This is a genomic window from Caballeronia sp. EK, from assembly GCF_014384845.1.
GTDB classification, from domain to species: Bacteria; Pseudomonadota; Gammaproteobacteria; order Burkholderiales; family Burkholderiaceae; genus Caballeronia; species Caballeronia jiangsuensis.
The window spans coordinates 115344-173014 of the sequence record NZ_JACSUE010000012.1; the positions used below are offsets into that span (position 1 = coordinate 115344).

Here is a 57671-nt window from a genome sequence, read left to right on the forward strand (position 1 = left end):
TCGAAGGCGCAGAAGTCGGAATCGAAGCCGGAAGAGGCGCACGCACGCATCACGTTCAGTTCGCAGGAACGGCTGAGTCACCGCGATTTCGATACGCTCAGCGCCGACGAATGGCGCACGCTGCGGCATCAGATCCGCGCGCATCGCATGCCGCTCGCGACCGAGCCGACGCGCAGGCTGAAGGCGGCATCGCGCGGCACGCACGCCGATCTCAAGGCGAGCGCGCGTCATGCCGTCCGCTCGGGCGGCGACTGGACCGTGTGGAAATATCGCGCGGCGGTCGAGCGCAGGCCGCCGCTCGTCCTGCTGCTCGACATATCCGGATCGATGAGCGCGTACTCGCGCGCCGTGCTCTATTTCTGCCATGCGCTTTTGCAGTCGCGCGAGCGTCTGCAGGTATTCCTGTTCGGCACGCGCCTGACCAACGCGACACGCGCATTGCGCGAACGCGATCCCGATGTCGCCATCGCGGCGCTCGGGCAGAACGTGGCGGACTGGTCAGGCGGCACGCGCATCGGCGCGACGCTTGCGGAGTTCAATCGACGCTGGGCGCGCCGCGTGCTGGCAGGTCGGGCGACGGTGCTGCTCGTCACCGATGGCCTCGATCACGAAGCCATCGATGTGCTCGACGCCGAGATGCAGCGGCTCAGACGCTTCGCGCATCGGCTCGTGTGGCTCAATCCGCTGTTGCGCTTCGCCGATTTCACGCCGCGCGCGCGAGGCGTGCGCGCGATCCTGCCGCACGTCGATGCGATGCTCGCGGCCCATAACCTCGACAGCCTCGGCGCCGTGGGCCGCGAACTCGCCGTCCTGTCGCAACACAAGCCACTGGGAGCACCGCGATGGAACTGACAGAAACACACACGTTGCCGGTGCCGCAGGCGCGCGCGTGGGAAGCGCTCAACGACACGTCGATCCTGAAGGCCTGCATTCCGGGCTGCGACAGCATCGACGCCGACGGCGAGAATGCCTACAACGTCGCGATGACGGCGGCGGTCGGACCGGTGAAGGCGCGCTTCAAGGGCAGAATGGAGCTGACGAATATCGATGCTCCGCATACTTACACGATCGTGTTCGAAGGGCAGGGCGGCGCGGCCGGCTTCAGCAAGGGCAGCGCGACCGTGAACCTCGAACCCGGCGACGAGGCCGACACGACGAAGCTCAGCTACAGTGCGAACGCGCAGGTCGGCGGCAAGCTCGCGCAAATCGGCTCCCGGCTCGTCGACGGCGCGGCGCGTAAGATTGCGGGTGAATTTTTCAAGCGGTTCGGCGCGCAGTTGCAGGGCGCGCCGGAATCACAGGATGCAGCCGCCGCCGATGAAAACGGCGGAGAAGTGCAGGAAGGGCAGGAGAAAGGAAAGAAATCATGGACAGCGTGGATCTCGAAGTCCTGAAGAACAGCGCGCGATGGCTCGAAGAGGGGCATCGCGTGTTGCTCGTGACGGTGGTGAAGACGTGGGGCTCGTCGCCGCGGCCCGAAGGCGCGATGCTCGCTGTGCGAGGCGATGGTCACGTCGTCGGCTCGGTGTCGGGCGGATGTATCGAGGACGATCTCATCGATCGCGTGCGGCAGCGGGGCATCGAGCAGACGAAGCCGGAGGCCGTGAAGTACGGCATCAGCGCGGAAGAAGCGCATCGCTTCGGCCTGCCGTGCGGCGGCACGATCCAGCTCGTGCTGGAACCTTTGACGATGTCGAGCGGCATCGCCGAGCTCTGCGCGACGGTCGAGAGCGGCAGGCTCGTCGCGCGCATTCTCGACATGGCGACGGGCGGCGTGCGCCTCGAACCCGCGCAAGCCACTGACGGCGTGCTTTTCGATGACGAGCGGCTCCTGACGATTCACGGTCCGCGCTATCGCATGCTGGTGATCGGCGCGGGGCAGTTGTCGCGCTATCTGTGCAGCATCGCGGTCGGGCTGGACTATCAGGTCACCGTCTGCGATCCGCGCGAGGAATACACGGAAGAGTGGAACGTGCCGGGCACGACGATCGTGCGCTCCATGCCCGACGACACCGTCATGGACATGAAGCTCGACGAGCGCTGCGCGGTGATCGCGCTCACGCACGATCCCAAACTCGATGACCTCGCGCTGATGGAAGCGTTGAAGACGCCCGCGTTTTATGTCGGCGCGCTCGGTTCGCGGCGCAATAACGCGGCGCGTCGCGAGCGGCTGAAGGAGTTCGATCTGAGCGAAGCCGAGCTCGCGCGGCTGCATGGGCCGGTGGGAATCTATATCGGCAGCAGGACGCCGCCGGAGATTGCCGTGTCGATTCTCGCGGAGGTGACGGCGGCGAAGAACGGCGTGTCGTTGCCCGAACTGCTTCAGGTCGAAGGCGCGAAGGCGGCGCGTGAGGTCGCGGGGAAAGGCGAGGTGTGCGGCGTCTGAGTGCGCATCGCACGGCTATATAATAATCGTTCTCATTTGCTCGGCCGGATCGGCCGACGCGAAGCCTTTTCCTCTCAGTTGAACGTCTTCATCGAATGCCCGGCAAGGTTTTGACCGACGACGACCGGCGCGCTGTCGCGTCGGCCGCATCGCCGCGCGTCGCCGACGAACATACGGCGAAGCGCCACATGAGCCAGCGCGCGCTGCGCATATGGTCGATCGTGCATCGCTGGACGAGTCTCGTCTGCACCGCGTTCATGTTGCTGCTGTGTCTGACCGGGCTGCCGCTCGTGTTCGGCCACGAGCTCGACATCCTTACCGGCGATGCGATCGAAGCGCCCGAGCTGCCCGCATCGCAGGCAAATGCGCGCGCGAGCTACGACGCCGTGCTGCGCGCCGCGCTCGCGGAGCATCCCGGCCATGTGCCGCAATACATGATCTGGGAGCCGGACGATCCGCTCTTGCCGATCGTCGTCACGGCGCCGCATGCCGACACGCCGCCCGACGATACGTTGAGCACGACCGTCGACGCACGCACCGCGCGGCCGCTCGGCATGCCGCCGGGCAAGGGATCGCTCAAGTTCGTTCTGCTGAAGCTGCACGTCGACATGTTCGCCGGGCTCTTCGGCAAGCTCTTTCTCGGCGCGATGGGCGTCGTGTTTCTCGCGGCGATCGTGTCGGGCGTCGTCGTGTATCTGCCGTTCTGGCGCAAGGTCGGTCTAGGGCGCGTGCGCCTGAAGAAGAAGCGGCGTGTCGTCTGGCTCGACTGGCATAACGCGATCGGCATGTTGACGCTCGCGTGGGCGTTGCTCGTCGGCGCGACCGGATCGATCAACACGCTCGCCGATCTGATGCTCGAAGCGTGGCGCAACGACCAGCTCGCGCAGATGGTCGCGCCGTATCGGGGCCAGCCACCGGTGATCGTGCGCGCTTCCGTCGATGACGCCGTGAAGACCGCGCGGCAGGTCGCGCCGGACATGATTCCGTCGTTCGTCGCGTTTCCGGGGACGCGTTTTGCCAGCCCGCATCACTATGCGGTGTGGATGCGCGGCGACGGCATCCTCACGACGCGCATGCTGCGGCCGGTGCTCGTGGACGCATCGACTGGCGCGCTCACCGACGCACGCGAACTGCCGTGGTACCTGAAGGTGCTGCTCGGCTCGCAGCCGCTGCATTTCGGCGATTTCGGCGGGATGCCGCTCAAGATTTTCTGGGCGGCGTTCGATGTGCTGACGATCGTCGTGCTGGGGAGCGGGCTTTATTTGTGGCTTACGCGGCATAACCGGGGGAAGCGAAAGCGCGCCGCGTAACCGGAAATCACATCAACCCGCAAACAATCGCCGCGATCAGCGATGCCGCCACGATCACCACGCCCGCCGTGCGTTTCTTGTTCAACTCCGTCCACAGCAGCACACCCGTCAGCGAAAGCAGAATGATGCTGCCCGCGAACGTATCGATGAGCAGCACCCAGCCCACGCTGAGCCCCACGCCCTTGTGCAGGTTGGTCATCATCGCGAGGAAGGTGTTTTCGGTGCGTTTCACCGACACGAAGTTATTGCCCACCCAATATTCGGCCATCACGCTGCCGCCCGGCGATGCGACCATCACCGACCATTGCTCCGGCTGCATCGTGGTCTTGTCGCCCCAGCCGACCGGATGCGCCGGCTCGCGGCGCGTGCGCCCGAGATTGCCTTCGATCTTCAATTCCTTCTTCAGCCACGCGCCCATGTCGCGCGGTGTCTTGAAGCCGTCGGCGGGCAGCGGCATCTGCATCTGCGAAACCTGCGGCTCGCCGGTGGAAATGCGCAGCGGCGGCGCGCGATGATTCAGCAGAAAGCCCGTCGTCCCGAACAGCAGGCCGAGCAGCGCGCCCCACAAACCGATCCAGCCGTGCACCTTGCGCAGCCACTTCAAAAACGTCGAGCGGCGCGAGCGGTTTTTGCGCACGAATTGCTCGGCATCGTCGATGAGGCGCCCATGCGGACGATAGTGCGTCGGGCCGCTCGTCGTGGGCGGCTGCGGATTGAGGGTTTCAGGCGCGTTCACGCGTCTCTCCAGAATTCGGGCGTTGGCAGGCAAAGCCGCGCCCCGATCCGCTAGTCGCGAATGAACGCGCAGCAATCGACGAAAGGCGGGCAAATGAGAATTGTTATCATTACATGCGCAAAAGCACTTTTCAATGCTTTGCGATTGCCTGACAGTTCGTGAATGTCACGAAAAATTTCAGACGGGCCAGAGCGGCCCTTCCTGCATCGCGCCGACTTGCTCGCGCAATTCGAGGATGCGGTCTTCCCAATAGCGCTGCGTGTTGAACCACGGGAAGGCGGCGGGAAACGCCGGATCGTTCCAGCGCCGCGCGAGCCACGCGGAATAGTGGATCAGCCGCAGCGTGCGCAAGGCTTCGACCAGATGCAGCTCGCGCGGATCGAACTCGCAGAAGTCTTCGTAGCCGGCGAGCAAATCCGTGAGCGCGCGCGATGCGTCCGCACGTCCGGCGGGCAGCAGTAGCCATAAATCCTGGATCGCCGGGGCCATGCGGCTATCGTCGAAATCGACGAAATGCGGACCCGCGTCGGTCCACAGCACATTGCTCGGATGACAGTCGCCGTGCACGCGCAAATGCCGCACGTCGCCCGCACGGTCGAAGCAATGCGCGACGCCTTCCAGCGCCATCGATACGACGGTTTCCCAGGCTTCGCGCACATCGTTCGGGACGAAGGCGTGCGTCAGCAGAAAGTCGCGCGGCTCGTGGCCGAAAGTGTCGATATCCAGCGTCGGCCGCTCGCGATAAGGCTCGATCCCGCCCACCGCATGAATACGCCCGATGAAGCGCCCGAGCCATTCGAGCGTATCGCTGCGGTCGAGATCGGGCGCGCGTCCGCCGCGCCGCTCGAAGATCGAAAACCGAAAACCCTCGAATTCGTGCAGCGTCGCGCCTTCGAGCACGCGTGCCGGAACTGCCGGAATTTCGCGCGCGACTAGCTCGGCGACGAACGCGTGCTCTTCGAGAATGGCCGCATTCGACCAGCGCTTGGGACGATAAAACTTGGCGACCACCGGCGCGCCGTCTTCGACGCCCACCTGATACACGCGGTTTTCGTAGCTGTTGAGGGGTAGCAGGCGGCCATCGGTGCGCGTGCCCGTGGGAAGCAGCACGCTGTCGAGCGCATCGAGCACGCGCTCGGGCGTGAGGCCGGAGAAGGGCGGCGCGTCGTCAGCGGGCGCGCCCTGGGAATCGGGATGGATCGAGTTCATCCCGGCATTGTGCCCGGCCTTCGCGCGGGCGGCATCATTACATCAATGCGATGCGGCGCCGTTCAATGCACGACCGTGTTCGATGGGCGCACGACATCGCCCGTGTCGATCAGGTCTTCGAGGAAGAACGGCTCCGTGTTGAGCAACTGGGTCACGCCGGGCTCGCCCGCGTACCAGGCGACCATCGCCATGTCACCGAGAATGCGCATCACGATGCCGCGCGCCCCTTGAGGCACGGCAATATGCACAGAGCGGACAATCGAACCGATTTGCATGATGAATCCCCGTTTCAACGCCGGCTGAGGATGAAACGCCGGTCATATATTTCACCAAGCACAGGCTTTTAACGGCTCGTGCACCAGACAATCGCCGCGTCTTTTGCTGCGGGAAGCGCGACATGCGCGGCTTTCATGAACGATTGTGCTCTTACTTTAGCGCATCGCGACGCGTCGGCGCGACGCCATTCGCGTCGTTATGTTGCCGATCGCAGACGGCTAGCACTAATTACTGGTGATCGTCGGCGAAATGCGTGTGTCGCATTAGGCAAAACCCTTAGGATCGGCGTATCGTCGAATGTTTTTTCAGCGGAGACTTCATTCGTGAACGCATCACCGGCGCCGCAGCGCCCGAACGCCGACCACAACGCAGACCGGAGCGCCGACGCCGCGCCGTATCTCGAACGTGGTTCGCGCGCCTACTGGCGTGCATCGCTCGCGCTGCTGTTCGCCGGCTATGCGACGTTCTCGCTGCTGTATTGCGTGCAGCCGCTGCTTCCCGAGTTCACGAAGGCGTTCGGCGTCAGTCCGGCGGTCAGCGCGCTCACGGTATCGGTGAGCACGGCGGCGCTCGCGATCGCGATCTTCATCGCGGGATTCGTTTCGGAAAGCTGGAGCCGCCATCGTTTGATGACACTTTCGCTGCTTGCATCGTCGGTGCTGACGGTCGTCGCAGCCGTGTTGCCCGACTGGCACGCGCTGCTCGTCGTCCGCGCGCTCGAAGGCTTCGCGCTCGGCGGCGTGCCCGCCGTCGCGATGGCGTATCTCGCGGAGGAAGTGCATCCGGAAGGCCTCGGTCTCGCGATGGGCCTCTATGTCGGCGGGACGGCCATCGGCGGAATGGCCGGGCGGGTGATCAGCGGCATCCTCGCGGATCTCTTCGGCTGGCGCGTCGCGATCGGCGGCATCGGGCTGCTGGGTTTGCTCGCCACGTTCGCGTTCCGCTCTCTCTTGCCGCCGTCGCGACGGTTCAAGCCCCGGCGCGGCGTCGGGTTTGCGCATCATCGGCGCTCGCTTGCCGGTCACCTGCGGCACGGCGGTTTGCCGTTCCTGTTTCTCATCGGCTTCGTGCTGATGGGCAGCTTCGTCACGCTCTATAACTACGTCGGTTATCGGTTGCTAGGCGCGCCGTTTGAGTTGAATCAGACGCAGATTGGCGCGATCTTCACGGTGTATCTGACGGGCGTCGTCGCGTCGCCATGGTCCGGCAAGATGGCCGATGCCTTCGGACGCGGCCGCGTGCTGATCGCGAGTCTCGTACTGATGATGCTCGGCATTGCGCTGACGTTGTCGAGCGCGTTGGCGGTGATCATCGCCGGGATCGCGTGTCTGACGTTCGGGTTCTTCGCAGGGCACGCGGTCGCGAGCAGTTGGGTCGGGCGTCTCGCCGCGCAGGCCAAAGGGCAGGCGGCGGCGCTTTATCTGCTCGCTTATTACGTCGGGTCGAGTGTGATCGGATCGTATGGCGGCCACTTCTGGACCGCGTTCGGATGGACGGGCGTGGCCGGGCTGATCGGCGCGTTGCTGCTCGTCGGGCTGGCGGGCGCGGCTTACCTGAATCGGCGCGAGCGCGCGACCTTCTTCTGAAAATCGAAAGCCGGTTGAAATGGAACGAAGCTAAGGGTTTTCCGCGCCCGCTTAAAAAGATCCGCCTCTAAATCCTTGTTACGCAAGGCTTTCGTATATCGGGCAGGTTTCTCATCGCACGAAGATCGGCCGACGTCTTCGACAGAGACGCCTATACTCGAATCGTCGATGCAGGTTTCAACGCGCGACGCTCGAAGCCAGAAAGCAAGACGATGGGAGACGCACTATGACGTACTTCACGATCGGCGACTTCATCCTGATCATCCCGATGGCGCTCGCTGGCGCGCTCTTCCTCGGGGCCATTCCATGTGCGACGCATTTCAAGAACAACGCGCTACGTGTGTTCGGCGCGCTGCTCGGCGTGCTCGCGGCATTTCTCCTGGTCGAAGGCTTGCCCGCACTGATATAGCGAGCGCCCCGTGTGGGCGCGCTCGCCATAGCGGTCGATTACAGGTGCTCGCCGAGGAAGCTCAGCGTGCGTCCGTGCGCGAGCGCTGAAGCCTTGGCGTTGTACGACGCGCGATCGCCGCAGTTGAAGCCGTGATCGGCCTGCGCATAAACGTAGAGTTCCGAATTCTCACGGCCAGCGAATTTCTGACGCACGGCGTCCACCGCATCGGCGGGAATGTGCGCATCGAGTTCGCCGTAGTGGAACTGCATCGGAACCTTCACTTGATCGGCTTTATCCAGCGCGTTCTGGATGCCGCCGCCGTAGTAGGCCACCGCCACATCCACCGAACCCTGCGCCGCCGCGAGATACGCGAGCCGGCCGCCGAAGCAATAACCGATCGCTGCGATCTTGCCCGTCACCTCGGGTAGCGCGCGCAGCGCCTTCCCGGTCGCGCCGACATCGGCGACTGCGGTATCGAGCTTGGTCTTTTGCAGCAATTCCATCGCCTTTTCGCGATCCGCGCCTTCGTAGCCCAGCTCGACGCGCGGCTGCGTGCGCCAGAAGACATCGGGCGCGAGCGCGACATAGCCATCGGCGGCATATTGATCGGCGACGCTGCGAATGTGCGCGTTCACGCCGAAGATCTCCTGCAGGATGATCACGGCGGGTCCGGTGCCTGTCTTGGGCAGCGCGAGATAGCCCTGGAAGCTGTCGCCATCGGCCGGAATGTCGATCCAGCGGGAAGTCACGGATACGGTCACGTCGATACTCCTTGCGTTTGTAAATAGGTTGGCCGGGTGAGTTTGCCAGCTTTCCCTTTCAGTCGCCCTGAACGCCCGCGCGCGCTTGGCACGCGGTTTGACGCGTGGCCGGTTTTTAGAGGCATCGATCTAAACGCAAGCTGAAAGAAGCCTTAATAAACAGGCTAATGATGCCGGCGGGCAGGGATTATCGGCGCGCGCCTGTCAAACTTGAATGACGGTCAAACCTTTGCCCGCCGATGTCGCGGAAACCCGCATGTACAGGGCGTCTTCGCGGGAACACCACCACAAATGGCGGCGCATCACAACTAGCCGTTAATTGGTAGTGACACCAGTATCTTAAAAAACTTCCCTAAATTAATTTGACAACCCTACACTTGCGCGCAGTGCGGATGGCGGCTGCCACGAACGGCCTGCCGGAAGGACTTGCCAAGTGCATGACGATGCATCCGGCGTGGTCGTCCACGGGACTGAGCGATCGTGATGAAAGACGGGGCACAGGGCGATTACGTTGTTTTTGGGACCGAAACTGGAGACTTACATGAACACCAAGCTTCACAAACTGTTGCCGATCAGCGCTGCAGCCGTGCTGTTCGCTACGTTGGCAACGTCCGCAGCAGCCGACCAGGTCGTCAAGATCGGTCACGTCGCTCCGCTGACCGGCGGCATTGCTCACCTGGGCAAGGATAACGAAAACGGCGCGCGGCTCGCAGTCGAAGAGATCAACGCCAAGGGTCTGACGATCGGCGGCCAGAAGATCACGCTGGAACTCGACGCGCAGGATGACGCGGCCGACCCGCGTACGGCTACTCAGGTCGCACAGAAGCTCGTGGATGACAAGGTCGTCGGCGTTGTCGGTCACCTGAACTCCGGTACGTCCATTCCGGCTTCGAAGATTTACAGCGACGCGGGCATCGTTCAGATTTCCCCGTCGGCGACGAACCCGACCTACACGCAGCAAGGCTTCAAGACGACGTATCGCGTCGTCGCGACCGATGCGCAGCAAGGCCCGGCGCTCGCCAACTACGCGGCGAAGCAACTGAAGGTGAAGACGGTCGCCGTCGTCGATGATTCGACCGCTTACGGCCAGGGTCTCGCGAACGAATTCGAGAAGACCGCCAAGTCGCTCGGCCTGAAGGTGATCTCGCATGACGCGACCAACGACAAGGCTGTCGACTTCCGCGCCATTCTGACCAAGATCAAGGGCGAAAACCCGGACGCCGTGATGTACGGCGGCATGGACGCGACCGGCGGCCCGTTCGCCAAGCAGGCGAAGCAGCTCGGCCTGCGCGCGAAGGTTCTCGCGGGTGACGGCGTCTGTACCGAGAAGCTGTCGGATCTGGCAGGCGACGCAACCGACAACGTCGTGTGCTCGGAAGCGGGCATGGCGCTCGAAAAGATGGACGGCGGCAAGGCGTTCGCGGACAAGTTCCAGAAGCGCTTCGGCCAGCCGATCCAGATCTACGCGCCGTTCACGTATGACGCGGTGTACATCATCGTCGACGCGATGAAGCGCGCGAACTCGACCGATCCGGCCAAGATCGTCGCTGCCATGCCGAACACGGACTACAAGGGCGTGATCGGCCAGACGACCTTCGATTCGAAGGGCGACCTGAAGCACGGCGTGATCTCGCTGTACAACTACAAGGGCGGCAAGAAGACGCTGCTCGACGTCGTGAAGATGTAATCGACGCGGGACTTCGGTCTCAAGAAGCGCGCGGAGCCGAAAGGCCCGCGCGCTTTATATTTTCCAGCGCTTAAGAATGCGCGGCCCGATTACGGTGATGACCAGGCAGCACGCCGCCACGACGCACAGGCCGATCGGCAGCGTGCTGATCTGCGCGACGCCGCCGATCAGCACCGGCCCGAGCAGCAGGCCGAAGTACGCGAGTCCCGCGACCTGCGCGAGTCCTTCGGCCGCCGTGACCCCTTCAACGCGCGCCGCGGCCGCGAAGAGCACCGGCATCATGTTCGCGAGACCGAGGCCCATCAGCGTGAAGCCGGTCATCGTGACGATGGTGTTCGGCAGCACGAGCGCCATCACCATGCCGATGAACGCGAGACCCGCGCTGCCGAAGATCAATTGCGGCGCGCCGAAACGCGCGCGCACCGCGTCGCCGCCGAAGCGGCCGGCTGCCATGCCGCCGGAGAACGCCGCGTAGGCCGCGCTCGACACCGACGGCGTGGCCTCGACGATATCGCGCATATAGACGGTGGCCCAGTCGTACATCGCGCCTTCCGCGATCAGCGCAATCAGCGCGAGACCGCCGAGCGCCCACAGCGCGCCCGAACGCCAGCGATTCGACGACGACGCCTTCGCGTGCTCGTCGTGATGAGGAACGTGCGGCAGCACGGCGGGCATCGAAACGAGCAGGACGACGAGACTGATGCCCGATGCCAGCGCGAGATGCGCGGCGGGCGAGAGTCCGTGCGCGAGCAGCGCGCCGCCCACGGCCGCGCCCGCCATGCCGCCGATGCTGAACATGCCGTGCAGCGACGACATGATCGGACGACTCAATGCCTGCTCGACCGCGCTGGCCTCGGCGTTCATCGCGACGTCGAGCGTCGCCATGCCGAAGCCGAAGATCGCAAGGACGATCAGCAGCAACCAGAAATTGGGCGTGACCAGAATCAGCGAGCCGCAGATCATCATCGTGATGCCGCCCGCAAGGCAGGCGGTGCGCGTGCCGGCCCGGGCGATCCACGGTCCGGCCGTGAGCATCGCGAAGATCGAACCGCCGGCGACGGCGAGCAGCGCGAACGAGAGCATGCCCGGGCTGAGCGCGAACTTGTCGCGCACGGTCGGCACGTGCACGCCCCACGACGCGTACATCATGCCCGCGATGAAGAAGACGGCCATCGTCGCGTAGCGCGCGCGCACGCGCGTGCCGTGGGGAAGGCTACGATGCAGCGCGAGCGTCGGATTGGATTCGCAGGCGGCGGAGGCGGTAGTCGAGTCGGACACGAGAGAAGCCGTTTGGAGATTGCGTGAAACGAGAAAGCGACCGGACATGATGCCATCGGACGCGAAGGCTTTCGATTCTATCGAACGGCCAGGCGACACGCTCGCACGCGCTGCATTACCATCGTTCGACGATCGACCAACGAACGAGAACCGGATGAACATTCCGTCGCAAGCGCCGCTTCATCTGCTGCATCGCGTGTCCGAAGGCACGCTCGCCACGCATTCGCGCGAGCCGCGCGGCTTTCCCTATCCGACAGCGCTGCCCTTCGCGCCCACCGCTCGCCACGTGCCGATGTTGCTCATCAGCCATCTCGCCGAGCACACGCGCAATCTTCACGCCGACGCGCGCGCCGGTTTTCTGGTCGCGCACGCCGCGGAAGGCGGCGTGCTGGACGGCCAGCGCCTGACCATGCTCGGCAGCTTCGCGCCGGCGCGGCCGGAAGAAACCGGGGAACTCGCGCAGCGATATCTGCGCTATCACCCGGATGCGGCGCGATATCTGGAACTCGGCGATTTCTCCTTCTGGGTGATGTCGGTGGAACGCATGCGGTATATCGGCGGATTCGGTGCAATGGGCTGGCTCGCCGGCGAAGAACTCGATTCGCTGCCGCCGCTTTGTGCAGCGGACGAATCGTCGCTCTGCGAATATTTTGATGCTTACACGGGCCGGCCGGAGAATCTCCGTTTATTGGGGGTCGACCGGTACGGCTGCGATTTGCTGCTTACCGGGACGCGCAATCGTTTTACATTCGATTACCCGAAACTGACGAACGAGGATTTGAAGGCTGCGCTTATCGATTGCTTCGAGCGGCAAGGCGACTTTTCCGTGCGATAAATCCGAATTTGTTGCGACCCGATTTCGCTTCGCGTGACCAGATGTCTCAACGATTCGCAGCAAGTTGCCATCTCATGAAATTTTCCGGCGGAGTTTATTGGCCTTGTTTTCATTCGATGCCATGACGCCAACGAAGGATCGTTTCATCAACGCGTTTTAGATCGGATCAACAACCGCTCCAATCTCAGAATTTTCGGCAAATGTTACGAAGAAAGTCGCTAAACTTTTTATTAAGTGGCAATACGCACATGCCGCGTTAATGGGAACTGTGTTAATCTGCGTCCCAGTCCGAGGCTTTACAGATACTGATAACTGAAAGCGAGCGCGTTGATTCGCAAAGTCAGCAAACCACTTAGGGAATTGCCATGCCGTCATACAAGGAACTCCTCGCACAACGCGAGTCTCTCGAACGTCAGATTGAAGAAGCCAAGTCGCGCGAATACGCCGAAGTGCTTAATGAGATCAAGCAGAAGATGGCGGATTATGGCATCACGCTTCAGGAACTGGCTGGCGGTCGGAGTGCGAAAGGCGCGAAGGCCGCGCGTAGCCGTTCGGGCGTGGCGCCGAAATATCGTGACCCGGAAAGCGGCAGCACCTGGTCGGGCCGCGGCAAGCCGCCGAAGTGGATCGCCGGGCAAGATCGGGACAGCTTCCTGATCGGCAAGTAAATTCTGAGCCGAATCATGCGAAAAATAGGCCGCGTTACATGACGCGGCCTTTTTTATTTCGCAGGCTGATAAATTGGTATCGCCGGTCCCTCGACGGCTGATCCTGAACCAAAATACCGCACGCGCCCAGAAGCTCCGAGACGCACCCGCTGATAAAATTCGAAGGTGAAACGCTCGAGTTCAATTACATGTCGCTTTCGACGACGCGCACCGCGGAAAAACAGGAGGTTGCCCGAAGAACCACCTGGCGGAGCATTGCGCTAAATAGTGTGCTAACCACGGCGCAACTCGTCGTAGGCTTTCTTGCTCACTCTCAGGCACTGATTGCGGACGGCGTTCATTCGCTGGCGGACATTGTGTCTGATTTTATCGTGCTGATTGCGAATGAGCACGCGGGCGCTGCCCCGGACGTCGACCATAACTACGGCCATAACCGTTATGAGACGGTGGCTTCATTGTTCCTCGGCGGATTACTGGTCGCGGTGGGCGTCGGAATGTTGTGGCGTGCCGGGTCGCGTATCGTCAACCTTCAGGATATTCCGCCGGTAAAGGTCGGCGCGCTGGCGGTTGCGATAATCGTCCTCGTTTCCAAGGAAGCGCTGTTTCGCTATATGCTGCGCGCCGCTGAACGGGTGCGTTCCGCGATGCTCGTCGCAAATGCGTGGCATGCGCGCTCGGATGCCGCTTCTTCGCTGGTCGTCGCACTCGGGATAATCGGCAGTTTGGCGGGATTCCGGATTTTGGACCCGATCGCCGCCGCGCTTGTTGGCTTCCTGATCGGCAAAATGGGATGGACGTTCGCGTGGGACGCATTACAAGATCTTTCAGATCGGGCACTCGATCAAGCGACCACCGAAGATTTGCGAGCCATTTTGCTGACCACGCCCGGCGTACGCGAAGTCCACGAATTCCGGACGCGCAAAATGGGCGATCTCGCCATCGTCGATGCTCACATTCTCGTCGACCCGCTCATTTCGGTTTCGGAAGGTCATTACATCGCCGAATCGGCGCGAGCGAACATGCTGGCCGACACGCGGGTCATCGACGCGCTCATTCATGTCGATCCCGAACTCGATGAACTCAATCCGTTGCCGGGCAATTTCCCGTTGCGTTCGACCGTCAGCGACGCTGTGCGCGCGGCGTTCACGCGACAGGGTTTGGCAGTGGAGACCTTGAATCTGCACTATCTGAGCAGCGGCTTCAATGTGGACGTCATGCTACCCGCGCCAGGCGCAGAGGACACCGCCGCGAAGCTGAAGTCGATCGATCTCGACGCGCTCAAACGCAAGATCGGCGCGCGTGAAATTAACATCGCGCAGGCGCTCGATCTCGCGCCCGCGCCGACGACGAAGCGCGCGATCGATACGCCACGCTGAACGCCGCTCAGAGCGGCAATTGCGTGTCGAACTTGATTTCGCGAAGCACGACGCTCGTTCGCACCTGCGCGACGGCAGGAATCTTGAAGATGCGATCGTGCAGGAACGCGTCGTACGCCTTGATATCCGGCGCAACGATCTTGAGGATGTAATCGGACTCGCCGGTCGTGCTGTAGCACTCGGTCACTTCCGGGCAGGTGGCGATCTCGCGCTCGAACTGCTCGACGCCGCCCTCGGTGTGACGCGTCAGATGGATATGCGCGAGCGCGCAGACGTGCAGGCCGAGCTTCTCGCGGTCGAGCAGCGCCGTGTAGCGCTGAATGACGCCCGATTGCTCCATGTCCTTGATGCGCCGCCAGCACGGCGTGCTCGACAAGCCGACCTGGTCGGAGATTTCCTGAACGGAGCGCCGTGCGTCGAGCTGTAGAAGACGCAGGATTTTTTGTGAGAATGTATCGAGAGTCAACTGCGCCTCCGTTCGGTCGCGATTTGACTCTCATGGTAGAGGCGCCGGAAAAGAAACGCAATGCAAAGCGCCTGCACTGAGGGAGTTTCCCTAACTCATTGGCCTGACTGCGCGGTTTTACCTTCGCCGATCTCGTTCGATTCGGCCGATATCCGCGCCAGCGCGGCCTGCGACGTCCGCAGCTCCGCAAGCATGTTGCAAAAGAGCGCGCCTTGCTCGATCGCGTCGTCGAGCGCGACGTGCGTGTGCGGCAACTCGTCGAACCAATGTTTCGGCAGACGCGGCTTGATCGCCTTGCGGTATGGCAGGCCCGTCATCGCGAACGCGAGCGTCTTGATGTCGAGCGCCGACCACGAAAAAGGACAACGCTCGGCAAAACGCATCATGTACCAGAACATATAGGTGAAGTCGAAGCCCGCCGGATACGCGACGAACACCGGCTTGCCCGGCAGCGCCTCCACCCATTCGACATAAGCCGGCAGTGCGATCTCCGGCTTTTGCAAATCCTTGCGGCACGCGGCCCACGCGTCGGGCTGCGTTTTCCACCATGCGGCCTGAACCGGATGTGGCGCCGCGCCTTCCAGCGTTTCGAGATTCGCGGAGAAGGTGCCGATGAGCTGCTTGTCGGCCGTGAAGGCTGCCGACGCGAAGCTCAGCATCGAATGCGGGCCGGGAATCGGGCCGTCGGCTTCGACGTCGGTGCTGACATAGATTTCGGGAATCGCGTTCACGCTGTCACTCCGTCGCGCACGAACGGGTTGGTGCGCCGCTCCTCGCCAAATGTCGATGCCGGGCCGTGACCGGGGACGAAGGTGACGTCGTCGCCGAGCGGCCAGAGCTTTTCGCGGATCGAACGGATGAGCTCCGCGTGATTGCCGCGCGGAAAATCGGTGCGACCAATGGAGCCGGCGAACAGCACATCGCCGACGAACGCGAGCTGGTGCGCGCGGCTGAAAAACACGACGTGGCCCGGCGTGTGACCCGGACAGAAATAGACTTCCATCGACTCGTTGCCGAACTGCACGGTGTCGCCGTCGACAAGCCAGCGTTCGGGTGTGAACGCCTCGGCGTTCGAAAAGCCGAAGCGCTGAGTCTGCGCGGGCAGCTGATCGATCCAGAACGCATCCTCACGATGCGGTCCTTCTATTTGTATGCCGTAATGGTCGGCGAGCGCCTTCGCGCCACCGCAATGGTCGAGGTGACCATGCGTCAGGAGAATCTTTTCGACGGTCACGCCCTGCCGCTCCACTTCAGCGATGATGCGTTCGATGTCGCCGCCCGGGTCGACGATGGCGGCGCGCCTGGTCGCCTCGCAGATCACGATGGAACAGTTTTGCTGGAAGGGCGTCACGGGAACGAGAATGACTTTCATATGACTGTCGTCGGTACACGCAGGCCTGTAAAAACGTTCATTGTACCGGTGCCATAACGCGCGCAAGGGTGACGGTTCGAGCGCTGGAAAACCCGTAAATATCGGCAATTCTTACGCTCATAGCGAAAATCAATGACTGATCGTTGGGTTTGGCGAGACGAACCGCTGTTTTTTTGTATAATGGCACTACTTGTGCATGGATCCAACCATGCCGTCAATAAGCGAAGGTTGAAACGCTAGTGCGTTTTTACAATCGCTGTCAGTACGCTGTTCGGGGCCAAAAGCCTCGCAATTGCAACTCAAGCACCTCCAGTGGGTGCACACGTCTTGTCCGGCCAGACGCCGCGCGTCTGTCAGATGGCTTTGCAGCCGTTACGCCGGATGGGGCCTACGCCGCCGTTCCTGCGCTTAGATGAATTTTTCAGCGCACGAATGTGATGCCACGTTCGATGGCGGCTTGTGGGGTCTGGTCAGGCTGCCGGGGACAGGTTGCGCCAGACGTGAACAATAACCGGGCGTTTGCGGCACGAGTGCGCCGCATCCGAGCACAGTTCGCCGTTCGCTTGACCGAGCGGCGTTCTGCTTTGCACGGCAAAGCCTCGAGCAGCCATGCGCGCGCCGACCAGCGCAGCGCGGCCGCTCCTTTTATCGTAAACACGTCTATGAATGCTCGATTTATTCGACATGTCGGAAGCCTGCTGGCAGTTGGTGTGCTGGCGGGTTGCGCCGCGCCGGGTTCGGGCGATGTCGCAGCCAATCCTCAGAAGACAGACTCTCTGAGCACGAGCAGTGCCCGCTCGACGGCGCCGCTCGCGTTCGATTCGCACCTTTCCGCACTTCCGGCCGACAAGCCGAACCAGGCTCAATCGCTTTCGAGCGCCGAGCCGATCACGACCGGTCCCGACGCCGGCAGCTTCGAACAGAAGGGTAAGGCGTCGTGGTACGGCCGCATGTTCCATGGCCGCAAGACCGCGAGCGGCGAAAAGTTCAACATGAACGCGATGACCGCGGCTCACCGGACGCTGCCGCTCGCGTCGTGGGTGCGCGTGACGAACGAGTCCAATCACAAGACGGTCGTCGTGAAGATCAACGACCGTGGACCGTATGTGCGCGGACGCGTGATCGACTTGTCGTACGCCGCCGCGGCGGTGCTCGGCATGCGCGGCGCAGGCACGCAGAAGGTGAAGATCGAAGGTCTCACGCAGCAGGAAGCGCGTGCGGCGCGCGAAGAGCAGGCGCAAGCGCTTGCCGACGACAGCGTCAACTGATCCGGCATCGCGCCTTGCAGCACCTAAACGGGCCGTCTCGCGACGGCCCGTTTTTTATTCTGCTTCGCTTTCGTCGCGCTTCGAGAGCTTCAGCGCGCGTTCGTACAACGCGTTGCGCGATGCGCCCGTCAACGTCGAGGCGATGCGCGCCGCGCTCTTCACCGACAACTCTTCCAGCAGCGTCGCGAGCAGCGCATCGTGGGCGTCGTCGGCGTCCTGCGTTTCGGGCGCGCCTTCCACCACCAGAACGAATTCCCCGCGCTGACGATTCGCGTCGGCTTCGAGCCACGCTGGCCCTTCGGCCAGGGTGCATCGATGCAGACTCTCATGTAACTTCGTCAGTTCACGGGCGATCAGCAACTGCCGCTCGCCGCCGAACGCCTCGCCGAGCGCGCGCGTGGTTTCCACGATTCGATGAGGCGCTTCATAGAACACCAGCGCCATCGGATGGTTCGCGAGCGTGCGCAATTGCGTGGCGCGCTGCTTCGACTTCGTCGGCAGGAAGCCGATGAACGAGAAGCCGCGCACCCACGCGCCCGCTGCCGAGAGCGCTGTCGTGAGCGCGCTCGGGCCCGGCAGCGGAATGACGGGCAGTCCGGCTTCGCGCACGGCATCGACGAGACGCGCGCCGGGATCGGAAATGCCGGGCGTGCCGGCGTCGGATACGCACGCGATGCGCTCGCCGTTCCGGAGATGCTCGATCACCCGTTCGGCGGCGCTGCGCTCGTTGTGCTCGTGCACGGCGATCGACGGCTTCGAGATGCCGTAGCGCGCGAGCAGTTGCGCGGTGTTGCGCGTGTCCTCGGCGGCGATGCGATCCGCGAGCTGCAACACGTGCAGCGCGCGCACGGTGATGTCGGCCGCATTGCCGATCGGCGTTGCGACGACGTAGAGCGCGCTGGTCGGATAGTGCTGCCCGGCGGCGAGTTCGGAGATCTGAAGCATGAGCGCGGGCGTCGAAGGAAAGGACGTCATTTTGCCACGCGCGATCCGCATGGCTCGTCGACAACTTTTATGGAGGAGCCTTGTCCAAAACGCTCGGCGATGTTTTCGAGTCGCATGCGCTCGCGTTTCTGCAGCGACAGCGGATGCGCCTCGTCGCGCGCAACGTGACATGCCGGGGCGGCGAGATCGATCTCGTGATGCTCGATGAACGCGGCGCGCTCGTGTTCGTCGAAGTTCGGGCGAGGAAGAGCAGGCGTTACGCGAACGCCGTTGCGAGTGTGGACGCGAGAAAGCGTGCGCGCCTCGTGCATGCCGCGCAGCATTTTCTCGCGAGCTGGCGCGGTGCATTGCCGGCGTGCCGCTTTGATGTCGTCGCGTTCGATGCGGGTCGCGTGCACTGGCTGCGCGATGCGTTTCGCGCCGACGAAGCATGAGCGAGGTTCGCTGCATGATGCATGCGGTAAACTGCGCAACAACCGACGCTTTGAGCGTTCAAGCCACATATTGCCGCGCGCCGCGGCCGATGATCGAGAGTCGATGTCAGTCGAACGTATTCAACAGCACTTCCGCGACAGCGCGGCACTCAAACTCGAAGCACTCGATGCGCTGGCGGTTCCGATCGCAGCCGCCATCGACACGCTGTTCGGCGCACTCGCCAACGGCAACAAGATTCTCGTGTGCGGCAATGGCGGCTCTGCTGCCGATGCGCAGCGCTTCGCCGCGCAGCTGATCGGCCGTTTCGAGCGCGAGCGCCCGGGCTTGCCGGCCATCGCGTTGACGACCGATACATCGATTCTCACGGCCATCGGCAACGACTATGCGTTCGAACAGATCTTCTCGAACCAGGTCCGCGCGCTCGGTCAGTCGGGCGATGTGCTGCTCGCGCTCAGCACGTCGGGGAATTCGGTCAACGTGCTCGCGGCGATTCAGGAAGCGCACGAGCGCGAGATGATCGTGATCGCGCTGTCGGGCAAGGGCGGCGGCGCGATGTCCGACGTACTCGCCGAAACCGACATTCACATCTGCGTGCCGTCCGATCGAACGGCGCGCATCCAGGAAGTCCATCTGCTGACCATTCACTGTCTGTGCGACGGCATCGATGCGATGCTGCTCGGAGACGACTGAAACTGAAAAGGGGAACGGAGTTGACGAACAAGACACGCGTCAAGGCGACGCTGGCCCAGGCCACGCTCGTGGTGAGCATGTTGTCCGGAGTCGCGTTGACGTTGCAGGGCTGCGCCCTCGCGGTCGTTGGCGCGGCGGCCGGCGGCACGTTGATCGCCACGGATCGCCGCACGCTCGGTGCGCAGACCGAAGACCGCGAGATTCAGGTGAAGGCGCTTTCGCGGATCAACGAGAACCTGCCCGATACGGCGCATGTCAACGTGACCGTTTTCAACCGGCGCGTGCTGCTGACTGGCGAGGTGCCTGACGAAGCGTCGAAGCAGAAGGCCGAGGCCGTCGTACGCGACATCAACAACGTGGGCAGCATCGTCAACGAACTGTCGATACAGGGCGCGAGTTCGATCTCTTCGCGCGCGAACGACTCCTATCTCGAGACTCGCGTGAAGACGGCGATGGTCGGCGAGAAGGACTTGCGTGCGAACTACTACAAGGTGGTGTGCGAGCGCAGCGTCGTCTACCTGATGGGACTCGTCACGACGGACGAAGGCGCACATGGCGCGGATGTCGCCGCGCGCGTGCCGGGCGTGGAGCAGGTCGTGAAGGTGTACCAGTACATCAAGCCTGAAGAAGCGCAGGCGCTGGAAGCGGCGGCCGCATCCGATGCGAGGGCGGTCTCCGCGTCGAATCCGCCCGCGCCTGCTGACGCGACGGTCGGCACGGTGCCTGATTCGGGCGTGACGTCGCGTCCGCTCGATTCGCAGTCGCCCGCGCCCGTGAAGAACTCGGATGTGCATCCGGGCAATCCCAATCCGGTTCCGGCGACGAAATGAGCATGGCGCGTTTGATTTGCGGCGCGGTGTTGATCGCCGCGTCTTTCGGTGTGGTCGCGGCAGAGCAGGCCGTGTCATCCGCGAATGCGATGGCGATCGCGCGAAGCAATGCGTGCATGGGCTGTCACGCGATCGATCGCAAGCTTGTGGGACCGTCGTTTCAGCAGGTCGCCGAGAAGTACAAGGGCGATCCGCAAGCGAGCGCGAAGCTTGAACAGAAGGTGAAGAACGGTGGCGCGGGCGTGTGGGGTTCCATTCCGATGCCGTCACATCCCAGGATGAACGATGCGGATATCAAGGTCGTCGTCGCGTGGATTTTGGCGGGGGCGCCGTTGAAGTAGTGTTGCGGCGAATCGTCGGGAGGCTTGCCTGCGGGCGATTTCGCTGTGATACAATTTCGGTTCGTTGGGGGGGTAGCTCAGCTGGGAGAGCGTCGCGTTCGCAATGCGAAGGTCGGGAGTTCGATCCTCCTCCTCTCCACCAACTAGATTCCAAGCGACACCAAAGTTTTGCCAGAGAACCCCGTCAGGCCTAGCCTGGCGGGGTTTTTTGTTGCAAACTTCTTCAAGGTTCCACCAATCACTACAACCCCCATAGCGGGGTAAGTCTGGTGGTTGCTCCAAGGTGCCGCAGTCCTGTTACCCCAATCATGGCCAAGGCTAACCGGATTCCCTTGTCAGACGGGGCAGTGGGCGCCGCTGTCCCGCTTGAGAAGATCCGGAAGCTGTACGACAGCTGGGGGCTGCTCGTCGAAATCCACCCGTCGGGCGGTAAGTACTGGCGGCTCAAGTACCGGTTCGCGGGCAGGGAAAAGCGGCTCTCGTTGGGCGTATTTCCCGACGTAAATGTGCGCGACGCGCGCAAGCTCCGTGATGAGGCCCGTCAGTTGCTCGCCGCCGGGATCGATCCGGGCGAGGTACGCAAGGAGGAGCGCATCGCACGGCGTGAGGAACAGGACCGCCAGGAGGCGGCGATGCGCTTCATGCTGGATAGCGAGGGGGCACTGTCATTCAGGCTGGGCAAGCGCTGTCTGAACCTGACTGCAGCAGAAACAGTTGAGCTTCGCGTCTTTCTGGATGCGACGCGTGCGGTCATTCCCAAAGGTTAACCATGGCGCTTACTGAGCTGAAGATCCGCAACGCAAAGCCGTCCGACAAGCAGCAGAAGCTGTTTGACGAGCGTGGCCTGTATCTGCTCGTTACCCCCACCGGGGGTAAGTGGTGGCGACTCAAGTACAGGTTTGGGGGCAAGGAGAAGAGCCTATCCATGGGCGTGTATCCTGACGTCGGCTTGAAGGAGGCACGTGAGAATCGGGATGCCGCCCGGAAGCTGCTGGCAAGGGGAGTGGATCCTGCCATCGACCGCAAGGTGCAGCGAGCCGGAGAGGTGGCGCGTGCGGCCAACAGCTTTGAGGCTGTCGCCCGCGAGTGGTTTGCGAAGTTCGAATCGGGATGGGCTACCTCGCACGCTGAAAAAGTCATGGGACGCCTCGAGAAGGATGTGTTTCCATGGCTCGGCGGGCGCGCCATCGCCGAGATTTCCGCTCCCGAAGTGCTCGCTGTGCTGCGCCGGGTAGAAGCGCGCGGAGCGCTCGATACTGCGCACCGTGTTCACCAGAACTGTGGTCAGGTCTTCCGCTACGCGATCGCTACTGGGCGAGCGGAGCGCGACGTCAGCGCGGATCTGCGCGGCGCACTGCCGGCGGCGCGCCATACGCACTTCCCGTCCGTTACCGAGCCTTCCGAGGTGGCCGGGCTGCTGCGCGCCCTCGACGCGTTTCAAGGCACATTCGTTGTGCAGTGCGCGTTGCGGCTGGCGCCGCTGCTGTTTGTCCGGCCGGGAGAGCTCCGCACCGCGGAGTGGGCGCACTTCGATCTCGATAAAGCGCAGTGGCGCTACACGGTTTCGAAGACAAAGACCCAGCATCTGGTACCGCTTGCCACGCAGGCCGTCGCGATCCTGCGCGAGCTGCACGCGCTTACTGGTCTGCGCACTTACGTGTTCCCCGGGCGAGACGTGAAAAAACCAATGAGTGGCGCGGCCGTCAACGCGGCGTTGCGGCGGATGGGATTTGACACGAAAACAGAGATAACGGGCCACGGCTTCCGAGCAATGGCGCGCACGATTCTGCATGAGCACCTGCGCTTTCCGGGCGAAGTTATCGAGCACCAGCTTGCGCACAAGGTGCCGGATGCGCTCGGAACCGCTTACAACAGGACGAAGTTCATCGACGACCGGATCCGTATGATGCAGGCATGGGCAGACTACCTCGACGCGCTCAAAGCCGAGGCGCCTGTCGTCGCGATAGCAGTCGTAGAAGCCCAATCGACCTGAACATCGTTGCTGATTGAACCGGTGGAGCTGAGTTATGCATCTCAGTCCACTCGGCTTTGTCTGACTGGTTGCTCCGGCGAGTCGATGTTGAAATTGGATCCGTCGGCGGCGACACCATAGACAGCGATCCGGGGTCCGACGGTTTCTTCGACGGGCATGTGCTTTCGCGGGAGAGGGCGCGTCTGCTCACGGAATTCGAGGTCACACGGGCATGCTGTCACCTTGCCGCCTGATCTAGGGTTATTTCAAAACAGTACAATCGCCCAATGACCGTTCCAGCCGTTCAGAGCTCTGCTGTGCCCAATCAGTCCGGACGCGGGCAACACATCGGCCTGGAATAGTCGGGGCGCGCGCAGCTTCGACGCGCGAACGAAATACCACTTAAGGGCGGGAATGGAAAAGCAACTGACTGCTGGTAGCGAGCGGATTAGCGAGGACTGCGGGACGACCCGTGCAGCCGCCGCACGCGATGTTGCTGCAACTTCGACGGCCAAAAGCGCTTCAGCTGCTGCTCAATCGGATCGTCGCCCAAATTGGCGGAGGTGGGAGCAACTCTCCGAAGTGACGGTTGCCGAAGCCGTGGCACTCTCTCTCGACATCGATCCGGAACTGGTCGATTGGGGCGCGGGAGCCAACGCCATTACCGCGTGCGGCGAATCGCCCGAATTCAATGATCGACTGTTCGTAGCGGTGCGATACGTGGGAATCGGCAAGCCGTTGTCGATCGTCTCTGCTGTCGCCCAAAAACCATCCATCCATACGATGATAAAAATGGAGGAGTTCGTCGCCTGGGCCACGAAAAGGGGCTGGAAAGTCTCCGCGACGCTGGTGGACCGCTTCGGGGAACACGCCCCCCTTTTTGACTATTACTGGGACGTTGTCCGCGGCGGTGGTGCCCTGCCGGAGACTTCCGGACAGGCTTCGGGCAACTACTCGACGAAGCTATTTCGTCTGCTGTTAGATGCGCGCGATAAATATTGGGTGCGCTACGACGCCGATGATCCTTCCACGGCACCGACGAATGAGACGGTCGCAGAGTGGCTGATGGCTCAGGGCGTCTCTGACCGACTCGCCCAAACGATGGCCACTATCCTTCGCGCCGACGATTTGCCCGCTGGCCGGCGAAAAAAATAGTAGCACCCCTCTGAGCGTTATGCGGCGCGCCTGTTCGAAATGGCGCGCTATTTTTTTGCAGAACGGTGCGATCCTTCGCGACTATATCAAGTGACTACCGATCTATAAATTGCGAAGCCATGTTTCACAACCTTTGACAAGGAACAACATGGCGCATCAAACGATCGTATCGACCACCAGCGTCGGCCCGAAGCCGCCGGAATGCCGTCACTCTCCCCCGGAGATGCCGATTACGCTTCCCAATGTGGGTCTCTTCCGCTTCAAGCAATTCGCGGCGTTTTTGCCGTTCAGCCGTGAGACATGGCGCAAGCTCGTGCTCAAAGGCAAGGCGCCCGCGCCGATCCGCATGGGTGGCCGTTGCACGGTGTGGCCGGCGGCCCAACTTCACAAATTCCTCCGCGATCCTGCGAACTATCAGGCTGAGAACTCTATGACACCGCCTCGCGCTGAGACCGGACGCGCAAAACCGCGCGCCAAGGCTCAAGAGGCAACTTAGGCCGACAGCGCGCAACGGTGACCTTCACGGCGGCTGCCCTAAGGCGGCACGCCTTCGCCGGCATGGATTTCACCAAAGCAAACGGACGAGTCCCGACGCTAACGACCAACACTTGAGAAAGCCCATGCCGTACCTCCACGAAAGACGGCATCAAGCTAAGGATAACTAAATTTAAAAATATTATGGTAATGAACGCACTCACGTCAGCGCAGCGTGCCGTGGCCGAACGTCCTGTGTTCTCTGGAGTTACTGTGCTGACGACGACAGGCCGTCAGCTGAAACTTACCAAGGAACTGTTGCAAGATGGCAGTGTGAGACCGCATAGCGCCGCAAAATGGTTCGCCGCGCGGCAGGTCCCCTGCGCCACGCCGGAACAGTTGTATTCGTTGTTGCTCGAACTCTCCGACGATCCGCACAGTGCCATCGTCACGGAGCCGCTGCGCGGAGACCTCGCCCCTAACGAAGCGGACCGTGGTGTCAAAAAAGACGTGCTGGGAGGCGACGAGTTCGCAACGCGCATTCGTGGCGGATGCCTCGAACTGCGAAAGCTGGGCCAAAACTTTGACACCAAGGCGCTCACCCGCGTCGCCATGTTTGACGTCGACGATTGGACGCGGGCTCAGTTCGATCCGATGGGGATCATGGGCTACTGTCCGATCGCCGATCGTTTGCAGATCGCGCGCGACTGGATTTTGCAACAACTGCCGAAGGGTTATCACGACGTTCACTTCATCCTGCAGATGTCGGCCAGCGCGGCGTTGCCGCAGAACCGCGACCGGTTCAAGGCACATATCTGGTTCATTCTTGCGGAGCCGTACGTTAAGTCGGACATGCAGGTGTGGGCTAAGTCGATCGAAGGCTTGGACCCTTCGCCGTTCGGCACCGCACATTTGCACTACACGTCGAAAATGGTTGGCGCCGAATATCACTTCGACCCAGTAACTCTGGTAAGAGGGCAGCGCCCGTATGCGGAACACGCTGGCATCGCTGCAGCCCGCACGCTCGCCGCCACGCTCTGCGCTGCAGATGGCGGCCTTCTGTTTCCTGATCCGCTGCAATTGGCCCAAGATCACGGGTGGCCCGATCCGGAAGAGTTCGATTACTGCGTGCTCCGTCATATCGACATGGATATGCCTGAGCCCGAGTGGCATAACAACGTCATCTGCGTGCTGGCGGCGATGTACAAGGGCACGCCACAGGAAGAGAAGGCCATTGAGGTCGGAATTCGTGCCTCGGAGCGCTCCCAGAAGTATCAAGGCGACGACATCCAGACGGCTTTTACCGAGAGGTTCGAGCGAGCTCGCATTATTGGACCGAATGGGCGGACCACCGGATGCGGCACGCTCATCTGGATGGCGCAGCAGGCAGGCGCAAACCCTCATGCATTGCGCAAGGCGTTTCGCGCCAAACAGGTTACTGCCGCAGAAGCCAGTCCGCAAATGCGCTACGTGTTGCGGACCGCGACCGACTTGTTGAACGCCCCGCCTATGGAGTGGATGGTGCGCGGGGTGGCGCCTCGGCGAGGGCTGATCGCGCTGTACGGGCCGCCAGGGACAGGAAAATCCTTCCTGACGCTCGATCTCGCTGCGGCTGTCGCAGGCGGCGAGGCGGAGTGGTTCGGGCGTCGCGTCGCCCAATGCCCGGTGACGTACTGCGCTTTGGAAGGGGAGGCAGGCATGGGCAAGCGCATCAAGGCGTGGGCCCAGCATCATGACGAGCCGGTGCCGGATTCTCTGCGTTTCGTAACCGCGCCGTTCGATTTGCTTGAAAGCGCGGACATTGTCGGGCTCGCGCATGCAATTGAAAGCGCTGGAGGTTCGGGCGGATTGGTGGTGCTTGATACGCTGAATCGAGCGGCGCCTGGTGCCGACGAGAACTCTTCCGTGGACATGGGCAACATCATCGCCGCTGCGAAGCGCTTGCAGGACAGGCTGGGCGGCTTGGTACTGCTGGTGCATCACACCGGAAAGGACGCTACGAAGGGACTGCGCGGGCATTCGAGCCTGCACGCGGCGCTCGACGGCGCCATCGAGGTGAGCGCGACGTGTATCGGCCACGAATGGCGCGTCGCCAAGTCCAAGGACGACGAAAGCGGAACTGTGCACCGCTTCGTGTTGGACGTCGTGGACCTTGGCGACGACCAGCACGGCGATCGAATCACGAGCTGCGTCGTCAACCCTGACAGTGACGTGCCGAAAGCGCGGCGCCCCGGCCCTCAAGGTGTGAAGCAGACCCTTGTTTTCAACGCTCTGAAGCAATTGCTGCGCGATTCTATGCACGTCGGAGCGGGTGGCGCGCCGCCGGACCAGCCGTCTGTCGCAGTGGAGGCCGCCATCTCTGCCGCCAGCGCGGCGTTGCTGGACGAAGAGCCAAAGCGCCGGAGCACCACTGCCAAGCGGGCGATCGAGGCCATGGTCGCGCGTCGCGTTTTCCATGTTGCAGACGGCTGGCTGTGGCCTTCGTGAGCAGAATTCCAAAGGACACAAAAGACACAAAAGAGGGAATTGCGTCACTTTCTGTTTTGGGACAGAGGACGCAAAAGACGCACCCCCCTATAAGGGTGCGTCATTTTGCGTCCACGCAATTACGTGCGTTCTGGTGAGAAGTTTTTTTCCTGCTGAAGCAAATAGTCTGGACATTTATCAAAGGAAACGACAAATCCCATGGATACTCGCCGTCAAAGCTAGCACCGGCCAGAAAACGAAGAGATTTGAAAGTGCTAACGCAGCGGAAGCGGCGGCCTACATCGCTAAGATTGCCGACCCCGGCGCGATGGTCTTGCTCGCATGCGATCCGCGGGTTGCTCTGCTTTGGGACGGCGACTCGTGGCACATCGTCGCTTTTTTGGACAACCAGCGGACAAATGATGGGTAAGCGCGTGGCCGACTTTAAGACCGCTCGTCGCGAGCATGATCGTATTTTTCACGACAAGGCAAGCGGAGTCACCTTTCTTCGCTGAGCCGTGCGCGACTGTTTCGAGCGACTCAGGAGGATTGCTGCATGGCCCGTCAATCCGCCTACGCGGATGCTATCGGCGGGCCCGCCCCCATCCCCTTTTCGTGGTCGCGCTCGAATACAGCTATCGCGCGCGCGCGAGATTGAAGGCATTGTCGGGACAGTCAAATGCTGCATTCTGTTATTCGACATCAGGGTCTTCCCATCGGGATGTGGTGAACCGGTTAATGTCGCCGCTACCATCGCCAAATGCTCGCATTGAGTCACGGATGCTCGAAAGTGATCCCAGCGGTGTTTCAAGAGTTTGCTGCGCGGAGCAGTAACGATGCGACTACGGTGCGCCCCGTGTACGAGAAGCCGACGGCAGAGATTCATTCGACGCAGCAGCTTTCGCACGGTATGCCGTAGTACGTGCCGCGCATGCGGCGCCGCTCACGAAGAGCAACTACCTGAAGAGCGGCGCGATACCGGCTGACCGGCATACCGACAGCGACTATGGTCGATTGTCAACCGGCTCGAGAGCTAATGCGTGATGCGCAGGCAAGGAGAAATCTCGCGCCTTTACTGTCGAAAGCCGCAGTCTCACGTTCGCCGCATACCGAATCGGCGGCGGTCCAGCAGCGCATAACAGGAACTCGATAAGAGTCGATCGTAGGTACGGCCTCGATCGGATTCAATTGACGGGTCCTGGGAACCCAACTACCCCCAACGAAAAATACGCATGTACCGCGTTTGCGGAATGGGGCTTTCGAGGGGTTTTTAGACGAACGGCCCTTTCGCCGGCTGACACTATGAGATGGCACCGTGGCCGTTACGGCAATGTTGTCCGCGAGATTTTGATGCAGCCTCGCGGACCGGTCGCGTGTGTGACGAAAGCATTCGCCAGGAACGTTCGTCGTCCTTGTCTGAAACGATGTCTATCTGGAGTACACCTTAGATGAACGTGCCGCGAGGGATTGGCGGCGCCTCTCGCACGTACAACTGCAGTCAATTTGGATTTTTTGACAGTGCGTCCATCCTTGTCTAAAACTCACTTGTACAAGCCGGCGTAGACAGAAGGCGCTATTACCCGGCCGCTCATGCGCAGGAGAGATCTGTCATGAATAAGGGGCAAAGAATCGGTTATGTGCGCGTGAGCACCGTAGATCAGCACTTCGAGAGACAACTGGATGGCCTTTCGCTTGATAAGGTGTTCACTGACACGGCCAGCGGCAAGGACACGAAGCGCCCACAGCTACAGGCAGCACACGACTACGTGCGCGAGGGTGATACGCTGATCGTCCACAGCATGGACCGGCTTGCGCGAAACACGGAGGACCTGCTACGGATGGTGCGTGAACTAACTTCACGAGGAGTGTGCGTCGAGTTCGTGAAGGAACGCCTCATCTTCGGTGGAAACAGCGATGACCCAATCGCGCATCTCATGATGACAATGCTGGGCGGCTTTGCGCAGTTTGAGCGCGCCCTTATCCGCGAACGCCAACGGGAAGGGATTGCGCTGGCGAAGGCGAAAGGGAATGTCTACAAGGGACGCAAGCCATCACTTACCAGAACCCAAATAACCGAGGTGCGGGAACGGGCTGCCAAGGGCGAATCCAAGGCTAAGTTGGCCAAGAACTTCGGCGTAGCTAGGCAGACCATATATAACGTGTTGGGTCGCCCGTAACCTGCGCTTGTGCACCCTTGAGCGTCGCCGCGTGGTATCCAGCACCCGTCGTCGGCCCGATCGCGATTGTCATTCCCCGAGGCTGATTGCCGCACTGCGGTCGGGCGACGAGGCAGCTGTGGGCGTTCCCATGCTGATCTGCCTGCTCAATGGACAGACGCCAGAGCTCGTCGAGTGTCATCTGCGCAAGCTGCGCTCATGAGACGGATGGTCTGCCCGCCTCGCGCCGCAACGCACGGCGGAACGAGATGATCGGATGGCGCAGGGAGTTTCTGACGTCGATTTTCGACGATGACCATGCGTCGTCACGCGGTCGCCAGGTTGCAACGAGAATACGAGCTTGCGATGTCCCGCGCCGCCTGCGATCGGAGTCGATCTTGAAGGTCTTCACACCGTCGCCTGTTGGCACTTGACTAGTTGATCAATGATGAAATCATTTCGGAAGAGCGGGAAACGCCGGAGGAATATAACCGCATGCAGGGAACTGGCCTGTAACGTCTAGACTGGGCGATATTTTTATTCAGGCATGACAGGGCACGTGTTGCGCTGAATTTCTGCCCCCGGCACACCCGCTTTCGCTCTTCAAAATGGGTCCCATCTAGCGCGTGGGCCCGAGCAGGGACAGCCGGGCAGAATTGAAAACGGCGAGCGTGAAATCTCTGGCGTTGGCATTCGGCTTCGCGATTGCGATCGGCCGTGATGGACCGACCGCTTCTGAAGAGCATGCCGACAATTACGGCGCCACAGCCTGGAACTCGCGAATGCGGTGACCACCAGCATAAGGTCTGTCAATAAACGCCACGAACCTGCGCAGCGTTAGCGTGCTTGGCCGTGGTCGCGACGTTGGCGACTTCGCGCGTGACCGCTATAAACGCGCCGACCAGATCGAGAAAGGAATTGCGCGATTCACCGGCATTCAGACGATAGGCTGGAGTCGTTACACGAGGGATGCAAACAACTGATGAATGAGCGGCGCGCCAACGAGCCGAACCCTTTGAGCTGCTATGGCGCTGCGAACGAGGCAAGAGTGACCAGGGTGTGGCTGGTAATCGTCGCCTCGTGATCCGTCGGCGACCAGCGGACGCCATGACGGGGAATCGCGAGCTCGTTGAGACGTGGCGCGCGGTACGTCGCGCCGAGGAGGAAGCAAAGACACTCGAATGTAGGATTCGCGAACGCCCGGTTCATGTAATCGCGTATGCCTATACGGACGGGAGCACCACGGGCCTACAACGCGGCGATGACGATTGACTGCCGTGGATCTTTTCCGCCGAATGCGAGCGAAACCTTCCCTCCTCTCGCAGGTCGCCACTACAATCAACGAGCCGTCCCTTTGCCGTACACCACATAGCGGAACGAAGGCGACCGACGCCGCTGGACACCTTAGGGCACGATCTGGAGCGACCGCGAATGGAAAGAGCGCGTAGCGATGACCTTGGCGAGTTGGAGGCGATCCGCAGGAAGATTGATGACGTGCTCGAGAAAGCAAGGACCGTTGTCGGTTTTCTGGAGGGCATAGAGGCGGAAGGGATCAAGGTGGCAGCGAACATCACGCACACTGGGCTCATGCATGGCTTCCGCTTCATAATGGGGAACGCCAGTTGTGTCGGAGCACAGTTGGGACGGCCATACGTGTGGGCGAACCTAGCAAAGCACTTGAATTATGAGCCGGCTGCCGACAACCCCGTCCTGCGCGCTAGACGCGTTATCTCGCGAAAGCAAGCCGTCAAGCCTCAAAATCAGTTGACGCAGCAGGTTCCGAAAGCTGAATCCAAGGCGCGCATCGGGGGGCAGCGCGGCCGGCCCGGAGCAACAAGAGCGTCGCCACGGCCACAAGAAACGGAGTGCCATACCCCCGATTCTCGCGACGCTAGTCCTGTCGAGGCGATCTCAGCAAACATAGTACCGTTCGAGTTTTCGTCTCATGCGAGCCAAGAATTGGTCCGGGACGCCCTTATCGGGTACGCCAAGGGCAATGCCGCAGGCCGCATTTTCATCGATCACGCCCCGACCGGTACGGGCAAAAGTTGGGCGATCGTCAATGAGATCGTCGCTCAAGTGCGTACTTGGCGCACACGTAAGACGATTCTCTGCCTTGCGCCGGAAAAAAGGCACCTAGCCGCGTTGCTGGTGGGCCTGAAAGCAGGCTTGCCCGACACGCCAGTGCTTACGTTGCGCGCCAAGGGCGATGCACTTGTCGAGCACGGCATTCCGCCTGCATGCCCATTGCGGGAGCATGGTGCCGACAAGAAACTCGTGCAGGCAGTAGAACATGCCATCGAGCTGGTGCGCAACAACGCGGCCGCGCCGCAGATTGCGTCATACAAGGCGGTGCTCGGACATGAGCGTGAGAACTTGTGGAAAGGCTGTCGAAAATGGGTGGAGGCGCAAGGCCGTCAAGAGACGCCTAACGTCACGGCATGTCGAAGCTGCCTCAGCATGTTTCCCGGTAATCGCTTGTTTGAACCGCGTGACGGCCCTTTGGTGGCCCTTGCGACTTACGAAAAGCTTTACTTTGGTCTTGACGCGTTCGAGATCGAACATGGAAAGACAAGTATCACCACTTACTCCGCATTTGTCTCGAAGCCCTCTGGGCTGGATCGCCCATTCGAAGACTGCACGATTATCTGCGAGGAGTATTCGCACGGTCACCAGCGCGTTACGCAACAGATCGAGGAAAACGCGCTGATCGTTTCAGTCTTTGAAGCAGCCGAGTCCGTGGTGCGTTCGTTTCGGGACGTTTATCAAAAAGTTTCGATGGAAATCGAGGATCACGACACCGCGCTTCACGCGAAGATCGCGAAGCGGTTGCTCGATATCGGCAATGAGGTCAGCCGCCGGCGTGGCGAGTTCTGGCTGGTCAGGGAAGACGTCCGTCCCTTTCGTATGGGCCGGGCGTGCCTGCTGCTGAAGCCGGAGGACGCGCGAGACATGCAGTCCTTCGTGGCTTCGCTGAGTCCCGCGTATTCAAGCCTCTTTCCGTCTGACAAACTTGGGGTCGCCCTGGACGAGATCGCAACGGAGGCCTTCGGGGAGGACTGCTATCGGGCCCGGGTGCGGCGCTTTCCAAGTTCGGCTTCGCTTAAAGAGTGTGGTTACGGCTCCCTGCCTCTCGCGGCTCAATTTGCCCGTGCCAGAACCCTTGAACCAATCGCATGGTGTGCAGAACAGCTGACCGACATTCTTACCCGATCACTCCCGAGGGAGCGCAAGGAACAGCTGATCAATTACTTTTTCCAGGGAGTTTCGCAGCGCGATCCCAGCTTGATCGAGTATCTGCGCTCGCTGATGTGGCGTCGCCACGCGCACGTTGACAGCTTGGGCGCGGCCTACCGCGAACGGAACCTCCTAGATGAATTCTACCTGCGCGGTTATGAACTCCTCGAGGCGCGTCTGGCGGACGACGGATTTCAGGTGCGCGTGCTGGCGCGTCTAAGTCGCTCGAGCCCCGAGGCGATGCTGCACCATCTCGCTACGGCGGGCAATGTTCTTTATATATCGTCGGCGTCTGTCCCGATACGCTCGGCGATCAACAACAGTGATTTCGACTGGGTTCGGCGGATGGGACATCCCATTCAACTCCTGGCCCAGGCCGCGGGCGAGCGGCTGATGGCGGAAAAGGCTTTGGGCAAGCCGACGCCTCAAATCATCTGGGGTGACCCGGCGGTCTCCTCGCTGATCAATTTGACCTTCACCGAAAAGACCGACCCTAACGCCATGCTCGACACGCTCAACGTGTTTGCCGATACGCTGGCCGGGGACGCCGATGCGGCAACGGCCTCGCGTTATGCGATTCTCTTTTTTAACAGCAAGCAGAATTGCGAACAGGCGAAAGCGGCGTTCGAGCAACTAGCTGTCCGGGACGGCTTGGACATCCATTGTTATGTCGTCGCTGCCGAGACGTTCGCCAGTGGCGACATGACGCGTATCTCTGAGGAGATCGCCCGTCATCTGCAAGCGCAAGAGTCGCCGCGTTGCTATCTGATCTTTGCGACCTATGCCGGCCTCGCAACCGGGGCGAACCTGCATGTCGACTTAACTCACCTCGCATCGCTTTCGGAAAATCTATTGGCCTATGTCGGTGGCGGGCCGCTGCGGCAACATGTGGGGTCCGACAAAGCTAGCGTGGACCTCTCGGATATCGTGCTGGTCGAACCGCTTACGAACTTCGTAAACGCCAACAACTTCTACCGCGTCGGACATCAGCTAGCGGCCCTGGGCGACACAGAGTGGCGTCGGATCGGACGAGAGATCTTCCGGAAGGGGCCCCTCGCACCCTGGTACCTCACCTCAGCGGCGGTACGACGGACCCGCCACTATGCGGCGCTTCAGTTTAACGCCGCCATGCAATCGATTGGCCGAATGGACCGCACGCTCAATGCGGCGGCGGTGCCCCGGGTGTTTTTGAATCGGCATTTCGCTCCGATCTTCGCGGCGGTGGATGCCGACATGATCGGCGAGACGTTTCTTTCTCCTACAATCCAAAGCGTCATCGATAGCGCCCAGGCGCGTCTGGCTGATGCTGACATGCTGGAGCGCGTCGATTGCATCGAAGCCGTGGAGTTGTCCTCCAGCGAGTTCTTCACCTACCTGGCTACCTTGGTGCGGCAGGATGACATGGCGCGCCGAGCGTGGCTGCACGTCCGCAGTTACCTCGCGCGCCACCAAGTCATTTCGCACAAGATTTTGGACGATGCCGACGCGAACCGCGAGGCCATCGACGCGACACTGGCGAAGTACGGTGTATCGCTGCGAGATTTTTATTTCGACATACCGAACTCGCATTTTTGGGCTAACTCGCACCTATCGGATAACAACGGAACCTACCAACTCGGTTTCGAGCGGGAGGAGCACCGGTTTCTGTTCTGGCCCAAAGACGAGGCGCCGCTGACCACTGCGCTGACCTACCGGGGCCCGCTACACGCACCTCGCGGTGGGGCGCTATTCGTGCGCCCGGACCTCATGCACGAAGTTGTGGTAGCCGTCGAGTATGAGAACGACTGCCGGCGTTTGATCGAACAATTTTGCAAGAAGAAGGTCCTGCCTGAGGAGGACGTGCTTGCATACCTCTTCGAGCGCGGCGACCTGTTCATTCAGCAGTGTGATGCCTGCGTGGACGCGAAGGCGTGGTCAAGGGCGACGATGGAGAGCGCTTCGAATCAGGCATCGCTGGAAAAGCTCATCGAGGATGCCAGGATGAAAATGCGCTTTATGCAAGCGGAGGCGCCACCCGGTGCATGGGTACCCAAACGCTATCTGTACGCGTTCAAGCACTGGTGGCCGGCCCTCGCCGAGCACCAAGGACGTTTGGCGGTATTTTTTCAGGAAGATGCGCCGGTGCCAGCGGCAAACGAGGGCTGGGATGTGGGATTCGTGCATGTGGCCGAGCACTGGGTAATTGGCACCGTGCTCGATGGCCTAGACAGAGGCTCCGCACCATGATCGAGCCGCTGTATTTTAATGCCTTGTGCGCCGAGATCGAGTTGTCTAAATGGCAAGGTTTTGCGGTCAAGCAGCGGCTTACGCGGGCCGACAAGGGGCTGCGTAGCGAGATTGCAAGGCGTTGGCGTACCGGCGAAGTGCTGGCGGAGATCAGCGACGGCGAAATTTCGTGGATCCTGCATCGTGACACGGAGACGGACGTGCTGGCCGACTATGCCTTCCGTGCGGTGTCGCTTGATATTGTACCCGCGGCCGTCATGCTCAATTTCTACCTGGTCATGTTCGCGTCCGCGGGCGGTAGCCGCGGGGTATTTGTCGGTCCTAGCTACAAGCTGTGGGAGGCTCGGCGGAATCGCGGTGGAGACCAGCGCGTTTGCTTGTGCCCACGTTTTGATAAATGGGGCGAATTAGTCACCGTAAACGTGGCAGCCACCAGCGTGCGCACCGCTTCCCCAAAGATGGCCAAGGCCGTGCCTGTGTTTGACAACGCCGAAGGTGTCGTGCATCGCAGCGTTGGTCACCGGATGCCGCGTGCCGGCGAGCTGGTGCGCGATCCGCCAGCAAAGGGCGCCAAGGTTGGCATCCCCTGGATCCCGAACTCAAGTGATGCGGGCCCACTCGCCTCCAAGGCGGCCTTCCTGCATTGGCTTGTCGGTCAGATCAACGACGACGCGTTTGCCCGGTTGGCGCCGCGCCGGCTCGAGGGCGAACCGGTCAAAGTCTGGATCGGAGCACGCGGTCAGGATGCCAAGCTTAAAAAGGAAAAGTTGATCCACACCCTCGAATGCGCCTTGCCGGCGCGGAACGTGGCAGTCTACGATCGTCGCACCGATGCTGGCGACAGGTTAGCGTGGCCGACCATTGTCCACGCCCTGCGAAAGACCGCGAGCCGCTTCGGCATGACGGTCACCGACCGCGGCACACTAGCGCAGGACATCAATGATGTGGCCGTGTTCATCGCCATTGACGCCAAAGATCTCTTTGCCGAGGATGAATCGGAAGATACCAAACCGGCTGCCGTGGCGAGTTTTCACGGACCGGTTCAATGCTTCTCGCAGTCGATCGTTGACGAGATCGTCGATGACGCAGCAACTAGCGCGGTGACTGTGGCTCAGCCAACTTTTCTCGTGATGCTTGCAAACGTATTGATTAAGCATGAGGTTTGTGACAAGCAATTGCTACTGCATCGGCAATGGGTAGTTCGATCGGCAACTGCGGATGTCGGACACTACCTGTTCTGTGAGAGATTCGATGGCGGCGAAGAGTCCCTCTATGTGGGGGTGCACGTTACAGCGTCCGGCGCATTGAACTTCATAGAGAGTCGCGCGCTGCCGAAGTTGCTCGCCGAGGCAAAACAACGTGGGCTTATCTCTATTTGGAAACGCAAGCCCGGGGACCCGAGCTTAAGTAAGTGGCCAACGGCAATTGAGGTTGCAGACACACCAGTCAAGGCGTTGCCTTTGCTATCGCGGCATGACATGACCGCACATTTCAGCGGCGTGCGCGTGGTGAGTGAACTCAACGCCTACTATGCCGCGGGAGCCGAGCGCCCTGGTCCAGGCAAGGTAGAAAAGGCCGTGATTCTGCGTCAAGTCATCCGTGCAAACGGGCGCCGGCAGCACGACGATCTCGCATTCATCGCGGGATGTTGCGTCGATCCTACTGTGCGGTTGCACGCCGCGACAGTGTGGCCGGGGCCGTTCAAGCTCATTCGCGAATACATGGCGCTCTATCATGCTCGCGCCGACACTGCGCAAGCTTGAAAGCGGTGATCAGCGATTTAGGGCCCGGGACAACTGGGATCGCGAAACCAAGCTAACCTCGGACTCGCTTTCAGACGTGCCTGAGACGAAAGACAGGCGCATACCGACGGTTTGAGCTGGTTTGGCGGACGCTCGCCGTTTAGGCGCCTTCGGCTACCGAGGCACTGGCACAGTCCTGAACGTCGAACTCAGCCCTCTCCCGAGCCTAACGGCTCCACAGGTTGCAACCATCTCCATCGAAGTATGGGCGACCCATGTTAGCCGCACGAGGATCGGGTCGATGGGACCAAGCGGCGAATGCTTGAGCGTGGATATGGTTGCACACTTCTTTATGTCGCGACTGCCGACGGCAAGACGCGCGCATTCGAAATCTCAGTGAGATGCCCGCGGCGTCCAGGTTGAATAACGGCAAAGAATGTTGCACAAGTGCGACATTTAAATCAAAATGGTCGTGGTTCAAGAGAGCGCCGGAATACCGTGATCAGAATACGACTAACTGAACTGATGGCTGACGCGACCTTCAAGCGTGGGCAGCGCGTCGAACTGCAAGAGGTGGCTGAGGCCACGGGCCTCCACCGTACCACGCTATACAGAATGGTCAATGTTCGGGGCTACAACGCAACGTTGAACAACATTGACGTCCTTTGTCGTTACTTCGGTTGCGGCGTCGGCGATTTAGCCGTCTACGTGCCCGACGAGGAAGTGCCGCAGGCTCTTCGGCCCTCAGCAACGGACAAAGCCAATGCGTGAGCGTTTCGACAGCTACGCTGGTGCTTGCTCCTTGATCTCCGACGCTGGCGCAATTTCTGTGGGAAGCCACGCCCGTCGGGCGTCGCATCGTACTATCGCGGTGCCTAACGCTACGACTCCGCAAACGGCGTTTTCCCGAAGGTATAGAGACCTGAAAGAAAAGGTCTTTGGCGAGAAGGGTATGTTCTGTCTGGGTTGGCTCGAACTGCCGAACGGTGCACAACGAGTGCGCGCTGCGTCGCGCATCGCCAGTGACATGGCATGTCATCAAAAATAGTAAAAGAGCATGACCAACGTTTTCGAATCCGCGGCAGAGATCCGCGTCCTCGTGGGCTACTTGGCCGAGCAGCACGCCACCTGGTTTGGCAGCCAATTCTTTGGGCCGCGCGCATCGGCGTTCCTGGCACCGGTGTTCGCCCGGACCGCGTTTCAGGCCCAATGCAATGGCGTCACCACAGCCGCAGCGCGACTGCATGACGAAGCCATCGGTGTTGGCCGAACCCATCACCTGTTTCGTCTTCCGGAGGTGCTCGAGCAAGGTGTCGCGGCCTCGCTCGTCGAAGCCACGTTCGTCGAACAACTGCGTCAACATCTGATCGCGCCAGACGCGGCACTGGCCCGGCTCGACGCACTCTCGACTCCTGACGCCGCCGTTGAAGGTGCGCAGGTCGTGGCCGGCGACTTCGTCGATGGCGCGGAGACACTGCTTGCAGCCATTGCAGGTGTGTATCTCGACGCATACCGCAAAGGCATCAAAACCTTTCCGTTCGTGCGAGAGGCATAGTGGCTCGCCCACCCTTCTACACAACTCAGTTGCAAGCTGGCGCGGGCCTCGTTGAGGAGACTCGGTTACTTCTGTCCCTCTATGAGCAAGGCATGGAACCTCAGGGACTCATGGCTCGGGCGCTGGAGTCTGGGCTCTTCCCTCGGGTCACGGCGCGCCGGCTACGGAACGTGGTGCTCGAGTGTTTTGCACCCCGCTACCTGCGCGAGCCCGATGCTGCATGGGTTTTGAAGCGTCTTGCCGAGCACGTCAGCAGGGCGGAGTTTCTGCAGTTGCTTTTGCTCTACACCGCACGCGCCAACTTGATCCTCAGAGACTTCGTCGCTCAGCTCTACTGGCCCCGGTATGCCGCCGGCCGCGATGGACTGACTTCAGAGGACTCCAGGGAGTTTGTGCTCAGTGGAATCCGCGCTGGTCGGACCCAGCAGCCCTGGTCTGACAGCACCGTCCGCCGAATAAGCAGCTACCTGCTCAGTTGCTGTGCGGACTATGAGCTGCTGTCTAAGAACATCCGAGGGCAACGGTTGATACAGGCACTCCGGGTCCAAGACCGCGTGGCCGCCTACCTGGCGTATGACTTGAAGTTCCAACGCCTGGCCGACAACCAGATCGTCGGACACGAAGACTGGCAGCTTCTTGGCCTTCAGCCCGACGATGTGCGGGATGTCCTCAAGCGGCTTTCGCTGCAGGGCTATCTGATCCTGCAAGCCGCGGGAGACGTGGTGCATATCGGCTGGAACTACAAAACCAAAGGGGAGTTGATCGATGTCCTCACTCGATCATGATTTCAACGAGCTGATCGAGCGCGTCAAGCATGGACGCGAGTTCGGCCATGCCAGCTTCGAGCCCATCTTCTACCTGGTCTTCCACCCGGAGCAAATCCTGGATGTGAAGCGACGGCACTCGGCATGGGCCAGTAGACTGACGAACGAAGGGTGGGACGTCCACCAGTTCTCCATCGCCAAAGAAGTTGGCGAGATCTTGGCCCAAGCGCCCATGCGCAAGGTCTGGATCGCGGCCGATCAGAAAGCGCCACAGGCCTGGGATAAGACCAACAAGTCGCTGGCCAACGCGGTCGCCACTGGCGCTCTACAGAAGCGGCTGGAGGCCAAGTTGGAAGAGCTGGAAGGCAAGCCTCGCGGCATCCTGCTGGTGACCGACCTAGAAGCCCTGCACTCCTACATGCGCATTGGCGTCATCGAGGGCCAGCTGCAAGGCAAGTTTCATTTGCCCACCGTGTTCCTCTACCCCGGCGTCCGCACCGGCAAGACTCGCCTAAAGTTTCTTGGGTTCTATCCCGAGGACGGCAACTACCGTTCAGTCCACGTCGGCGGCTGACCCAGAGAGAAGCAAGTCATGAACATCAAGCAACTGTTTGACCCGTCCCGCGACATCTACCGCATCATCGAGAAGGTCATCGCCTACGGCGTCTCGCAAGAAGAGCGCCTGAAGAAAGAGGTGTCCGAGTACGTGGTGACCGACAGCATTGACGAGCAGTTCAACAAGCTGCTGCTAAAGATGCAGGCCGCGATGGATGTCGGCGGTGAGAACGAAATCGGTGTGTGGGTATCGGGCTTCTATGGCTCGGGCAAGAGCTCGTTCACCAAGTACCTGGGCCTGGCGTTTGACGACCGAATCCAGATCGACGGCGTCCCGTTCCGCCAGCACCTGCAAGACCGCCTGAAGCGCATCACCACGCGCCAACTGCTCGGCACCGTCGCCAAGCGCTTTCCGGCAGCCGTGCTGCAGCTGGACTTGGCGAGCGACCAACTGGCAGGCGCCACGATGGAGGAAGTCTCCACGGTGCTCTTCTACAAGGTGCTGCAGTGGGCGGGCTACTCGCGCAACCTAAAGGTGGCCGCGCTGGAGCGCAAGCTGCGCCGCGAGGGCCGCTACGACGAGTTCCTGAAGCTGTTTGAAGAGGCCACCGGCGGCGAGCCCTGGTCGCAGTACCGCGACGATGAGCTGGTGGTGGATAGCCTGGTGCCCGCCATCGCCCACCAGCTCTACCCCACGCTGTTCAAGACCGAAAGCTCCTTCTCTACCGAAACCAGCGATGTCGTGGTGTTCGAGAACGACCGGGTTAAGGAGATGCTGGCCATTGCCCGCGAAGCCTCGCGCAAAGACTACATCATCTTCATTCTCGACGAGGTGGGCCAGTACGTGGGCTCGCGGCAGAACTTGATCCTCAACCTCGACGGCCTGTCGAAGAATCTCAAGGCACTAGGTGACGGCAAAGTCTGGATCATCGGCACGGCGCAGCAAACGCTGACCGAAGATGATCCCCGTGCCGCGCTGAACTCACCCCAGCTGTTCAAGCTGAAAGACCGCTTCCCAATCCAGATCGACCTAGAGGCAAACGACATCAAGGAGATTTGTGTCACTCGCCTGCTGGGCAAGTCTCCCGAAGGTGCGCGGGCCCTGGGCGCGCTGTTTGACCAACACGGCCAGGCCCTGCGCCACCACACCAAGCTGGAAGACGCCCGCGCCTTTGGCGCCGACTTCGATCGCAAGACCTTCGTCGATCTTTACCCCTTTCTGCCAGCGCACTTCGACATTCTGCTGCACCTGCTGGGCGCGCTGGCACGCTCCACCGGGGGCATTGGCCTGCGCTCGGCGATCAAGGTGATTCAGGACATCCTGATTGAGAGCGACGGTAGCCGCACCGCCGTGGCCGACCAGGCTGTGGGCTGGCTGGCCACCACCGCCACCTTGTTCGACGCACTGGAGAAGGACATCCAGCGCGCCTTCCCCAACCTGTACAAGCCGGTGCAAGAGGTCTGTCGCAACCGCTTTGCCGGCTCGCCACTACACCACCAGGTGGCCAAAACCGTGGCCATCCTGCAAATCCTCGGCAACCTGCCTGTCACGCGCCAGAACGTGGCCGGCCTGATGCACGACGGCGTGTCCCTGGCCAGCCGTGCCGAGACGGTGAACCGCGCCATCGAGGAGCTGATCACCGACCGCTTTGTGCCCTTCGGCGAGCAAGATGGTCAGCTGCGCTTCTTCAGCGAGAAGCTGAACAACGTCGAGCAAGAGCGGAGCCAGATCCCTCTGCGCGCCGTGGAGCTTAAGCGTTTGGAGAATGCTGCACTTACCGAGGTCTATGCACCGCTGCCCAGCACGCAGCTCAATGGCTCACTTGCGGTGCAAACGGGCCTGAAGGCGCAGAGTGCCGGCGGCTTGCCAACGGCACTGACGGGTGATCGCAACACCATTCAGACGCTGGTGGAGATGTGTGACCCCAAAGAGTACGAGGCCACTCGCGCCCGGCTTCAAGACGAGTCGCGCCAGGCTTCCAGCAAGTACCAGGTCTACCTGATTGGTCGCACCACGCCCGAGATCGAAGAACTGACGGCCGACATCTTCCGCTGCCGCGAGATCGCCAACAAGCACCGCAACGACCCCGACCAAGAGGTCAAGGATTACCGCAACGGCCAGTTGGACCGTGCCGGCCGCCTGGAGGGCGATCTCCAGCGCTTGATTCGCCGCAGCCTAGTTCAAGGCTCGTACATCTTCCGCGGCCAGGTTTCTGCGGTGGAATCGCTGGCGTCTGAGCTCTTGGATGCCGCGCGCAAGCACTTGGCAGGTGTAGCCGAGCAGGTGTTCGACCGCTATGCAGAAGCCCCGGTGCGCGTGGCCACTGACACGGCCGAACGCTTCCTGCGCGCTGGCAACTTGGCCGCCATCACTTCGCAGATTGACCCGCTCAGCCTGGTGCAGATGAAGGCCGGCAAGCCCTCGGTAAAGATTGACCACAAGGCCCTGGTCAGCATCCGAGACACCATCGAACGCACCAGCCCCATCGACGGCAAGAGCCTGTCCGAGCGATTCGCTGACGCCCCCTTTGGCTGGTCACCCGATACCCTGCGCTACCTGGTGGCGGCGCTGCTGGTGGCCGGTGAGGTGAAACTCAAGGTAGCTGGTCGCGAAGTTACCGTTAACGGTCAGCAAACTGTTGACGCACTGAAGACCAATAACAGCTTCAAGAACGTGGGCTTGTCGCTGCGCGAAGACAAGCCTTCGATGGAGATGCTCGCGCTGGCCGCCGACCGTCTGACCGAACTCAGTGGCGAGCTGGTGGTGCCGCTGGAGGATGACATCAGCAAGGCCACGGTGCGCCTCTTCCCCGGCCTGCAGAACCGCTACGCCCCCTTGGGTGAAAAGCTGAAGAGCTTGGGCCTGCTCGGTGAAGACCGCCTGGACACCCTGGGACGCGAGATCGCTGATGTGCTGCTCACGGATGCCTCCGATGCGCCCCAGCGCTTGGGCAAGTCCGAGTCGCCCCTGTATGCCAGCCTAAAGTGGGCGGCCGAGCTGCGCCAATCTCTGGAGCAGGGTCTGGAGACCACGCTTCGCGACCTGCGCGCGCTGCGCAACCTGCTGGACGGCCTGCCCAACACCGGCGAACCCGCGGCCCTAAAAGCCGACCTGGCTGAACCCCTTAGCCAGTTGGACGCCCAGCTGGCCCAAGAAGCCTTCTACCGCGCTGCCGCCGACTTGAACAGCCGGCTGACCGCTGTGCGGGCGCGTGTGCGGGAATCGGCACTGGCCCTGCAAGCCACACAGGCCGAGCGCCTGAAGCAGGTGACGGCCGATGTGCAGCGCGTGCCCGAGTGGGTTGAGCTGACACAGCAAGAACAACAAGAACTGCTGGACGGCCTCGACAGCTTGGCCCTGCAAGCCAGCCCAGACGGTCAAGGCCTGCGCACCCTGGTCAACCAGGACTTCGTCATCCAGACCCAGGCGCAAGACGCCAAAGCACGCATCGAGCGCCTGGGCCGCGAACGGGTGCAGGCCCGCATGAAGGCCGAGACTGAGATCAAAGCTGGCGGTGCCGGGGCTAAAGATGGTCCCAAGCCTGCCGTGCAGCGCAAGGTCAAAGCCCGCCACCACATCACCACCCTGGCCGATCTGGATGCCCTGATCAAAGAGCTGCAGCGCGTACGCTCTGAACTGAGCTACGCCCACGCCTTTGAACTGGATCTCAAGCTGGAAGACTGAACCCATGGCTTTTGACGACAAGACTCGAGGCCGGTTGCAGAAGCTGGTCACCGAATGCCGCGGCCTGCTGACCGACGAGTTCCGTATCCAGGTTCAGCAGACCTATGGCTTGGACCCGAACACCGGCGAGGTGACGCCGCTGGACCGGCTGACGCACCTCTCTGCGGCCGAGCGCGAAACCGCGGACTTGCTGCGGCAAACGCTGGCGCACTACGCTGCGTCCGAAGGATTGGCTGACAGCGCCGAGCACCGTGTGCCCATCATTGACCGCATCGTGCGCGAGCAAGCCTTCACGGTGTTGAACCGCCTGGCGGCGCTCTTGACGATGGAGGCTCGCGGCGTGCTGCTGCCCGCAGTCAGCCACGGCCAGAAGTCCAAGGCGTTTGAGCTGTACAAGATGGTGGCCGGCAGTGCGCTGGGCGAAACCGGTCAGGCCTACCTGGCCTTTCTGTTCAGCCTGTTCGACGAATTCGCGCAAGAGCTGCCTGCGTTGTTTGACCGCTTTGCGCCTCAGGGACGCCTGTTCCCACGCGAAGCGGCCTTGCTGCAAGTGGCGGCCGCACTCAACCACCACGAGATACAGCCGCTTTGGTCGCAGGACGAAACGATCGGCTGGATCTACCAGTACTTTAACAGCAAGGAAGAGCGCAAGGCCATGCGCGAGTCCAGCCAGGCCCCGCGCAACAGCCGCGAGCTGGCAGTGCGCAACCAGTTCTTCACCCCACGCTACGTGGTGGAATTCTTGGTGGACAACACCTTGGGCCGCCTGTGGTTCAACGCGACCGGCGGGCAGACTAGCTTACGTGAACGCTGCCGATACCTCCTGGCCAAGCCCGACGAACAGCCGCCTGCTGCGCTGCGTCTGCGCGACCCGCGAACCCTGAAGCTGCTGGACCCGGCCTGCGGCTCGATGCACTTTGGTCTGTATGCATTCGACCTGTTTGCTGAGATTTATCGGGAGGCTTGGGAATGGGAGCAGCAACACGGCGCCGGTTCGCTGGACGCCTCCACACAGCAACATGCAGAATTCAAGCCGCTAAGCTTATCCTACCCCGATCAGAATGACTTCCTACGCGATGTCCCGCGTTTGATCATCGAGTACAACATCTATGGCGTGGACATCGACCCGCGCGCTGCACAGATCGCCTCACTGGCGCTGTGGCTGCGGGCACAGCGCGCTTGGCACGACGCAGGAGTCAAGGCCAAAGATCGTCCACTGATTGGTCGTGGACATGTAGTGGCTGCAATCGCGCCACCGGCAGAGAGGGAGTTGCGCCAGCAATTTGCCGAAAACCTTGATAAGCGCGACGCTGAATTGTTCGAGAAAACCTTGCAACTGCTCAAGGGGCTGCCCGAATCGGGCGTGCTTCTGCCGGTCGAGCGCGAGCTGCCACACTTGATCCGCCAAGTGTACGTCGGCAAAGGCACGGGACTGTTTGCTCAGCAGGAGCAAGAGAGCTGGCAGCAGGCCGAGGCGCGCCTTCGGGAAGCTCTTTCAGATTTCGCACAAGCCGCAGAAGCAACCTATCAAGGCCGGTTGTTTGCGCAGGATGCGTTGCAGGGCCTGCGCCTGATTGATCTTTGCCGCGAGGTGTTCGACGTGGTCGTGATGAATCCACCCTTTGGCGCGTTGGCTTTGGGGGCGAAAGATCAGCTCGCAAAGGCCTACCCGCGGAGCAAGAACGATCTGCTCGCCGTTTTTGTAGAGCGCGGACTAGAACTGCTGCGGACGGGCGGCCGACTCGGCGCCATCACCTCACGCACGTGCCTTTTCCTTTCAAGCTTTCAGAAGTGGCGTGAGCAGGTTGTGTTGGGTATGGCCAAACCAGAGGTTATGGCTGACCTGGGGCATGGGGTGATGGACGATGCGATGGTGGAAGCAGCCGCCTACGTGCTGAACAAGCAGAGCTGAATATGTTTTTACGCGGCATAAGAAAAAGTGAGAAAGCTCAGGCTTTTATGTTGTACGCAGACACTTGACCATGAACTACTGGCCCGTACGCGTGCGCCGGAAGTGCAAAGCCGACAGGTCCATCACAATCGCACGAGGCTTGGGAAGCCTCTTCGCTGGATACGCGGAAGAGTCTAAGATGCCTCTTGAAGGGGGGAGCGATTGACTACGTTTTTGAATTTGCTAAGTGAGCCTGACAAGCAGGCGGCGCTAGCGGGCGCGGTAAAGCACGGCGGGAGACAGGTTATCCGTTTTGATCCTGCAGATTTTTGCAAGATTCCTGGCTCACCATTTGCCTATTGGGTCAGTGGTCGTGTGCTGGAAGCATACGAGGGACAGAAATACGATGATGAGGATCATGGACGTGGAACGAGATGTGGGCTCGGCACTTTAGATGATTTTCGCTTCATAAGGCTGTTCTGGGAACCGAAGGCCAGAGGGGACGTTTGGGTTACTTATTTTCATGGCGGTGTTTTCAGTCGGTTCTATGACAATTTTCCATTGATTGTTAACTGGTACGATTCCGGCAAGGAGATTAAGACGTTTGTCGAGAGCAAGGTTGGGAGCGCCAGCAGGAAAGTTCAAGGCGAGGATAAATACTTCCAGCCTGGATTTGTCTTTCCTCGCCGTACGAAGGGCTTTTCACCAAAGTTCATGCCACGTGGCGGAATCTTTAGTACTGGCGGACAGGCAGGATTTGCTCCCCCTGAGGAGTTGGCGCAAACGGTCGGGTTGTTGGCCTCGCAAGCTTGTACGTTCCTCATCTCGCTTTCCCAAGGTCGGACAGGCGATGCGGCCCAATTCGAGGTGGGTCTGGTTAAACGGTTGCCGTGGCCTCCTTTTCAAAAATTTGAGAAACAGTTGGCAACTCTCGCATACAGATCATGGAGCTTGAGGAGAACGCTCGATACCACGGAGGAAACATCCGCTGCGTATCTCTTGCCGGGAGTGCTGCGGTCGCGCCTTGGCGAATTTGACACTTGTGCTATCGAGTCGGAACTTGAAGAGATTCAAGATGAGCTGGACAAGATCGCCCTGCAACTATATGCACTCGAGGAAACGGACTGTGCCCTCATCAATCAGCAGATCGCTGCATCGCATGACGTAACTGGCGAAGACGATGCAGCCGAGGAAGAAGGTTCCGACATTGATGATGGCAATCAGGCAGGAGCGTCGGCAACTGATGCGTTGCTCTCGTGGGCGGTCGGGGTGGTATTCGGTCGCTTTGATTGGCGCCTGGCGACCGGCGACCGGCAAGTGCCTCGTGAACCTGATCCGTTCGACCCGCTGCCGGACAAAAGTCCAGGAATGCTACCGGAGGGCACTGCCCCCTTCCTTAGCCACGATGGGATCTTGGTCGACGACAAAGGTCACCCACACGACGTCTCACATTTGGTAGAGGAGGTACTGTTGCGCGTTGATGTGGCCGTTCCGGATAACATTCGGCGCTGGCTGCAACGTGATTTCTTTGCATTCCATCTACAACGTTATTCGAAAAGTCGACGTAAGGCGCCGGTTTACTGGCCTCTGTCCACGGTATCCGGTAGCTACACGCTGTGGGTCTATTATCCCCGCCTCTCCAGCGAGACACTCTACGCTGCAGTTAACGATTTCGTCGAACCCAAGGTTAAAGATGTGGGTGAACAAGTAGCTGCACTACGCAATAAGGCCGCTGCTCGCACGCGAGAAGACGAAAAGCAGTTCGAGATCCTGCAAGCATTTGAACTGGAACTAATAGAGATGCGCGACACCCTACTCGAGCTTGCGTCTACCTATAGGCCCAATCATGACGACGGCGTTCAGATCAGCGCGGCACCGTTATGGCCGCTGTTCCGTCATAAGTCATGGCAGAAGCTACTGAAAGACACTTGGGCTAAGCTTGCGAAGGGTGACTATGACTGGGCGCACCTGTCCAGGAATTACTGGCCCGACCGCGTTCGTGAAAAATGCAAGCTCGACAGGTCCCTCGCCATTGCGCACGACTTGGAAGAGTTGTACGTCGAGCCCGAAGCGAATCCCAAGAAGACCCGTGGCCGCAAGAAGGCCGACACCTGAACCACGCACTACTCACGATGCGCATCGAAACCTTCATCCAGCAGGAGATCCTGGCCCCCCGCATGGCTGACAAAGGCGTGTTGGTGGTCTACGACCCCGAACGCCGCTACCACGGCACTTGCACCAGCATGGAAAGCGAGCACTGCCGCGTGGTGGATGCCAGCACCAGCAGCATCACCAGTCGCGAGCGGGCAGCCCAAGCCCTGGTGGACTTGGGCCAAGGGCGCATCGAGCACTTGCTGGTGTACGTGCCGGCGCTAGCGCCCGTGGACGATGAGGCCAAGCAGAGGGACCCGTTCAGCCCCTTCGCGGCCTGCGGCCGCGTGTTCCCCGATGGCGATGGCGACCGCTTTGAAAGCCTGTGCCTCAACGCCAAGCCCGATCAGGTGCTGGAGCTGCGCAAGGTGTTCGACGCCAACCGAAACCCGTCGTTCGAGGTCATCGACGCCTTGGGCGGCGGGGTAGGCTGGCCGACCTTGCGAGCCATGTTGGGGGCCGAATCCAGCCGCGACATCTTGCTGGCGTTGATGGCGCCCAGCCTTGCGCAAGAGCAGGCCTTGAAGGCCGGTGACACCTGGGTGAGCGAAGCGCGTGAGCTGCTAAAGACCAGCTTAACGCTCACCCTGCGCACCCGTGGCCGAGCCTGGTCGTCCATCGCTGAGGAGCTGTGGCGCTACGTGCTGTTCAGCGAGTTCGCCTTTGACCTGCCATGCCCCTTGCCGAACAGCCTGGTCGACTTGCCGAAGGCACCAGAGACTGATCAGCCAGTAATCTTTGCGCTGTGTGATGACCTACGCAACGACCACCGGACTCAACCTGTGTACATCGACCGTGCCCAAAAGCTGGAGCTCGAGTTAAGCCTGGCCCAGCACTGCGCCGCGATTCGAGGCTTGGGGCCACGCGAGACCTTCCCGTTCGAGGAGCGCAGCGCGCTGGAGCGCGGCATCGCGGCCTTGCTGTGCGATGACGTGGATGGTGTGCGCAGCGTGTTGGACCACCAACGTCGCTCGGTGTGGGCTGCGCGTGGCGAAAGCCGGCTGAAGTGGGACCTGCTGCGCGCCGCCCTGGAACTGGTCCTGCGCTGCGAAGAGCTGGAAGAGCAGTTGTCCCAGCACAGCCAGGACATGGCCCGTTTGCTGACGTTCTACACAGGCTCGCTGCGCGAGGCCGACCGGCTGCACCGCGAGTTTGAGCAGGCCCTGGGTGACTTCGAATGGCAAGATACTCAAGACGCCATGAAGCCGGTGCGCCAGCAAGCGCGCCGCGCCTATGCCCGCCTAGCCGAGAAAACCCAGCAGGCCTTCACCCGACACCTGCAGGTAAGTGGCTGGCCACTCGTTGGCCAACTGGCGAACGCGGATGTGTTCGACCGATTCGTCGCTCCAAAGCTGCAGCAGCATGGCCACAAGGTGGCCTATCTGATGATCGATGCGCTGCGCTACGAGCTGGGTGTGGCGCTGGAACAGCAGTTGGCCGACGACGGTGTGGTCGCAATGCAAGCGGCCCTGGCGCCGCTGCCCACCATCACGCCGGTGGGCATGGCGGCCTTGCTGCCGGGTGCGGGCCAGCAGCTGAGCCTACGCCGAGATGCCGCCGGGCTGACACCGATGCTGGCTGACCAGCCCGTGACGACCGTGGCGCAGCGCATGGACGTGCTGCGCAAGCGCTACGGGCAGCGCTTTGCCGAGGGTCGCCTGGAGGAGTATGTGCGCGGCCGCCTGGAGGTGCCGGCCGATGCTGACCTCCTGGTGCTGCGCGCGGTGGAAATTGACAGCCACTTCGAGAACAACCCCGACACCGCGCCTGCTGAAATCACCAACGCGTTGCGCCGCATCCGCATGGCCATCCACCGCCTGGCGGAGGCTGGCTTCCAGGATGTGGTGATTGCCACCGACCACGGCTTCTTCATCAACACCCATGCCGGTGCGGGTGACGTCTGCGGCAAGCCCGAAGGCAATTGGCTGATCGAGCACGACCGCTGTGCGCTGGGCGATGGCGCTGCGGGCAACACGCACTACCTGATGCCGGCTCACAGGCTGGGCGTGCGCGGTGACTTTGCCAGGGTGGCCGGGCCACTGACGCTAGCCGCCTACCGGGCGGGCCTGCAGTACTTCCACGGCGGCGCCTCGTTGCAAGAGTGCGTGGTCCCGGTGTTGACGCTGCAGCTAAAGGTGCAGGCCCAGCCGGCGCTGACCCGCGCGGCGGTCTCGCTGGCCTACAAGAACGGCGCAACGAAGGTCACGACCCGTGTGCCGGTGATCGATGTGGCCGCCGACGGGGCCGACATGTTCTCGGCCGACAGCGCGTTCGAGATCCTGCTGGAAGCACAGGACGCCAAGGGCAATGTGGTGGGTGAGGCGCGCGCGGGTGGCGCCGTCAACGCGGCAACCGGTACGCTGACACTGCACGCGGGTGAGAAGGTGCAAGTGACTTTGAGGATGCAAGTCGAATTCGAGGGCAAGTTCAAGGTGAAGGCGCTCGACCCTAAGACCAATGAGATCTACAGCCAGCTCGACCTGGCGACCGACTACACGGTGTAAGCCATGGAATACAGCCCAGACGACTTGGACCGCAAGCTGGCCACCACCTTCGACGGCAAGGTGGTGCGCAAGGACCTGCTTCACCGCATCAAGAAGGGCACAAATGTGCCCACCTTCGTGCTGGAGTTCTTGCTGGCCCGCTACTGCGCCAGCGATGATGCTGCAGAGATCCAAGCCGGCATGGAAGCCGTGCTGGACACGTTGAACGAGAACTACGTACGGCCCAACGACGCCAACGCTGCCCAGTCGCGCGTGGCCACCAAGGGCAAGCATCGGTTCATCGACAAGGTGCACGTCAACTACGTGGAGAAGGACCGCCGGCACTGGGCTGCGCTGGAGAATTTTGACTCGCGCCGCGTGGCCATCGGCGAAAAGTTCTACCGCGACAACGACCGTCTGCTGCAAGGCGGCTTGTGGGCGGAAGTAACCGTGGCCTTCAACGAGGTGGAGGACGACAAGTACACCTTCTACGTGGAAGACCTGCGGCCTATTCAGCTCAGCCGCTTTGACTTTGATCGCTACTGCGAAGGCCGCGCCGGCTTCACCCGCGACGAGTGGATGGACGTGATCCTGCGCTCGGTGGGCCTGGAGCCCAGCAAGCTGTCAGCCCGGATCAAGTTTCACTACATCGCTCGCCTGGCGCCGCTGATTGAGGCCAACTACAATTTCATCGAGTTGGGTCCACGCGGCACGGGCAAGTCGTACTTCTTCAGCGAGTTCTCGCCCTACTCCACGCTGATCAGTGGTGGCCAAGCCACCAAGGCCGTGCTCTTCTATAACAGCCAGCGCCACAAGATCGGTCTGGTGGGGTTCTGGGACACCGTCGCCTTCGACGAGGTGGGCGGCCTGAAGGTGAAGGACCCGGACACGATCCAGATCATGAAGGACTTCATGGCCAACGGGCGCTTCTCGCGCGGCGTGGAGGTCATCGCGGATGCGTCCATGGCCTTCGTGGGCAACCTGGACCTGTCGGTGGACCAGATCGTGCACTCCGAGGTGTACGACCTGTTCCAGCCGCTGCCCAAGGAATTCGACCTGGCGGTGCAGGACCGCTTTGCCTGCTACCTGCCGGGCTGGGAGATGCCGAAGAACAGCAGCGAATTTTTGACTAACCGCTACGGCTTCATCACAGACTACCTCGCCGAAGCCTTCCACCATCAACTTAAGCAGACCAACCGCTACGAAGAGGTCAGCAAGCGCATTAAGCTGGGTCGCGAGGTGGAAGGGCGCGACGAGAAGGGTATCAAGAAGACCGTCTGTGCTTTCCTGAAGATTCTGCACCCCAACGGCAACCCGACCGAAGCCGAGTTCGAAGAATACGTGGCCTATGCCGTTGAAGGCCGGCGCCGCGTGAAGGAGCAGATGAACAAGCGCAAGACGGACGACGAGTACGCGCGCATCAATCTGTCCTACATCAGCGCGACAGAGCAAGAGGTTGTGGTGTTCTGCCCTGAGTCGCGTAACGCCACGGCCACGTTGGCGCCCAGCCGCCGCAGCATCCATGGCGGCGCGCCTGTGCCCCCATTGGTCCCGATGAAGCCGGCCGCGCCAGCGCCGTCATCTGCGGCGCCACTCGCGGTTGCGACCGTGGTTGAGCCAGAAGTTACCGCGCTGGACTCCGCAATTCCGCAAGCGATTGCTACGCTTGCCGAGCCGGAGCCGACCGAGCAGCACTTCACTATCCACTATGGTGACACTGGCAACAGCTACGAGTCCATCGTGCTGCCGTATCTGCGCGGCGCTCGGTCTGTAACCATCGAAGATCCGTATATCCGCGCCACGCATCAGGTGCAGAACTTCGTCCGCTTCTGCGAAGCCGTGATCAAAGTCCCTTCTGTCCGCAACATCGTGCTGATCACCAGCTACGACGATACGACCAACCTGCAGGAGCTGGCATCGCGCCTGGACGAGCTCAAGCAAAGCTTGCTGGAACTGGACGTGGCACTGAACGTGAAGGTGAACGAGAACCTGCACGACCGCGAGATCCGCATCGACAACGGCTGGATCATCAAGATCGGCCGCGGGCTGGATTTCTTCCAAAAACCCGACAGCTGGTACGGCGTGGGCGCCAATGACATTAGCTTGCGGCGGTGCTTGGAAACCAAGGTGGACATCTTCAGGGCACATGCTGCCTAGATCGACGGTGTGCATCACGACGCAGAAAATTCAATCGGCAGATGACCTCGACGTCAACCGGCCCATGCAGGCCATCCGCGTCTAACCGCGCTACGGGGCCACTGCGCTGATCGTCGCTCGTTCCGGGCACACTGTCGGCGAGCGCGCCACGTGCTAGTGAAAGTGGCTGGTGGTCCGCACCGCGTTGTGGCAGCCACCGTGGCGCAGAGGCACGTCGAGTACCGGGTGTCGGGAGCAAGGCGGTCATACACACAAGCTGCAGCACGTCGGATGTCTGTTGACTTTCCCGATAAGGTCACTCGCGTCGGCGATCTTGATGTCTGCTCCTGGCCGAGAGTACGTATCCGCCGCCAACGCGTAACCCCGGCATTCGTGCTCGGAAGCTTCAAATGAAAGGAAAGAACTCGAGGCTGCCTCACACGAACCGCCCGTGATTCGCGTTATCGCAGCGGCGAGAAGAGGAAGCCGACTCCGGATTAGATCACTCATCCGTCACGTCGGTCTTGGGATATCTGACCGCTGCGTCGATCGCTTCGCGCTGGGTCTTGAACCAGCCAAGGTGCGTCCAGCTTTGATAGCGGAACTGACCATCGCGTTCCATCGGCAGACCGTTCGCCAGCACAAAGTCGAGCCTGCTCGTCTCGCGGTTCAGCTCAAGGCGGACCTTCAGATAGGCATTTGTCTCGCGAATGCTCTCGTGCATTGCTTGTTCTGCTGTCGCGTCATCAGCACGTCTCGCTTCTTCAGCCGGCCTCGCCGCCTCTCTTTCCTCACGCTCTTGACGCATTTCGCCGAGCATCTTGCGCAGCCCATCCTCCCGCGCTTGCGTCTCTTCTCTCACTTTGCGCGCCTTCGCCCGCAACGCGTCATAGTCGCCGTAGTCTACCTCTTTGTACTTCCCGCCCAACACGGAGTGCGTGTAGAGCGCGTACAGCTCATGCGCGATGATGCCGGCCTGCTTAGGTTCCATGCCTTCGCTTCCAACGCATGCACGAATTTGAGCGTGTCCATGTGTGCTCCACAGGGTTGTCCACAAAAACCATGGATAAGGTCAGTGAAAGAGGGCATGCCATTGACCCGTCGCTTTGATGATGGCGTGGATGATCGTCGGCAGTGTGGTGTACACCAGTACGAAGAACATCAGGATCATGACGCCGATGGCAATCTTCCCAAGTAGGATCGCCCAATCGGACTCGTCCCACTTTCCCTGCGCCTTGCGTTCGTCTGCGTGTTTCTGTTCAGCATCGCGCTCAGCGGCCCAGCGTCGGTTCATTTCGATCATGCGGTCGAGGCTTTCCTTCGCCGCCTGCGTACGCTCTTCGTCGGTCAGCATGGCCGCTCCTACGGATTCGGGAACGAATGGAAAATCGCTTCCCAGTCGTGCGTGGCCCAGATCAGCACACGAACGAGGGTGGGGCCGCCCAAGTACATCGTGAACGCCCAGGAGACGGCTATGAAAGTCCAGAGAATCCGCTTCGAGTGGCACTGGTAACGCTCACTTTCCTCTCCCTGTTTGCGTATCTGCTCTTCGGTTCGCTCGTGCGCTGCGCGCATTTCAGCAGCTACGTCTTTGAGGTTGGCGCCCACGTCGGTCTCCGGATGTGCCCCATGCAATGGTATCGCAACCGAGGGTTCCGGCGACAGCCACGCAGTGGCCGTCTATAACGGGAGCCGATATGACCAAAGGATACGAAGGAGACTTCTCGCCGCGGGCGTTACATCAGGCGAAACGGCCGCGCACGCAGCGTTTTTCACTATCTGGACCGGGAAGATCTGATGGACGAGGTGGAAGGTCTAAGCTACATTTCGACCGTCAATTTATCCGGTTCTCCCCGCCGTCGACGACCGTTAGAAAGTGCAATAGGCAGTAGGGGGTAACTTTGGGGGCAACTGCGAAGAGCGACAATCGATGAACCCTTAGGAAGTAAGCTTCTCAACCATTTGTTGGGTAGTCCTCCTCACCACGAATTCAAAGGGCTTGGCTTAAACGCCAAGCCCTTTTTCATTCCCCCGTCCGCCTGCCTCTTCTCCCCATCGCGCTAAACTGAATCTCACATCGACCGTGAGAGAGCGCCATGCATATCCACATCCGCGAAATCGATCACGTCGTGATCCGCTGCGCCGATCTCGACAACATGATGAATTTCTATCACACCGTGTTGGGCTGTCCGGTCGAGAAAGAACAGCGCGATCTCGGCCTCGTGCAGATGCGCGCGGGCCGTTCTCTGATCGATTTGCTGGCGGTCGGCGCGAAGATCGATCGGCCCGAGAGCGGCCAGCCGGGCGCGGGCCGCAACATGGATCACCTTTGTGTGCGCGTCGAGCCGTTCGATGCCGATGCGCTGCGCGCGCATCTGGAAAAGCACGGAGCGCGCATCGGGGAAGAGGCGCGGCGCTACGGCGCCGAAGGTTTCGGGCCGTCGGTCTATCTGTTCGATCCCGAGGGCAACATGGTCGAACTCAAAGGGCCGCCCGACGCCTGAACGCCGGCCATCAAGCCGCCCCCGCCTTGAGCACGTTCCAGCGAATCGCGACGGCATCGACGGTCTCGCTGCTCAGCGACACGTCGGCGTCCTGCACCATCAACTGCAAACGCATCGTCCGTGCGGCCATCTTGCCAAGCGCTTCGGCGACGCCCTCGGCGAGCGACCAAACAGTCACGTTCTGCAGCCGCTCGACTTTGCCCTTCACGCCGTTCCACCAGATGTCCGCGGTCCTGCCGGCATAGGCGATGACGATCACGCGATCCGAGCGCCCGCTCGCCTTCGAGATGCGTCGCTCGTCGGGCTGACCGACTTCGATCCAGGTCTGAATCTGGCCGGTGAGATCTTTCTGCCACAGATCGGGCTCGTCGGTATCGGAAAGGCCTTTGCAGAATTCAAGTCGCTCGTCGGCGAAGAGTCCGAACGCGGCAACACGGACCATCATGCGGTCGTCGGTCTCCGACGGATGGCGTGCAATGGTCAGGGAATGATCGCCGTAGTAGTGGCGGTCCATGTCGGCGACTTGAAGGTCAGCCTTGTAGATGGTGGATTTGAGAGCCATTCAGCGTGATGCGCCGGTTCGTTGGCCGGCGGAGAAGGAATGTCGAGGTGCGGCGGTCGATTGCGCGCGAAACCGACATTGTGCGGCGAATCGGCGGAAATGTGGAAGGCAGCGAGAGACGCGCGCTCGAAAGCGCGGGGAGAAGACCGCATCCGATTCATCCCGACGATTAATTCGCCGATAAATCGAACCGCCGGCACGATTCAGAAAATCGCGCCGGATTGCGGAAATGAATTAAACGTGAAAACCGCTTATTGGTCGATGAATCGATCCGCAGTCCACATGCCTTGCGTGTCGCTATTGGCGGCGTTGACGAATTCAACGTCATGGCCCACCACGCGAATCACGCGAAAATGCGAATCGACTGGAGTCGAAATGCATTCGAAGCCTTCGAAAAACTGCTGCATCTGTTGATGCTCGCCGGCTTTCGCGTGCTGATCGGCCGAATCGAACTTGTCCTTGGACAAGCAGCCATACGAATTAGGCCTGAAAGTGAATGTCTGCTGAGCCTGAATGACGCTGTCCTGGGCCTGCGCCGTGGAAACGACTGCAAACAAACCCATCATCGCGAAAAGAGTGCCGACGCGTTTCTGCATGTATAGCCTCCCAAACGAAGCCGTTTCGAAATTAGCTATGTATTTAAAAGCGGAAGACCGCAAGACTCATGCTAGATGAGTAAGGCAAACTTGCAAGCATATGTTGTGTGCGATCGCAACACGACAGACTGTCGCAGGGTTTTTAAGCGAATCTGACAAACAGCGGATTAATTGAAAATCATCGAAATGCCGCTTAGAGCAGAACGAAAGGCCGCGTATATGCGAGCGAAAGTGCGGCAATTTGCCTCGCTTGCGTTTTGGTGCACCGCATTAGGCGATATCGAGGTGCATCCAACAGTTCGCGAGCGGAGGCGCCGTGGCGTCAAGCTGGCTGAACGGCCTATTGCAGGCGCTCCGCGTTCATGGATAAATCGACCCCATCGAACTCAGGAGAACACGCATGACCCTTGCTCAATGGCTGCCGTTTGCGATCGCGTCAGCGATTCTCGTCGCGATCCCAGGCCCGACCGTGCTGCTCGTTGTGTCCTACGCGCTCGGCCACGGTCGCAAATATGCATTCGCGACGACCATCGGCGTCGCGCTCGGCGACCTTACCGCGATGACCGCGTCTATGCTCGGCCTCGGCGTGCTGCTGGCGGCATCCGCTGAACTGTTCATGGTGGTGAAGTGGATCGGCGCGGCGTATCTCGTCTACCTCGGCATCAAGTTGTGGAGCGCGCCGGTCGTCGATACGGACGCCGTGCAGCCCACCGGCGAACTGCGCACTAGCCGCATCATGGCGCACGCTTACGCTGTCACGACGCTGAATCCGAAGAGCATCATTTTCTTCGTCGCGTTCGTGCCGCAATTCGTCGATGCGCACACGGCGAGCGTCTCGCAGATCGCGATCCTCGAAGCGACCTTCGTCGGGCTCGCGGCGGCCAACGCGTTCGCTTACGCGCTGCTCGCGTCGGGCGCGCGCAAGGCGATTCGCAAGCCTTCCGTGCAGCGCGCGGTGAACCGCACGGGCGGCGCGCTGCTGATGGGCGCGGGTGTTTTCGCAGCGGCGTGGAAGAAGGCGACATGAGCCAGCCCGACGATTGGACCGCGAGCGCGCGGCGCGTGTACGCCGGCCTGCTCGACGACTGGAACAGGCAGGACGCCGCCGCGATGGCAGCGCGTTTCACCGAGCGCGGCAGCCTGGTCGGCTTCGACGGCAGCGCGATCGATGGGCGTGCCGCCATCGAGACGCATCTTCGGCCGATCTTCGCCCAGCATCCGACACCGCGCTTCGTCGCGAAGGTGCGTGAGGTGAGACGCATGGCGAACGGGCAGACGCTGCTGTTGCGCGGCGTCGCGGGAATGTGGCCGCGCGGCGGGGCGGGCCTCGAACCGAGTCTGAGCGCAATTCAAACGATGGTGCTGTCGCTCTGCGATGGCGTGTATCGGATCGAGATGTTTCAGAACACGCCAGCGGCGTTTCACGGGCGGCCGGAGGAGGCAGAGAAACTCAACGCGGAGTTGCGCGAAATCGGCAAACCCGAGGGCGCGTGATCCGTCTGCATTTATTTTCCGATGCAGAAGCGGCTGAAGATCACGCCGAGCAGGTCGTCAGACGTGAATTCCCCCGTAATCGAGTTGAGATCGTCCTGCGCGAGCCGCAACTCTTCCGCGAACAGATCGAGCACCTGCGAATGCTGTTCGGCATGTTCGGCGGCGAGTGCGAGGTGGTCGCGGGCCTCGCGCAAGGCGATCAAGTGACGTTCGCGCGCGAGATACACGCTTTCGGCGCCCGCCTGCCAGCCAGCGATTTTCAGCAGCACATCGCGCAGCAGCGAAATGCCGTCGCCGGTTTTCGCCGATAAGTTGACCTCGCGCGCGTGTCCTTCAGCGTCGTGGGCCGAGGACGGCGTGCCCGCGAGATCCGTCTTGTTCATCACTTGCACGACAGGCACGCCCGCCGGAAAGCGCGCCGCGATGGCCCGGTCCTCCGGCGTCGTGCTCTCGCGCGCGTCCAGCAGATGCAGCACGACATCGGCGCGCTCGATTTCCCCCCACGTGCGCTCGATGCCGATTCGCTCCACCTCGTCCTGCGTCTCGCGCAGGCCGGCCGTATCGATGATGTGCAGCGGGATGCCTTCGACCTGAATCGTCTGCGCGACCTTGTCGCGCGTGGTGCCGGCGATCGGCGTGACGATCGCGAGCTCCGCGCCCGCGAGCGCATTGAGCAGCGACGACTTGCCCACGTTCGGCTGCCCCGCGAGCACGACCGACAAGCCTTCGCGTAAAAGCGCGCCTTGACGCGCATCGGCGAGCACGGTGTCCAGCCGCGTCCGGATCCGCGTGAGTTTGCCCCGCGCATCGGCCGCTTCCAGGAAGTCGATCTCTTCCTCGGGAAAATCCAGCGTCGCTTCGACGAGCATGCGCAGCGTGATCACGTCTTCTACGAGCGCATGAATCTCGCGCGAGAACGCGCCATCCAGCGAACGGCCGGCCGAGCGCGCGGCGGCTTCCGTGCTGGCTTCGATCAGATCGGCGACAGCTTCTGCCTGCGCCAGATCGAGCTTGTCGTTGA

General features: G+C 61.2%; 50 protein-coding genes and 1 tRNA gene (2 of these 51 cut by a window edge). 36 read left to right on the plus strand and 15 right to left on the minus strand.

All coding sequences use genetic code 11. The features are described 5' to 3' along the window. From IAG25_RS30435 to IAG25_RS30450, 4 genes are all read left to right on the plus strand, one after another. On the plus strand, window positions 1–852 hold the 3' portion of the coding sequence (locus tag IAG25_RS30435) for a vWA domain-containing protein (RefSeq protein WP_187608146.1). It extends 339 nt beyond the left edge of the window; only the last 852 of its 1191 coding nucleotides appear in the window; the start codon falls outside the window, past its left edge; its stop codon occupies window positions 850–852. Continuing rightward, window positions 843–1394 (plus strand): CoxG family protein, encoded by a 552-nt coding sequence (locus IAG25_RS30440; protein WP_187608147.1) that lies wholly within the window; start codon window positions 843–845, stop codon window positions 1392–1394. The genes IAG25_RS30435 and IAG25_RS30440 overlap by 10 nt, the downstream gene beginning before the upstream one ends. After that, window positions 1367–2386 carry an XdhC family protein gene (locus tag IAG25_RS30445; protein WP_187608148.1) on the plus strand — a complete coding sequence of 340 codons (1020 nt, stop codon included), beginning with the start codon at window positions 1367–1369 and terminating at the stop codon, window positions 2384–2386. The genes IAG25_RS30440 and IAG25_RS30445 overlap by 28 nt, the downstream gene beginning before the upstream one ends. Before the next feature lie 95 nt (window positions 2387–2481). Continuing rightward, entirely contained in the window at window positions 2482–3696 is a 1215-nt protein-coding gene (locus IAG25_RS30450; RefSeq protein ID WP_255504046.1) for a PepSY-associated TM helix domain-containing protein, read from the plus strand. 7 nt (window positions 3697–3703) lie between these two features. Here IAG25_RS30450 and IAG25_RS30455 read toward each other — a convergent pair whose 3' ends face one another. From IAG25_RS30455 to IAG25_RS30465, 3 genes are all read right to left on the minus strand, one after another. After that, the gene (locus tag IAG25_RS30455) at window positions 3704–4432 is read right to left on the minus strand and encodes a PepSY-associated TM helix domain-containing protein (RefSeq protein WP_187608149.1); all 729 of its coding nucleotides are present in this window, start codon (window positions 4430–4432) and stop codon (window positions 3704–3706) included. 177 nt (window positions 4433–4609) lie between these two features. After that, window positions 4610–5641: a serine/threonine protein kinase gene (locus IAG25_RS30460; protein WP_187608150.1), complete on the minus strand. Its 1032-nt coding sequence runs from the start codon at window positions 5639–5641 to the stop codon at window positions 4610–4612. 62 nt (window positions 5642–5703) lie between these two features. Next, the gene (locus IAG25_RS30465; RefSeq protein WP_014192763.1) at window positions 5704–5916 is read right to left on the minus strand and encodes a hypothetical protein; all 213 of its coding nucleotides are present in this window, start codon (window positions 5914–5916) and stop codon (window positions 5704–5706) included. 324 nt (window positions 5917–6240) lie between these two features. Between IAG25_RS30465 and IAG25_RS30470 the strand changes: the two genes are divergently transcribed. Together IAG25_RS30470 and IAG25_RS30475 are read left to right on the plus strand one after the other, a co-directional pair. After that, window positions 6241–7503, plus strand: a complete 1263-nt coding sequence (locus IAG25_RS30470) for an MFS transporter (RefSeq protein ID WP_187608151.1) — start codon at window positions 6241–6243, stop codon at window positions 7501–7503. 226 nt (window positions 7504–7729) lie between these two features. Continuing rightward, entirely contained in the window at window positions 7730–7912 is a 183-nt protein-coding gene (locus IAG25_RS30475) for a hypothetical protein (RefSeq protein ID WP_016346751.1), read from the plus strand. A 38-nt stretch (window positions 7913–7950) separates the two neighbouring features. On the opposite strand, the gene IAG25_RS30480 is transcribed toward IAG25_RS30475, so the two are convergent. Then, complete coding sequence (locus IAG25_RS30480; protein ID WP_187608152.1) at window positions 7951–8655, minus strand: dienelactone hydrolase family protein; 705 nt, start codon at window positions 8653–8655, stop codon at window positions 7951–7953. 541 nt (window positions 8656–9196) lie between these two features. On the opposite strand from IAG25_RS30480, the gene IAG25_RS30485 reads away from it, so the two are divergent. Next, window positions 9197–10342, plus strand: a complete 1146-nt coding sequence (locus IAG25_RS30485) for a branched-chain amino acid ABC transporter substrate-binding protein (protein ID WP_035499507.1) — start codon at window positions 9197–9199, stop codon at window positions 10340–10342. 54 nt (window positions 10343–10396) lie between these two features. Here the strand turns inward: IAG25_RS30485 and IAG25_RS30490 are convergent, their stop codons facing one another. After that, the gene (locus IAG25_RS30490) at window positions 10397–11620 is read right to left on the minus strand and encodes an MFS transporter (protein ID WP_187608153.1); all 1224 of its coding nucleotides are present in this window, start codon (window positions 11618–11620) and stop codon (window positions 10397–10399) included. A gap of 154 nt (window positions 11621–11774) precedes the next feature. Between IAG25_RS30490 and IAG25_RS30495 the strand changes: the two genes are divergently transcribed. The 3 genes from IAG25_RS30495 to IAG25_RS30505 all read left to right on the plus strand — a co-directional run bounded on the left by IAG25_RS30495 (window position 11775) and on the right by IAG25_RS30505 (window position 14499). Continuing rightward, window positions 11775–12455 (plus strand): HugZ family pyridoxamine 5'-phosphate oxidase, encoded by a 681-nt coding sequence (locus tag IAG25_RS30495; protein ID WP_187608154.1) that lies wholly within the window; start codon window positions 11775–11777, stop codon window positions 12453–12455. Between the two features lie 365 nt (window positions 12456–12820). After that, window positions 12821–13123: an H-NS histone family protein gene (locus IAG25_RS30500; RefSeq protein ID WP_035499508.1), complete on the plus strand. Its 303-nt coding sequence runs from the start codon at window positions 12821–12823 to the stop codon at window positions 13121–13123. 188 nt (window positions 13124–13311) lie between these two features. Further along, window positions 13312–14499 carry a cation diffusion facilitator family transporter gene (locus IAG25_RS30505; RefSeq protein ID WP_187608155.1) on the plus strand — a complete coding sequence of 396 codons (1188 nt, stop codon included), beginning with the start codon at window positions 13312–13314 and terminating at the stop codon, window positions 14497–14499. A 7-nt stretch (window positions 14500–14506) separates the two neighbouring features. Here the strand turns inward: IAG25_RS30505 and IAG25_RS30510 are convergent, their stop codons facing one another. From IAG25_RS30510 to IAG25_RS30520, 3 genes are all read right to left on the minus strand, one after another. Further along, the gene (locus tag IAG25_RS30510; RefSeq protein WP_008352298.1) at window positions 14507–14965 is read right to left on the minus strand and encodes an Lrp/AsnC family transcriptional regulator; all 459 of its coding nucleotides are present in this window, start codon (window positions 14963–14965) and stop codon (window positions 14507–14509) included. 95 nt (window positions 14966–15060) lie between these two features. Then, the gene (locus IAG25_RS30515; RefSeq protein WP_187608156.1) at window positions 15061–15696 is read right to left on the minus strand and encodes an exonuclease; all 636 of its coding nucleotides are present in this window, start codon (window positions 15694–15696) and stop codon (window positions 15061–15063) included. Beyond that, window positions 15693–16337, minus strand: coding sequence for an MBL fold metallo-hydrolase (locus IAG25_RS30520; protein ID WP_187608157.1), 645 nt, complete (start codon window positions 16335–16337; stop codon window positions 15693–15695). The genes IAG25_RS30515 and IAG25_RS30520 overlap by 4 nt, the downstream gene beginning before the upstream one ends. Before the next feature lie 662 nt (window positions 16338–16999). Between IAG25_RS30520 and IAG25_RS30525 the strand changes: the two genes are divergently transcribed. Beyond that, window positions 17000–17605, plus strand: coding sequence for a septal ring lytic transglycosylase RlpA family protein (locus IAG25_RS30525; RefSeq protein WP_187608158.1), 606 nt, complete (start codon window positions 17000–17002; stop codon window positions 17603–17605). A gap of 54 nt (window positions 17606–17659) precedes the next feature. On the opposite strand, the gene rsmI is transcribed toward IAG25_RS30525, so the two are convergent. Continuing rightward, a complete protein-coding gene (gene rsmI, locus IAG25_RS30530) occupies window positions 17660–18550 on the minus strand; it encodes a 16S rRNA (cytidine(1402)-2'-O)-methyltransferase (RefSeq protein ID WP_187608232.1) in 891 nt (296 codons plus the stop codon). An 80-nt stretch (window positions 18551–18630) separates the two neighbouring features. Between rsmI and IAG25_RS30535 the strand changes: the two genes are divergently transcribed. The 22 genes from IAG25_RS30535 (at window position 18631) to brxL (ending at window position 51515) form a co-directional block, all read left to right on the plus strand. Further along, entirely contained in the window at window positions 18631–18984 is a 354-nt protein-coding gene (locus IAG25_RS30535; RefSeq protein ID WP_187608159.1) for a YraN family protein, read from the plus strand. Window positions 18985–19087: 103 nt separating this feature from the next. Continuing rightward, entirely contained in the window at window positions 19088–19675 is a 588-nt protein-coding gene (locus tag IAG25_RS30540; protein WP_187608160.1) for a phosphoheptose isomerase, read from the plus strand. 77 nt (window positions 19676–19752) lie between these two features. Beyond that, the gene (locus IAG25_RS30545; protein ID WP_187608233.1) at window positions 19753–20505 is read left to right on the plus strand and encodes a BON domain-containing protein; all 753 of its coding nucleotides are present in this window, start codon (window positions 19753–19755) and stop codon (window positions 20503–20505) included. After that, window positions 20502–20846, plus strand: a complete 345-nt coding sequence (locus IAG25_RS30550; RefSeq protein WP_187608161.1) for a c-type cytochrome — start codon at window positions 20502–20504, stop codon at window positions 20844–20846. Before IAG25_RS30545 ends, IAG25_RS30550 begins: the two co-directional genes overlap by 4 nt. A gap of 66 nt (window positions 20847–20912) precedes the next feature. Further along, window positions 20913–20988 (plus strand) — tRNA-Ala (locus IAG25_RS30555). Between the two features lie 166 nt (window positions 20989–21154). Further along, window positions 21155–21613 (plus strand): Arm DNA-binding domain-containing protein, encoded by a 459-nt coding sequence (locus tag IAG25_RS30560; protein WP_222946710.1) that lies wholly within the window; start codon window positions 21155–21157, stop codon window positions 21611–21613. A 2-nt stretch (window positions 21614–21615) separates the two neighbouring features. After that, a complete protein-coding gene (locus IAG25_RS30565) occupies window positions 21616–22839 on the plus strand; it encodes a tyrosine-type recombinase/integrase (RefSeq protein ID WP_187608162.1) in 1224 nt (407 codons plus the stop codon). 393 nt (window positions 22840–23232) lie between these two features. Then, window positions 23233–23973, plus strand: coding sequence for a hypothetical protein (locus tag IAG25_RS30570; protein ID WP_187608163.1), 741 nt, complete (start codon window positions 23233–23235; stop codon window positions 23971–23973). Window positions 23974–24121: 148 nt separating this feature from the next. Further along, on the plus strand, window positions 24122–24469 hold the full coding sequence (locus tag IAG25_RS30575) for a helix-turn-helix transcriptional regulator (protein WP_187608164.1): 348 nt from the start codon (window positions 24122–24124) through the stop codon (window positions 24467–24469). A 251-nt stretch (window positions 24470–24720) separates the two neighbouring features. Further along, window positions 24721–26934 carry an AAA family ATPase gene (locus IAG25_RS30580; protein ID WP_187608165.1) on the plus strand — a complete coding sequence of 738 codons (2214 nt, stop codon included), beginning with the start codon at window positions 24721–24723 and terminating at the stop codon, window positions 26932–26934. Between the two features lie 1589 nt (window positions 26935–28523). Next, window positions 28524–29090 carry a recombinase family protein gene (locus IAG25_RS30585; protein ID WP_187608166.1) on the plus strand — a complete coding sequence of 189 codons (567 nt, stop codon included), beginning with the start codon at window positions 28524–28526 and terminating at the stop codon, window positions 29088–29090. A gap of 1410 nt (window positions 29091–30500) precedes the next feature. Continuing rightward, the gene (locus tag IAG25_RS30590; RefSeq protein WP_187608167.1) at window positions 30501–34532 is read left to right on the plus strand and encodes a hypothetical protein; all 4032 of its coding nucleotides are present in this window, start codon (window positions 30501–30503) and stop codon (window positions 34530–34532) included. Then, complete coding sequence (locus tag IAG25_RS30595; protein WP_187608168.1) at window positions 34529–36295, plus strand: hypothetical protein; 1767 nt, start codon at window positions 34529–34531, stop codon at window positions 36293–36295. Before IAG25_RS30590 ends, IAG25_RS30595 begins: the two co-directional genes overlap by 4 nt. Before the next feature lie 504 nt (window positions 36296–36799). After that, a complete protein-coding gene (locus IAG25_RS30600) occupies window positions 36800–37045 on the plus strand; it encodes a helix-turn-helix domain-containing protein (protein WP_222946711.1) in 246 nt (81 codons plus the stop codon). 286 nt (window positions 37046–37331) lie between these two features. Beyond that, complete coding sequence (locus IAG25_RS30605) at window positions 37332–37829, plus strand: BrxE family protein (protein WP_187608170.1); 498 nt, start codon at window positions 37332–37334, stop codon at window positions 37827–37829. Next, complete coding sequence (locus IAG25_RS30610; RefSeq protein ID WP_187608171.1) at window positions 37829–38614, plus strand: BrxA family protein; 786 nt, start codon at window positions 37829–37831, stop codon at window positions 38612–38614. Before IAG25_RS30605 ends, IAG25_RS30610 begins: the two co-directional genes overlap by 1 nt. Continuing rightward, the gene (locus tag IAG25_RS30615; RefSeq protein WP_187608172.1) at window positions 38595–39167 is read left to right on the plus strand and encodes a BREX protein BrxB domain-containing protein; all 573 of its coding nucleotides are present in this window, start codon (window positions 38595–38597) and stop codon (window positions 39165–39167) included. Before IAG25_RS30610 ends, IAG25_RS30615 begins: the two co-directional genes overlap by 20 nt. Window positions 39168–39185: 18 nt before the next feature. Beyond that, a complete protein-coding gene (gene brxC, locus IAG25_RS30620) occupies window positions 39186–42833 on the plus strand; it encodes a BREX system P-loop protein BrxC (protein WP_187608173.1) in 3648 nt (1215 codons plus the stop codon). 4 nt (window positions 42834–42837) lie between these two features. Further along, the gene (locus IAG25_RS30625; protein ID WP_187608174.1) at window positions 42838–44745 is read left to right on the plus strand and encodes an Eco57I restriction-modification methylase domain-containing protein; all 1908 of its coding nucleotides are present in this window, start codon (window positions 42838–42840) and stop codon (window positions 44743–44745) included. Between the two features lie 201 nt (window positions 44746–44946). Then, window positions 44947–46839 (plus strand): type II restriction endonuclease subunit M, encoded by a 1893-nt coding sequence (locus tag IAG25_RS30630; protein WP_187608175.1) that lies wholly within the window; start codon window positions 44947–44949, stop codon window positions 46837–46839. A gap of 17 nt (window positions 46840–46856) precedes the next feature. Further along, window positions 46857–49379: a PglZ domain-containing protein gene (locus IAG25_RS30635; protein WP_187608176.1), complete on the plus strand. Its 2523-nt coding sequence runs from the start codon at window positions 46857–46859 to the stop codon at window positions 49377–49379. Window positions 49380–49382: 3 nt separating this feature from the next. Continuing rightward, entirely contained in the window at window positions 49383–51515 is a 2133-nt protein-coding gene (gene brxL / locus IAG25_RS30640; protein ID WP_187608177.1) for a BREX system Lon protease-like protein BrxL, read from the plus strand. 481 nt (window positions 51516–51996) lie between these two features. On the opposite strand, the gene IAG25_RS30645 is transcribed toward brxL, so the two are convergent. The 3 genes from IAG25_RS30645 to IAG25_RS30655 all read right to left on the minus strand — a co-directional run bounded on the left by IAG25_RS30645 (window position 51997) and on the right by IAG25_RS30655 (window position 53102). Continuing rightward, window positions 51997–52485 (minus strand): hypothetical protein, encoded by a 489-nt coding sequence (locus IAG25_RS30645; protein WP_187608178.1) that lies wholly within the window; start codon window positions 52483–52485, stop codon window positions 51997–51999. An 81-nt stretch (window positions 52486–52566) separates the two neighbouring features. Next, entirely contained in the window at window positions 52567–52848 is a 282-nt protein-coding gene (locus IAG25_RS30650) for a hypothetical protein (protein ID WP_187608179.1), read from the minus strand. An 8-nt stretch (window positions 52849–52856) separates the two neighbouring features. Further along, a complete protein-coding gene (locus IAG25_RS30655; RefSeq protein ID WP_187608180.1) occupies window positions 52857–53102 on the minus strand; it encodes a hypothetical protein in 246 nt (81 codons plus the stop codon). A gap of 488 nt (window positions 53103–53590) precedes the next feature. On the opposite strand from IAG25_RS30655, the gene IAG25_RS30660 reads away from it, so the two are divergent. After that, a complete protein-coding gene (locus IAG25_RS30660; protein WP_187608181.1) occupies window positions 53591–53998 on the plus strand; it encodes a VOC family protein in 408 nt (135 codons plus the stop codon). A 10-nt stretch (window positions 53999–54008) separates the two neighbouring features. Here the strand turns inward: IAG25_RS30660 and IAG25_RS30665 are convergent, their stop codons facing one another. Together IAG25_RS30665 and sap1 are read right to left on the minus strand one after the other, a co-directional pair. Continuing rightward, the gene (locus IAG25_RS30665) at window positions 54009–54560 is read right to left on the minus strand and encodes a YaeQ family protein (RefSeq protein ID WP_187608182.1); all 552 of its coding nucleotides are present in this window, start codon (window positions 54558–54560) and stop codon (window positions 54009–54011) included. A gap of 251 nt (window positions 54561–54811) precedes the next feature. Further along, entirely contained in the window at window positions 54812–55156 is a 345-nt protein-coding gene (sap1, locus tag IAG25_RS41620) for a surface attachment protein Sap1 (protein ID WP_035508792.1), read from the minus strand. 400 nt (window positions 55157–55556) lie between these two features. Here sap1 and IAG25_RS30675 point away from each other — a divergent pair, with 400 nt between their 5' ends. Both IAG25_RS30675 and IAG25_RS30680 read left to right on the plus strand, forming a co-directional pair. Continuing rightward, window positions 55557–56183, plus strand: coding sequence for a LysE family translocator (locus IAG25_RS30675; RefSeq protein WP_187608184.1), 627 nt, complete (start codon window positions 55557–55559; stop codon window positions 56181–56183). Further along, window positions 56180–56650, plus strand: coding sequence for an SgcJ/EcaC family oxidoreductase (locus IAG25_RS30680; RefSeq protein ID WP_187608185.1), 471 nt, complete (start codon window positions 56180–56182; stop codon window positions 56648–56650). Before IAG25_RS30675 ends, IAG25_RS30680 begins: the two co-directional genes overlap by 4 nt. Window positions 56651–56661: 11 nt before the next feature. Here the strand turns inward: IAG25_RS30680 and mnmE are convergent, their stop codons facing one another. Further along, window positions 56662–57671, minus strand: the 3' portion of a protein-coding gene (gene mnmE, locus IAG25_RS30685) for a tRNA uridine-5-carboxymethylaminomethyl(34) synthesis GTPase MnmE (protein ID WP_187608186.1). Its footprint extends 379 nt past the window's final position; only the last 1010 of its 1389 coding nucleotides appear in the window; its start codon lies off the right edge, out of view; its stop codon occupies window positions 56662–56664.

Excerpts from the sequence above, each read along its gene's own strand:
- IAG25_RS30440 (WP_187608147.1), top strand. The coding sequence starts at position 843 with ATGGAACTGACAGAAACACACACGTTGCCGGTGCCGCAGGCGCGCGCG.
- IAG25_RS30445 (WP_187608148.1), top strand. The coding sequence starts at position 1,367 with ATGGACAGCGTGGATCTCGAAGTCCTGAAGAACAGCGCGCGATGGCTC.
- IAG25_RS30450 (WP_255504046.1), top strand. The coding sequence starts at position 2,482 with ATGCCCGGCAAGGTTTTGACCGACGACGACCGGCGCGCTGTCGCGTCG.
- IAG25_RS30460 (WP_187608150.1), bottom strand. The coding sequence starts at position 5,641 with ATGAACTCGATCCATCCCGATTCCCAGGGCGCGCCCGCTGACGACGCG.
- IAG25_RS30465 (WP_014192763.1), bottom strand. The coding sequence starts at position 5,916 with ATGCAAATCGGTTCGATTGTCCGCTCTGTGCATATTGCCGTGCCTCAA.
- IAG25_RS30475 (WP_016346751.1), top strand. The coding sequence starts at position 7,730 with ATGACGTACTTCACGATCGGCGACTTCATCCTGATCATCCCGATGGCG.
- IAG25_RS30485 (WP_035499507.1), top strand. The coding sequence starts at position 9,197 with ATGAACACCAAGCTTCACAAACTGTTGCCGATCAGCGCTGCAGCCGTG.
- IAG25_RS30495 (WP_187608154.1), top strand. The coding sequence starts at position 11,775 with ATGAACATTCCGTCGCAAGCGCCGCTTCATCTGCTGCATCGCGTGTCC.
- IAG25_RS30500 (WP_035499508.1), top strand. The coding sequence starts at position 12,821 with ATGCCGTCATACAAGGAACTCCTCGCACAACGCGAGTCTCTCGAACGT.
- IAG25_RS30505 (WP_187608155.1), top strand. The coding sequence starts at position 13,312 with ATGTCGCTTTCGACGACGCGCACCGCGGAAAAACAGGAGGTTGCCCGA.
- IAG25_RS30520 (WP_187608157.1), bottom strand. The coding sequence starts at position 16,337 with ATGAAAGTCATTCTCGTTCCCGTGACGCCCTTCCAGCAAAACTGTTCC.
- IAG25_RS30525 (WP_187608158.1), top strand. The coding sequence starts at position 17,000 with ATGAATGCTCGATTTATTCGACATGTCGGAAGCCTGCTGGCAGTTGGT.
- rsmI (WP_187608232.1), bottom strand. The coding sequence starts at position 18,550 with ATGCTTCAGATCTCCGAACTCGCCGCCGGGCAGCACTATCCGACCAGC.
- IAG25_RS30540 (WP_187608160.1), top strand. The coding sequence starts at position 19,088 with ATGTCAGTCGAACGTATTCAACAGCACTTCCGCGACAGCGCGGCACTC.
- IAG25_RS30545 (WP_187608233.1), top strand. The coding sequence starts at position 19,753 with ATGTTGTCCGGAGTCGCGTTGACGTTGCAGGGCTGCGCCCTCGCGGTC.
- IAG25_RS30550 (WP_187608161.1), top strand. The coding sequence starts at position 20,502 with ATGAGCATGGCGCGTTTGATTTGCGGCGCGGTGTTGATCGCCGCGTCT.
- IAG25_RS30560 (WP_222946710.1), top strand. The coding sequence starts at position 21,155 with ATGGCCAAGGCTAACCGGATTCCCTTGTCAGACGGGGCAGTGGGCGCC.
- IAG25_RS30565 (WP_187608162.1), top strand. The coding sequence starts at position 21,616 with ATGGCGCTTACTGAGCTGAAGATCCGCAACGCAAAGCCGTCCGACAAG.
- IAG25_RS30570 (WP_187608163.1), top strand. The coding sequence starts at position 23,233 with ATGGAAAAGCAACTGACTGCTGGTAGCGAGCGGATTAGCGAGGACTGC.
- IAG25_RS30575 (WP_187608164.1), top strand. The coding sequence starts at position 24,122 with ATGGCGCATCAAACGATCGTATCGACCACCAGCGTCGGCCCGAAGCCG.
- IAG25_RS30585 (WP_187608166.1), top strand. The coding sequence starts at position 28,524 with ATGAATAAGGGGCAAAGAATCGGTTATGTGCGCGTGAGCACCGTAGAT.
- IAG25_RS30590 (WP_187608167.1), top strand. The coding sequence starts at position 30,501 with ATGGAAAGAGCGCGTAGCGATGACCTTGGCGAGTTGGAGGCGATCCGC.
- IAG25_RS30595 (WP_187608168.1), top strand. The coding sequence starts at position 34,529 with ATGATCGAGCCGCTGTATTTTAATGCCTTGTGCGCCGAGATCGAGTTG.
- IAG25_RS30600 (WP_222946711.1), top strand. The coding sequence starts at position 36,800 with ATGGCTGACGCGACCTTCAAGCGTGGGCAGCGCGTCGAACTGCAAGAG.
- IAG25_RS30605 (WP_187608170.1), top strand. The coding sequence starts at position 37,332 with ATGACCAACGTTTTCGAATCCGCGGCAGAGATCCGCGTCCTCGTGGGC.
- IAG25_RS30615 (WP_187608172.1), top strand. The coding sequence starts at position 38,595 with ATGTCCTCACTCGATCATGATTTCAACGAGCTGATCGAGCGCGTCAAG.
- brxC (WP_187608173.1), top strand. The coding sequence starts at position 39,186 with ATGAACATCAAGCAACTGTTTGACCCGTCCCGCGACATCTACCGCATC.
- IAG25_RS30625 (WP_187608174.1), top strand. The coding sequence starts at position 42,838 with ATGGCTTTTGACGACAAGACTCGAGGCCGGTTGCAGAAGCTGGTCACC.
- IAG25_RS30635 (WP_187608176.1), top strand. The coding sequence starts at position 46,857 with ATGCGCATCGAAACCTTCATCCAGCAGGAGATCCTGGCCCCCCGCATG.
- brxL (WP_187608177.1), top strand. The coding sequence starts at position 49,383 with ATGGAATACAGCCCAGACGACTTGGACCGCAAGCTGGCCACCACCTTC.
- IAG25_RS30645 (WP_187608178.1), bottom strand. The coding sequence starts at position 52,485 with ATGGAACCTAAGCAGGCCGGCATCATCGCGCATGAGCTGTACGCGCTC.
- IAG25_RS30650 (WP_187608179.1), bottom strand. The coding sequence starts at position 52,848 with ATGCTGACCGACGAAGAGCGTACGCAGGCGGCGAAGGAAAGCCTCGAC.
- IAG25_RS30660 (WP_187608181.1), top strand. The coding sequence starts at position 53,591 with ATGCATATCCACATCCGCGAAATCGATCACGTCGTGATCCGCTGCGCC.
- IAG25_RS30665 (WP_187608182.1), bottom strand. The coding sequence starts at position 54,560 with ATGGCTCTCAAATCCACCATCTACAAGGCTGACCTTCAAGTCGCCGAC.
- sap1 (WP_035508792.1), bottom strand. The coding sequence starts at position 55,156 with ATGCAGAAACGCGTCGGCACTCTTTTCGCGATGATGGGTTTGTTTGCA.
- IAG25_RS30675 (WP_187608184.1), top strand. The coding sequence starts at position 55,557 with ATGACCCTTGCTCAATGGCTGCCGTTTGCGATCGCGTCAGCGATTCTC.
- IAG25_RS30680 (WP_187608185.1), top strand. The coding sequence starts at position 56,180 with ATGAGCCAGCCCGACGATTGGACCGCGAGCGCGCGGCGCGTGTACGCC.